This window comes from Chryseobacterium sp. HR92 (assembly GCF_045689405.1).
In the GTDB taxonomy this organism is placed as follows: domain Bacteria; phylum Bacteroidota; class Bacteroidia; order Flavobacteriales; family Weeksellaceae; genus Chryseobacterium; species Chryseobacterium viscerum_A.
The window spans coordinates 1-57671 of sequence record NZ_CP139139.1 but is presented as its reverse complement, the minus strand read 5'-3'; the positions used below and the strand labels follow the sequence as shown (position 1 = coordinate 57671).

Sequence of the window (57671 nt, the reverse complement as noted above, 5' to 3'; positions counted from 1 at the left end):
GGGCTGCACTTTACTTTTGACAGTTCTATTTTTACCCTGACGGAGATTCCGATTGCTGTAATGGTTCTTGTAATTTTAAGTTTTATGGTAAAAGTAAAAAACAATAAAAAAGCATTTGCCTACTATCATTATATTCTTTTTGTGGGAATTCTTACGGTAGGACTTTCTACTTATCTGTTTCAGCAGGGCACTTTATCTCCTTTTTTATGGATGACGATTTCCGGGTTCGGAATGTACATCTGCTATATTCCCTTTAACGGAATTTATTTTGACCGGATGATCGCCGCTTTTGAAATCAAAGGAAATGTAGGTTTTCTGATCTATATTGTAGATTCATTCGGATACCTGGGAAGTGTGCTGGTCCTGCTGTATAAAAACTTTGGTTCGGCTCAGACTTCGTGGTTACATTTTTATATCAACTTAAATTATATCATCACAATATCTGTTTTCGTTCTTTCGGTGATTGCTTTTCTGGCTTTCAGGAAAAAGTCAAAGCCGAAATCAAACTCAAACACTAATCAATTCATCAATTTCGATACGTCGAAAATTTTATAAATTATAGTACAATGACAACAAAATTTGATTTAATCGTTGTAGGAGGTGGAATTTTAGGAACATTCCATGCTTATCATGCGCTGAAGAAAAACCTTAAGGTAGCTTTACTGGAAAGAAATTCTGTTCCTCAAGGAGCTACAGTAAGGAATTTCGGACAAGTAGTGCCATCCGGAATGGATCTTAAATGGCAGAATTTCGGAAGAGAAAGCCTGGCAATATATAATGAACTTCGCACTCAGGCAGACCTTACCATCAGACAAAATGGTTCCATATATATCGCTTCAAACGATGAAGAACTTCAACTGATTGAAGAGCTTCATCAAATCAACAGAAATAATGATTATGAATCTGTTTTATTATCCAAAAACGACTGCATCAAGAAATATGATGGGCTTCGTTCTGATTATTGTAAAGGAGGTCTGTTTTTCCCACAGGAACTTTCCGTAGATTCTGCAGATATGATTGTAAAACTTCACAAGCTGCTTCAGGAAAAAATGGGATTGCAGATTTTCTATAATACAACGGTTCTTGAAACCAATGAAGATGATCAGAAATGTACAGCTGTAGCAGCAGACGGAACAGAATTTAATGCTTCTAAAATTATTATCTGCGGCGGACATGAGTTCAAAACTTTGTATCCTAAAGTGTTTAATGACAGCGATCTGGAAGTGAGTAAACTGCAGATGCTTCAAACCAAACCTCAGGGAATCTATTCGCTTCAGGGAAATATCCTTACAGGTCTTTCTGTAAGACGATATGAATCATTCAGTGAGTGCCCTTCTTTTCAGAAAATCAAGGATTTAGAAGACCCGAACTCATTTGAAAAGAAGTACGGAATTCACATATTATTCAAACAGGCACTTGACGGTTCTGTCATCATAGGAGATTCTCATGAATATGCAGATGCTAAAAATGCGGATGATCTTGGATATGATCTTAATATGGAGATTGATGAATTCATGATTCATGAGGCTAAAAAAATCATTGATCTTCCTACGTATGAAATTCAGAGACGATGGTTCGGAATTTATTCCCAGTGCAAAACAAAAGATATTTTTGAGCACAGCCCATCTGTCAATATTCATATTGTAACAGGTATCGGAGGAAAAGGAATGACGGGAAGCGGTGGCTTTTCTAAGTTTAATATTGAAAAAATTTACGCATAACATTTACATGAAAAATATAGAATTATTAGTTCTGGATATGGCCGGAACAACAATTGATGAGGATAATGTAGTCTACAAAACACTTACCAACGCTGTGAATGACTATGGCTATGTGGTAAGTCTGGAAAAAGTATTATCCAGCTGTGCCGGAATGGAAAAACTGGAAGCCATCACAAGCCTTTTAAAAGAAATTAATGGAAATGAAGAGGATGCTCCTGTTATTTTTGAGAATTTTTCTGACCAGCTTAAAGAATCCTATAAAACTCTTGAGGTAAAACCCATCAACGGAACAGAAGATTTCCTGCTCAGCATGAAGTCTCAAAATAAAAAGATCGTTTTGAATACAGGATATACATCCGAAATCGCTCATCAGCTTTTGAACAAGCTCAACTGGAAAGAAAGTATTCATTTTGATGCTTTGATTACAGCGGATGATGTTTCGGAAAGCCGACCAAGCCCTGAAATGATTCATCTTGCAATGAAGAAATTCAATATTACTGAAGCCAATAAGGTTTTAAAGGCAGGTGATTCTGTCATCGATATTGAAGAGGGCAAAAATGCAGGCTGCGGACTTACGGTAGCAGTTCTTTCAGGAGCCCAAAGCAAGGCAGAACTTGAAAAGGCAGCCCCGGATTATATTCTGAATACGATTTCAGAAGCTGAAGATATTCTTTAATCCATTTTTTCAGATTATTTTTAAATACTTCTTGACACAAATGTTTTCGTGGTTATCCATTGAAAATGTTTGTGTTTTTAACCACCCCTTCAAAAATTCAAAGAATTTTTGACACCCCTCCAGAGGATGGGAATATCGCACCTTTGATTGAATATTTGTCAAAATCGACAATTTTGGATGCTGTTGCAACTTCATATTCATAAAATTCTTGACATCAAATAAAGGTATTTCTTTTGTGACTTTTGTGGTTATTATTTAAGCTTTTTTGTGTGAACTTTTTAATTATCAATTAATTAATTTTTAGTTTACACATGTTTACAAATAGTAAACTAATTTTACAATAGTTAAAAATAAATTACTATTTGTAAACTTTTATACTTTCAAAAACCTATTTCCCAATGAAAACAAAACTATTCTCAATGGCTGTTGTAATGAGCTGTTTACTTGGAGCTCAGACTAAAAAAGTTCTTTTTATCGGTATTGACGGATGCCGTGCAGATGTGATGATGTCTACACCTACTCCTAATATTCAAAACCTTATCAGTCAGTCAATTTATTCTACTGACGGACTTTGCGCTGCCACTACCTGGAGCGGAAACGGATGGAGCACCATGCTTACCGGAGTATGGCATACCAAGCACAATGTTCAGGACAATAACTTTACCAATCCGAACTACATCAATTACCCTGACTTTTTAACAAGAGCAGAAACTTATAATCCTGCTCTAAGAACTATTTCTCTTGCTCACTGGTCACCCATCAACGACAAAATCATTCAAACCGCTGATGTAAAGACCAATCTGGCAACAGATCTCGCGGTAAAAAATGCGGCAATAACGGCTTTACAGAATGATAATCCAGATATTCTCTTCGTAGATTTTGATGATGTAGACCATGCGGGACATTCTTATGGATTCTCATCAACAGTTCCACAGTATGTATCTTCTATTAAGACAACGGATACTTATATCGGAGAAATTGTTGCTGCCATGAAAAACAGACCTTCTTACAACAACGAAGACTGGCTGGTAGTTCTTACCACAGACCACGGTGCTGTAGACAGTTCGCATGGAGGCGGAAATATTTCTGAAAGAAATATTTTTACGGTGTATTCCAATCCCGGATTTACTCCTCAGCAGATCAGCAAAACAGTACTGGAATCCAATAAAACATTCAATCAGCTGAATTTTCCTGCGGGAACTTATGCAAAACCGGTGAATCAGACTCCATTTAATTTTGGTACCAATCAGGATTTTACGATTGAATTTTGGGTAAAACCTAATGCTTCTTATTCCAGTGATCCGGTAATGATCAGTAATAAAAACTGGGCGAACGGGAAAAATAAAGGATTTGTTTTCTCAGGCTATTCAGGGCAAACTTTCAAGATGAATATTGGCGACGGCACCAACAGAATAGATCTTGTTGGCGGAAAAGTAGAAACCAATAAGTGGAAACATATTGCTGCCAGCTTTGACAGAGATGGGCTGGTAACTCTTTATGAAGATGGTGTTCCGGTAACTTTTGCTAAAATGAGCACCATCGGAAGTATTGATTCCGGACTTCCTTTAACCTTAAATCAGGATGGAACAAATACTTATGGAATAAACCTTGCGGCTTCCTATAAAGATGTGAGAATCTGGAAATCTGCTCTTCCTAACGATGTAATCGTGAATTGGGCTAATCAGGATATTACGTCCTCACACCCTTATTATTCTCAATTATTAGCCAATTGGAAATGTAATGGAACTTCAGGAAATACACTGACGGATTCAAGTCCAAATGCTAATAATATGGCTGTAACAGGTTCTCCTAGTTATAACACCAATAGCGTCAACAATTTCAAAGTTTATGATTATACTTCAACGACGAGAGAAACAGACCACTTCCCTACGGTATTGAACTGGCTTTGTATTCCGGTACAGGCTTCATGGGGAATAGATGGTGTTAACAGAATACCTGTATGTTCAAAAGAAATATTGGCAGCAAAAGAGACGAAAGTAACCACTGATGATTTTAAGATATATCCAAATCCAGTATCAACATTCATCGGTATTCAGTATTCATCTGAAGATAAGGAAATTAAAGCAGAAATTATCGATAGTAAAGGAGCTCTTGTTTCAGCATCACAACTGCAATCTTCAAGAGGATATTATGATGAAAAAATTAATATCGGAAATCTTCCGGCAGGAGTTTATTTTATTAAAATTAACGGAAGCAAAAAGTCACAGACCAAGACCTTCATCAAGAAATAAAACAGTAAAGCAATTAGATTTAAATTTTGATATTAGAACAAGGATATTCCTATCCGAGTTCTAATATTTTTTTTATTAAATATTCAGATGCAGTTCCATCTGCACATCTACACGGTCATATCCTGCATCCACAATAGGCACATGCTTAAAACCCAGCTTTTCATAAAGTTTTATTGCGGGAACCAGTACAGAATTTGTTTCCAGCACGATCTTTTCAGCATTCAGACTTTTTGCCAGCTCCACTAACGATGTTCCCAATAAATATCCTATTTTTTTTCCCTGAGCTTTAGGGCTTACCGCCATCTTTGATAACTCAAAAGTAAGAGGCTCATCTTCCGCTTTCACCAGCGCACAGGTTCCTACGGCTTCATTATTTAACAGTGCAAAAACAATATGTCCCCCTTTATTTAAAATCTGTTCTTCCGGATTATCCAGCAGCTTATAATCACTGGCTTCCATCACAAAAAATGTTTTGATCCATTCTTCATTCAAAGCTTTGAAAGCTTCTTTATACTGAGGTTCGTATACTACAATTTTTACTTCATTCTTACTATCATTCATCGCTATAAGGTTTATTAAATTTTGTTTTTTATCATTTTGCCCAGTTTCTCAAGGTCGCTTTCTACTCTATCTGTCCATTCCAATGCATAATTCAGACGCATACAGTTCTGATACTGATTATATTGTGAAAACATTCTTCCCGGGGCAAAGTTTACTTTCTGGCTTACTGCGATATCATAAAGATCTTCTGTACAGATTCTCTTATCCAGTTCCAGCCAGAGCATAAAACCGCCTTTTGGCTCTGAGATTTTGGTATTATCCGGAAAGTATTCAATCACCGATTTTTGAATCTGCAGGTAATTGGCATACAGCTTTTTTCTGAACATTCTCAGGTGATGATCATAACGTCCGTGGGCAAGGAAATCGGCAATCACATCTGAAAACAAAGACGGCCCGCTTACCGTCTGAACCAGTTTCTGACGGATAATTTTTTCTTTAAATTTTCCCGGGGCCACCCATCCTACTCTAAAGCCAGGTGCCAATGTTTTGGAAACCGAGCCTACCCACATCACAATTCCTGCTTCATCATAAAACTTACACGGTTTCGGTCTTCCCGCTCCGAAATAAATGTTTCCGTAGACATCATCTTCTACCAAAGGAACATTGTGCTCGGTGAGCATTTTAACCAGCTCTTTTTTGTTCTCATCAGGCATTTGAAATCCTAGCGGATTATTATAGTTCACCACAAAACAACATGCAGAGAGTTTCGGAATAACTTTTTTTAAAGCATCCAGATCCACTCCTGTAATGGGATGAGTAGGAATTTCTACCGCCTTCAATCCCAATAACTGAATAGCCTGAAGGATTCCAAAATATACAGGACTTTCCACCGCTACCGAATCTCCTGGTTGTGTCACAGCCATTAAGCAATTATAAACGGCATTCATCGCTCCGGAAGTAATGACAAGATCATCTTCTGTGATTTTCCCTTCCATGACCATTGACCATTTGGCGATTTCCCGACGCAGCACTTCGCTTCCCTGCACGGGTTCATAATTGGTCCCACTGTCGCTTTTCCTTTTCATTACATCAATCATACATTTCTTCATCTTAGCCACCGGAAGAAGACTTTTCCCCGGAATCCCAAGAGCAAACTGTGTGACATCCGTTCCTCCAATACTCCCGAATACTTTATCAATCAGATCCTGAGGTGTATTTTTTCCTTCTGAAACTTTTATCTGAGCCACGGAAGGCAGCGCCAGTTTTCGCTGGGAGGTCTGGCTTACATAGTATCCATATTTAGGACGTGATTCTACCAAAGAACGGCTTTCCAGCTCCATATAGGCCTGTTTTATGGTATTCAGGCTTACATTGTATAACTTCTGGGCACTTCTCAGTGAAGGCAGCCTGTCTCCAAACTGCAGGGTTTCATTTTTGATCTGCTCTGTGACAGAATTGGCTATTTTAAGGTACAGAACATCTTTAGACATAGAATCAGGGTTTTAAGTAAATGTACAATTTTATCCTGTTTTTATTCAGGATTCAACCAGCTGATCATACTGTTGATACTACTTCTTAATTGTTCCGGATCCTTGAAATTGGGCGTATTATTATTTTTGCAATATCGTTCAGCCCGGGAAAAAAAGTTTCTTTTTTCGGCTTCTGTCATTCTGTTTTTATCATAGATTTTAAAAGAAATTTCATTCTTTTCATTAATGATAAGACTGGCAAAAGCAATGACTTCCCTGCCATTTTTAGCCAAAAGAAAAGGAAGTCCGAAATTTTGGTCTGCTTTCTTCAAATTCTGTGTTTCCAGAAAAATGTTTTTCAGCACCAACATGTCTGATACATAAGCCTCAGCATATTGAAACTGTTTCTGATGTTGAGTGATTGTTTCCATATTTTCTTCTTTAGCTAAACAAAATTATGAAGGATTTAATTTTGGATACAGATACAGAACTATACAATATTATGGGTACAGAATATATTCTATTAACTGGAATTTGTTATGCGAACAGAAACAGTTCAACAGCCAGACCAGAAATTGATATAATAAGGAACTATATTTTTTGCTCTTTATATTCTTAAATCAGATTGTGCAATCTTTATCCCTTCCTTCAAAATACTGTGATATCAAATATCTGATAATGCTTGACTGCACAGAATTGCAAATATTTTTATCAATCATTTGTATCGCATTCTCTATATTTGCAAAAAATTTTAGACAACATGAGCTTCTTTGGAAGTAATATTAAGAAAATACGACAGGTTAAAGGATTAAGCCAAAAGGCTTTTGCAGACTTGTTTGATTTAAACAGAGGGGTTATAAGCTCTTATGAAGAAGGACGTGCAGAACCAAAAATCGAAACCATACTGAAAGTTGCGAATCACTTTAATCTTAATCTTGATAAATTTCTGACAGAAACCCTACAGGCTAGCCAATTGGGAAGTGCTTCAAACACTGATCAGCTTATGCTTTTCCCGGAATTTACCAATCAGAATGATAAGGAAACGCAAATAACAACAGAAAGTTCTAACCTGTCAATATTGCAAAAAATATTAGCATCTGTTGATTTGATCTATGAATTTACTACAGAAAAACATCTATTACCGCAATATCAATATGGAGATGTTGTATTTCTAAATAAATCCGGTCTGAATACAGAACCTATCAATAAATTATTGGAGTATACAAATGAGAATCTGCAATATATCTCTGATAATCAATCAACAAAAGGAAATATTCAGGAATATTATAAGATTGTAGGATATGTTTCCACAGCAGACAAGAATATTTTCACCAGTATTTTTGAAAGGCTGGAAAGACTGGAAAAGAAAGCCGGAAACGACCAGATATTATAGAGGCTATAAACAAAAATCCCTCCGTAATCAGATTACAGAGGGACTTGTACCCCAGACGGGACTTGAACCCGTACGTCCTTGCGGACACAGGATTTTAAGTCCTGCGTGTCTACCAGTTCCACCACCAGGGCATGGTGTGGGCAAAAAAAAAGATCCGAACCGAGGTTCCAACCTTTTGAATGACTCTTAAGAGCCTTTTCTCATAGTGCGGATGAAGGGACTCGAACCCCCACGCCTCACGGCACCAGATCCTAAGTCTGGCGTGGCTACCAATTACACCACATCCGCTGATTTACCGATCTGTTTTTACAAATTCGGACTATATTTCTTACAAATATAAGACTTTTATTTAAAGAACGCTCTCTATTAAAACAAAAAACCCTCCGTAAGATATTACAGAGGGTCTTGTACCCCAGACGGGACTTGAACCCGTACGTCCTTGCGGACACAGGATTTTAAGTCCTGCGTGTCTACCAGTTCCACCACCAGGGCATGGTGTGGAGCGAAAAACGGGATTCGAACCCGCGACCCCAACCTTGGCAAGGTTGTGCTCTACCAGCTGAGCTATTTTCGCATAGTGCGGATGAAGGGACTCGAACCCCCACGCCTCACGGCACCAGATCCTAAGTCTGGCGTGGCTACCAATTACACCACATCCGCTGGTTTTTTTATATTGTAAGTTTTAAAGAGCTTGCTTCGTTTTTGTGAGTGCAAATATAGGGCAATTTCCTTTACTACCAAACTTTTCAAGAAAAAAAATTAAAATTTCTACATTTTTTTTTCACGGCACCTTTTATTACATTTCATTTTCTTACTTTTACATCGTTAATATTTACGATATGGAATTACAAGGAACGGTAAAGAAACTTTTTGATGCTCAAACATTTGCGAGCGGGTTTCAAAAAAGAGAAATGGTTATTTTAACTCAAGAACAGTATCCACAGCCGATAAACATAGAATTTTTATCTGATAAAATCAGTTTATTAGATAACCTTAGAGAAGGAGAAAACGTAAAGGTAGGAATCAATATCAGAGGTAGAGAATGGGTTTCTCCTCAAGGTGAAACTAAATACTTCAACTCTATTACAGGGTGGAGAGTAGAGAAAGTTTCTGAGAATGCTTCAGAACCTACTCAGGCAATGTCTCAGCAATCTGCAGCTCCAGTTTCAAACGAAAATCCGTTTGCAGGAGATGATGATGATGATTTACCTTTTTAATTAAAGAATACAAGATCAAATATAAATCCTGCTTTTTGAAGTGGGATTTTTTTTCTAAGCATGGTTCGATTAGACGAAAACGAGATTTCATTTCCTGACCCTGAGCTGTATGATGGTCATGAAGGAGTGGTTGCTTTTGGAGGTGACTTGTCTGTAGAGCGTATCTGGTTTGCTTATCAACTTGGTATTTTCCCCTGGTACAATCCCGGAGAAGAAATTCTATGGTGGTGTCCGGATCCAAGATTTGTACTGTTTCCTGAAGAAATGAAGGTTTCAAAATCAATGAGAAAGATATTAAACAGGAATGTTTTTACTTTTTCAGAGAACAGGAATTTCAGGGAAGTGATCAGGAACTGTCAAAAGGCGAACCGAAAAGGCCAGTCCGGGACATGGCTTTCTGATGAGCTGATGCATACTTTTATTCAGCTTCATGAATATGGCCTGGCCAAAAGTATTGAAGTGTGGCAGGATGAAGAGCTTGTAGGTGGTTTTTACGGATTGCAGATTGGCGGTGTATTTTGTGGAGAAAGCATGTTTGCTAAAGTGAGCAATGCTTCCAAGGCAGGATTTATCCACTTTGTAGAGAGCAATAAAAACAATATCGAATTGATTGACTGTCAATCTCATACAGAGCATCTTGAAAGTCTGGGTGCTAAAATGATTCCTAAAAAAGAATTTCTAAAAATCTTACACGAAAATAATGAACGCGGATAAAGAAAAATGGGTTCTTCTGGTTATCCTGAGTATTATCTGGGGATCATCCTTTATTTTGATCAAAAAATCTCTCGAGCATTTTAATCCTTTTCAGGTAGGATCTTTAAGAGTTCTTATTGCCGGGATTATTTTACTTCCGATTGCCATTTCAAATTATAAACTTTTCCCCAAAAAACATCTGAAATGGTTAATTTTGGCCGCATTTACAGGAAATTTTATTCCGATGTTCCTTTTTCCAATCGCAGAAACTGAAGTCAGCAGCAGCATTGCGGGAATCATCAACTCTATGATGCCAATTTTTGTGATTATTGTAGGAGGATTGGTATGGAAGTTTGAAACGACAAAAAAACAAATCATAGGAACATTAATAAGTTTCACGGGAGTCTGCATTCTAGCATTTGGCGGCGGAGACGGCGGGGAATTGAAAATGATCCCAATCATGCTTTTATTATTGGCTACTTTATGCTATGCCCTGAGCACAACGACCGTCAAATCAAAGCTTATGGAGGTTTCTTCCACTGTTTTATCAGCTTTTGTTTTCTCTTTTGTCCTATTATTTCCTTCCATTATTGCATTGACGGGCACCGGATTCTTTTCGGAGTTCAGTTTTTCGAAAGATAATCTGATGGGCCTTATGTTTGTGAGCCTTTTATCGGTTTTTGGAACCGGGCTGGCAATGATGATGAATTACCGCTTGCTGAAAGTTTCCACCCCTCTTTTTGCATCTACGGTTACTTTAGTAATGCCTATTGTTGCTATTATATGGGGAATTTTGGATGGTGAGAAACTGACTTATTTACAATTTATAGGAGCAGGAATCATTATTGCCGGACTTCTGTTTTTAAGAACAAATACAAAAAAATAAAATCATATTATAAATTAAATTATATTTGACTGATTTAACTTATAACTATGAAAAAAATTCTACTTTGTGGCTCAATAGCCTTATTAACACTTTCTTGTTCTTCTTCTGACGATACTCCTTTTGACAACAGTGACCCTTCCAATCAAAGTGTAATTCTTCCTACAAGGATGACTATGGATGGTATTGTAATGAAAATCAATTACAGCGGAACCAAAATCATCAGCATGATTAACAATATTAATCATGGGCAAAGAATTGAATTCACTTATACTGATGATTATGTTACCGGTATTAAACATTACGAAAACAACGTTCTTGAAAGCGCAGCTGAATACAGCTATTCTAACGGACGTATGGCAACAGCGGTTACGAAGGAATATTCTACTACCGGTACCATACAGAACACGGTTACATTTACCTACACTTACACAAGTACTACAGAAATCAGTGTAAAAAGACAAACGAATTCAGGAACTGCCGGCTCTTCTACGATCAACAGTGTTTTTACGTACAGCAATGGAAATATGGTAAGCAATGTGGGTTCAGGAACAGGAACAGTCAATGGAAATACAGTTAATTACACAGAAAAAGAGACCTATACTTACACGGATAAAAACTATCCTTTTAAAAATGTAAAGGGCTTTGATAAAATCATATTCAATGGAAATGAAAGCAGTGACGGGGTAAGCATGTTATTTTCAAATATAAAAAACAGCTTAAGCACTTATAAAGGGCAGTTTACCAATACCACGGCCGGTGGAGGTACCGGAACCGGAACAACTTCTCATAAATATACCACTACATTTAATACCGCAGGTTATCCGTCTGTAGAAGACAGACAATTACTTGACATTAATGGAAACCCTCTAACAAGTGCTCCTGATAAATTCATCTACGAATACAACTATCAATAAAAAAAACCTGCATTTCTGCAGGTTTTTCTATTATTTTTTAGATTAATCTAATTCTTTTTCTTCACTTTAGTAGCCTTAACTTTTTTCACTTCATCTTTAATGAAAGGATATTTTTTCTGCATATCCTTAACTAAAGACGGATCAAGGTCTAATGCTTTCTGAAGTGATTCTGTTCCTTTATCCTGATCTTTCAGATTGAAAAAACAATTACTCAACTGATAAAACAGCTCAGCTCTGTGGTGCTTTTTTATGGCACTGTTCAAAACAGTTACCGCATCTTCGTACTCTCCTACCAACATCAAAACTTCTGAGTAGGCATACCAGTTGTAGAACCTTGTAGGTTCTGCATCTACGAGCTTTTTAAGACAGGAAAGGCTTTCTTCAAACTTTCCTGAATCGATGAATAGAAACGCTAATCTTTTTTGGTAATCAAGATTGTTTTCATTCAGCTGGGTAGCTTCTTTAGCATAATGTAATGCTTCAGACATTCCACCCATTTCTTCATAAAGATAAGACTGCTCCATCATTGCAAGATAAAACTGAGGGTCTTCTCTCAATGATTTCTGGAATGCGTTTAAAGCTAGAATAGGCTGTTTTAATGCCTTATTGCACAATCCGATCTTATAAAAAGTAAATGCTTTTGTGTATTCCAGTTCCAGCATTTCTTCATAAGTATCGATAGCTTTCTGGTATTGTCCCATGGCTTCATAACAGGCTGATTTATTGGCATACACTCCTACAGAGTTTGAGTTGATTGCCAACAAATAATCGTAGCCTCTTATGGCTTCATCATAATTTTTTCTGTTGAAATAGAATTGTCCGTATTCAAACCAAGCGGTTTCAGAATAAGGGAATTCATCTAAATATTCATTAAGAAAGGCTATAGCCTCCTCGCTCTTATTCAGGTCACTGAAACACACCATACAGTTTTCCAGCGAATATTCATCCGTTGGATCTTCTTTCAGTGCTTTTCTGTAATGTTTAAGGGCGTTAAAAGGATCTCCGAGATTCACATATTCATCCGCAATAAAGTTGTGGAGAAAGTTTTCTTCTTCCTCTAATGTCAAAGCTTTTTTACAAATTTCAATGGATTTTCTGGGATTTCCTAAGCTCGAATAATATTTGGCGTAACAAACCAAAAAGTCTGTGTTCTCCATAGAAGCACCTTTTAACTCGTTGATTAGTTCCTTCGCCATATTATACTCTTCCCACTCCAGAAGGATTTCAAGTCTTTTGATCTTAATATCCAACGAATTGGGATGAAGCTTTAGACCATAATTAACCGCCATATCAGCGTAATTAAAATCACCAAGCTCCAAATAATAAACGATGATGTCTTCTAACTCTTCGGTATCGAAGTAGAATTCGTCATTGTTTTCCATCATTTCCTCGAACTTTTTTACAAGTTCATTTCCAAAATACTCTTCCAATAGTGTCCTCTTTGTCGGCCTGATGTCTGAATTTGCTTACAAACCTCGGCAAACGGTTAGTTAATAATACATCTGAAACTGATATTCAAATATTTATGCAAAGTTGCAACTTTTTTTTGAATTTTCCATTTCATAAATTTCTATTATAAAAATAGTAAAAAAAGAAAACCGATAAAAGGATTGTGGATAAAAAAATGGAAATTGGGGTTAAATTCTTATCACCAGCCGTTTTCCGCTTTGTATCTCCGCATTCCATGAGGCTTCGATATTTTTAATATCAACCTCTTTTGTTTCCATTTTAATTTTTCCTTCTACGGCTGCCTGATACATTTCCGGAATGATTTCTGAAAACAAAAGTGCTGATTCTTCTTTCGTCCAGCTTCCCAATCCTGATCCTGAAATCTGAATATCAGTTCCTCTGAGAATTTGTGAAGAAAGCTGAATCGTATCTCCGCTCATTCCGCCTATTGTTACCAGTTTTGTTTTATGGGAAAAAGTTCCGTCTCCTTTAAAGGCGGACAATATCATTTCTACAGAATGGCCCCAGATATAATCCAATACAATATCTATAGGCATCTGGTTGTGAATTTCTTTTATCTTTTGTTTAAAATCATGATCATCCAGCTTGAGTGAAATCACCTCATCAGCGCCCAACTCAAGCAAAGACTGCAGAGATTCTTCATTTCTACCGGTAACGATAACTCTCCCCGCTCCATATAGTCTGGCAATCTGAACTGCAATTCTACCTGTGATTCCTGTTGCTCCATTAATGAGGACTGTATTACCCTGTTGCATTCCAGCCTTAAATTTCAAGGCCATCGCTGATCCCATAACGGCGTTTGGTAATGCAGCCGCTAAAGAAAAATCAAGTTCTTCAGGAATCGGAATGATCATTTTTTTATCTGCTGCGGCTTTTTCGGATACCGTTCCTTTTTTGCTGAAAAAATAGACTTTATTTCCGTTTTCAAGATATCCTGCTCCATCTGTTCCAATAACAGCTGGCTGATGTTCCTGGTTTTCTGTTGAATAGTGATTTCCTCCCGCTCTGGCTCTGTCGAGATTTTTAATGGAGGCTGCTTTTACTGAAACCAAAATTTCATTTTCCTGTACTTCAGGCTCCGGGAAATCTGCGTATTGAGGGATACTTCCTTTTTCAAATACTACTGCTGCTTTCATTCTTTTAATTTTTATACAAAATTATGAGGAATGAACACAGTGGAACGATAACATTTGTTATCGGTTTGGGAAAGGAAGCTGGAAGATGGAGGCTGGGAGTTTATAAAGCCGGAAATAAAGCTAAAAGTTGCAGAAATAGCTATACAGCAAGTATTATGCATTATTATTTGCGGACATTGCTTTTAAGATGAGTCCGAAATTATGTGTGTCTTTTTAAACCTCTAGCTTCTGACTTCCATCTTCCAACTTCTTAAAGTCCTTCTTTCAATATTTTGCTTTTGATTCTACTGAGATGCACCGTCGTAATGCCCAGATACGAAGCTATGTAATGCTGCGGAACTCTTTTGATAATCTCCGGCTTTTGTTTTACCAGGTTCAGGTATCTCTGCTGTGGCGTATCTTTAATGAAGGAAAAGAAATGTTTCATATAATCGAATACCCTTTCAAAAAGAGCATCCATAAACAGGTTTCTGAGTTCAGGATTTTCGTAGACTTCTTCCAGGAAAGCTTCTGCATCTGGCTTGTTGATTCTGTATAGAATACAAGGCTCTATGGTCTCAAATGACACCATGCTTGGTAAGCCTTTTTTGAAACTTTCAAGAGAAGAAAACATTGTATTTTCAAGAAAAAACTGAAAGGTTACGTCTTTTCCATCATTATTATACCAGGCTCTCACCATTCCTTTTTCAATATAATAGGCATTACAGGAAACCTCATCTTCTTTTAAAAGTAAGGTTTTGGCGGGAACTTCCATACGTTCAAAACGGCCCAGAAATTTTCTCCATTTTTCTTTAGGGAAGGGAAATCTTTTTTTGATATGCTCAAACATGCCTGATATAAAAAAGAACGGACTCATTGTCCGTTCTTTTTGTATTTTTTAGATTAAACTCTTAATTTTAGCAATGATATTATCTCCTAACTGATCAGCCTCTTCCTGAGACTGAGCTTCAGTATAAATTCTGATAATCGGCTCTGTGTTAGATTTTCTAAGGTGAACCCAGTTGTTTTCAAAGTCTATTTTAACACCGTCTACTGTAGAAACTTCTTCATTCTGATATTCCTGCTCCATTTTGCTTAAAATAGCATCTACATCAATCTCCGGAGTCAGTTCTATTTTCTTTTTACCCATGAAATAGCTTGGATATCCTGCTCTTAGTTCAGAAACAGTTTTATTTTCTTTAGCTAAATGCGTTAAGAATAGTGCAACCCCTACTAAAGAGTCTCTTCCGTAATGTAAATCAGGATAGATAATTCCTCCGTTTCCTTCTCCTCCGATCACAGCATTTTTCTCTTTCATCAAAGTCACTACGTTTACTTCTCCCACGGCACTGGCAAAGTATTCTGAGTCATGAAAACGCGCTACATCTCTCAAAGCACGGCTGGAAGAAAGATTGGAAATAGCAGCTCCTTTTTTGTGTTTCAACAGATAATCAGCAACAGCTACCAAGGTGTACTCTTCACCAAACATTTCACCTTTTTCGTCAATCAGGGCTAATCTGTCTACATCCGGATCTACCACAACCCCCACGTCTGCTTTTTCTTTCTTCATCAATTCACAGATATCTCCCAAATGTTCTTTCAATGGTTCAGGATTGTGTGGGAAGTGTCCTGTAGGCTCACAGTACAATTTGATGGTTTCACAACCTAATTTATCCAAAAGCATAGGAATGGCAATACCTCCTGTAGAGTTTACAGCATCCAGGGCTACTTTAAAGTTTTTAGCTTTGATCGCTTCTACATCAACCATTGGTAAATCCAGGATCTGCTGAATATGGATATCAAAAGCATCGTCTCTTGTTTCGTATTTTCCAAGATCATCTACTTCAGCATAGTTGAAGTCTTCACTTTCTGCTAAAGCTAATACTTCAGCTCCGTTTTCCCCGGTGATGAATTCTCCTTTTTCGTTCAATAATTTAAGAGCATTCCACTGTTTTGGGTTGTGGGAAGCGGTAAGGATGATTCCTCCGTCTGCATTCAGCTCAGGAACCATTATTTCAACTGTTGGCGTTGTAGAAAGGCCAAGATCTACCACATTAATCCCCAATCCCTGCAATGTAGCAGTTACTAAAGAAGAAACCATCTGACCAGAAATTCTGGCATCTCTTCCGATGACAAGGGTAAGATCTTTTTTGTTTTTATTATTCTGAAGCCAGGTTCCGAATGCGGATGCAAATTTTACTACATCCAGCGGTGTTAAGTTATCATTTACTTTACCACCAATGGTTCCGCGAATCCCGGAAATAGATTTTATTAATGACATGATGTTTTTACTTTTATTTTGTTCTTTCTAAATTTTCCAACGCAAAGATACTTAAAAGACCTTTCAACTTATAAAACAGGAATCTTTTTTTGGATTTTATCGTAGGTATTTTTTACAACTTTCGGTGGTGCAAAACGATACCCTATATATAACAGTCCATAGAGGTTATTATTTTCTACTGCCTGGTTATTTTTCTGATCATAGGCATAGGTCTTAAAATTCATTTTACCTCCGAATAAAAACCGGTCAGTATTGTACCCTACATGAAGACCACCCTGCATTCTTATGGTTGCATACTGGGCATTTTCTTTGACTCCTTCATTCTGAATATCCCTGTAACTGGAAAACTTTCCTCCAATTCCTAAAGCCAGATAAGGTGAAATATTGACATTCTTTCCAATGACCCAATTATAGAAATATCCTATATTTCCGCCGATATTATATTGAGTCTCTTTGCTTTTTACCCCGTCAATTGTATTTCTGAAAATGGTAAGGTCATAATCCAGGAATGGCACCCAGCTTCCACTGCTTTTCTTCTGCCATTCTCCTTGTGTATAGATGCTTCTTGCTGAAAAATTTTTATTGAGAATATAGGAGGTAGACCCACCAAAGGTTTGAACCCTTAAATCCGGAAACTGAATGTATGGATCTCTTCCTTCCTGCCATTCAGGGGACAGATCTTTCATGTTTTCTACATAAAAACCTCTTACATTTTTATAATAAACATTCTGGATAAATCTTCCCGGGAAGAATCTGAAGCTCAAATCGGTATAAGAGCTCTTTCCTTTCATTTCATCGTCATTATTTCCTTCTAAAAATCTAGGCGAAAAGGACACCGTCGCACTTATAATTCTATAATCGACTGAAAAGGATGTCTTAGTTTTATTGTTGATTGAGAGGATTGTTTCATTGGTGTTTTTACCTTCTCCTTCCGAGAAAACGTAACTCTCAATATTGGTGTCAAGGTTCATGCGAATCATTACCTGATCTGCATAGGACTTGGTATTTGTGGTGTCAGATTGTGCTTTCCCCTGAGCGGTAAATAAAGAAAATAGGACGAGCAATCCTGCTTTTAATAAATTCAAATTAATAATTTACATTAGAAAAATGAATTTACTACATTTTTTTCAATTATCCGATGAACCCAATATTAAGAACAGCCGCAATCTTTATCACAGTTGGTTCTTTTGGAACTGAACTTCTTAGGTGCGAAATTCTTTTTAAGTACTTTAAATAAAGAGTAGCAGGCGAATGCTACAACTAATGCAATAAGTACGTATTGAATGATTAATGATGATTCCATTACTTTAAAATCTGATATACTATCATCGACACAAAATATGCCAAACCTGTCATCATGACTACCTGAAAGCCGGTCCATTTCCAGCTTTTGGTTTCTCTGTAGACTACTGCAAGTGTAGAAACACACTGCATTGCAAATGCATAGAAAAGAAGAACCGAGATTCCGGTTGCAAAACTGAAGACTTTTTCTCCGTTCGGTTTTACATCTCTTCTCATTTTATCAATTACTTTTACTTCCGGAGCATCATCTTCCAGGCTGTAAAGTGTAGACATTGTTCCTACGAAAACTTCTCTTGCTACGAAACTTGTAAGAATTCCTACCCCCATTTTCCAATCGTACCCTAACGGAGCGATAACTGGTTCTATTCCTTTACCCATTTTGGCAAGGTAAGAATGATCAAGGTGAACATCTGTTGCTACAAATTCATCTGTTTTCTGGCTTGGGCCGAAATAGCTTAAGAACCAGATAATGACACTTACAATGAAAATTATTTTTCCGGCTCCTGTAATAAAGTCCCATACTTTTCCTAAAACCATTTTAAAGTCGTAGCCGAAAAGTGGTTTTTTATAGGCCGGAAGGTCCATTACCAGATATGTTTTTCCTTTACTTTTAATAAATCTTTTAAGGATTGCTGCAGAGAATAAAGCGACTAAGAAGCCCAGGAGATACATTCCCATCAAAACCAGGGCTTTATATTTGATTCCTAAAAATGTTCCTTCTGAGATGATCAATCCGATAATGATACTGTAAACTGGAAGTCTCGCAGAACAGGTCATAAATGGTGTTACCAATATGGTCAGCAATCTTTCTTTTACATTTTCAATGTTTCTTGTGGAAATTACCGCAGGAATAGCACAGGCAGTTCCCGATACCAGAGGGACAATACTTTTCCCATTCAATCCGAACGGACGAAGTAATCTGTCCATCAGAAATACAACTCTGGCCATATATCCTGAATCTTCCAGCAGATAAAGGAAATACAACAGAATTCCGATCTGTGGTGCAAAAACGACAATTCCTCCGATTCCGGGAACAATTCCGTTTGAAATCAGTGAATTAATTGGTCCTTCAGGAAGGTGTTCACTTGTAAACGCTGCCAGCCAGGAGAAGGATTCTTCGATCCAGCTCATAGGAAATTCTGCAAGGAAGAAAACACTTTGGAAAATAACCAGTAAGATCGCTAAAAAGACTACATAGCCCCAGAATTTATGTACTAAAACTTTATCCAGTTTTTCAGTTAATAATTCTTTGAATTGGACTTTTTTAGAAATGACATCTTCCAGTATTCGGTCTACATTCTGATATCGTCTTACAGTTTCCTGAACCTGTAATCTTTTCGGTACTAAGCTTTTAGAATCGGATTCGTTTAGCTGTTCCATTACTGAGCTTATTCTGCCAAGGTCTGTTCCCAATGAAAGGCTCATCCAGGCTTTATATTCATTATCGAAACCTTTATGTGCTGCAAGTTTCTGAATAAAATCTCTATGTTCGTTCGGTGTTTCAAAAGAAACATGATCTGTTTTTACAAATTCATTATTGTAAACAGCTTCTCTTACTTCCTCAATCCCGATCTGCTCCTTGGCATTGGTCTGGATAATTTTAATCCCCAATGCTTCGGAAAATTTTTGAATATCGATGGTGATTCCTCTTCTTTCTGCCTGATCAATCTGATTGACAATCAGAATCATTGGAATACCAAGATCCTGAATCTGCTGAAACAGAAGCAGTCCTCTTTTTAAACTTAATGCTTCAAGAATATAAACAACTCCTGCGTAGTTTTTCTGCTCATCGATAAGGTATTTGGAAAAAATAGCTTCATCTTCTGAACTCGGGTATACACTGTAAGAACCTGGAAGGTCTATCACCTCCACTTCTTCATTTTTATAAGTATAGTTCCCCGAATGACTTGCAACGGTAACGCCGGCATAGTTCCCGGTCTTCTGCTTTTTGTTGCAAAGCGTATTGAAAACCGTTGACTTTCCTACATTAGGATTTCCGACTAAAAGTATCTGTTTTTTCTTGTTTTCCTGCATTAATTCAATTCTTCAACAATGATGTAATCTCCTTCTTCCTCGCGAAGAGCAATCCGGCTTTTTTCTGCTCCAAACTCCACATACATAGGCCCGCTGAACGGAGCCTGATACAAAATTCTGAAAGTGGTTTCCGGAAGAAGTCCCATTTCAATAATTTTATTGGGCATTTTCAGATGGTCATTATCATACCCCAATATCTTCCCCATTTTGTTTTTAGGGAATCCACTTAATTTATGTAATCCTTTCTCTTTCAAAGCCTAATTTTTAGTCCTGCAAATATACGCTATTTAAATTTAATCTAAATAACGTTTGGACATAAAAGAAATCAACCCAAACACATTGCTGTATCTGGGTTGATTCAAAATATAATTTAGTTGATATGAATGCTTATTTTTTCTTCTTGTCTGAAGCTTGTTCTTTTTCTATTGGATTGTCATTGGCATTGAAGAAATCTTTATACATCTTTTCTTGCTTCTTCATCATATCACCTATTGTTCCATCCATTCCAGGAATTGATTTAGACATCATTTCTTGGGTCATCATAGGTCTTACAGAAGCAAAAGGATCTTTTTTGAAATCATTGAACGTTTTTTCAAACTTTTCTCTTGGCATTTCAGTGACTTTTAAACCAATATTAGAAAGCTTTTCCATGTATGTCAATTCTTCCCAGTTTGAAACTTTTTTATTTCCCTGAAGAACCCAAGAATAATTTTTGCCTTCGTCTTCAATCTTTACGATCAAGCCCGGAAGTCCTGAAAATTTATATGGTCCATCCTGAAAAGGAAGATCTGAGCTGAACCAAGCCGTCCATTTATTCCCGGCAAATTCAGTTGTAGCTTTCTGAGCATTATAAGTTCCAATTTTTGCTTTTTCGTTAGAAATTTTCCAGTCTAATTTTAATGTTTCATTATATCCAATACTCATAGGAGAAAATCCGCTTGCAATTCTCTCAATATATTGGATTTTCATATCTGGATAAGTCTTCACTATTTTTGCAGAAAACTTTGGCATTTTGAAAGATTTAGATAGATCTTTATAAACTCCTGCCTTTTGCATTGCTTCAAATTGAACTTTCAGAATAGAATCTTGTCCAATAGCTGTAAAGTCTCTATAAATAGATCTGTCTTTAACTATATCAAGAGCCATAATTACTTTCTCAAGCTTCGCCGAATCTTTCTTTGGCTTAAAAGTCAGTTCATAAAAGAAACGGTTAGCAGTTTCCTTTGATTCCTGAGCTCCTGCAAATGCAAAAAGAGTGATAAGAAATATGGAGAATAACTTTTTCATTATATTCAAGTTTTATATAATTAGTAATCACATGTCTTCTTTTGTTACACTTTTTTGAAATTTTATTTTTTAGGAAAAGATTGATCTCCTCCGGATTACACGGTGATTAAAAAATTATGATTCTCTTAAAACAGTTTCATTTTTAAAACACTTACCTTTAAGTTTCTAAAAAACAAAATATTATGGATACCTTATCTCAATTAAAATCCGAACTGGAAGGAGAATTCCAAACCACAAAAAAGTTTATTGAATTGTTTCCCGAAGGAAAAAATGACTTCGCACCTCATGAAAAAAGCATGAAAATGATGCCTCTTGCTACTCATCTTGTAGAAGTTTTTGAATGGCCAAATACTATTTTAAATACTTCCGAACTGGATTTTGGCAAAGGAGACTACAAACCAACCATCCTTTCTACAAAAGAAGATCTTATGAAAAAGCTTGAAGAAGATTATCAAGCTGGTAAAAAGGCTCTTGAAAACAGTACAGAAGACGACCTGAACCCAAGCTGGACCATTAAAAATGATGGTCATGAACTGGCAAGCTGGAGCAAATACGGAGCCATCCGACATGCTTTAAACCAGATTACGCACCACAGAGCCCAACTGGGAGTATATTACAGACTGAACAACATTCCTTTGCCTGGAAGCTATGGGCCTTCGGCAGACCAGCAAAGTTTTTAATTTTAATACATCAATATATCTCAACAAAAAAACCAATCCGGATGGATTGGTTTTTATTTTATTTAAAGTTGAATTTTACTGTTAACATAACTTGGCTAGGGCGGAGCTGATATCTTTTATACTCAATATTTGTAGTATTAATATCATAGGTTTCAAATACTTTTTTGTTTGCGATATTCATCCATTTCAATTCAAAATCAATTTTCTTTTTGGTCCAAGTAAACTGATATGATACGTCATAGAATCCATTATGATATTTTTGACCTGCTGCATTCGTATTTACCTGATCCCAATTGAAGCCAACAGTATGACTTTCCATAGGATAGAAGAAAACACCTAAATTATGAGTAAACCCTGTTCTGGTTGCATTAGAGTTTAATTCTCCAACACTTGTTTGTTTTGTTCTGGTAAGGCTTGCATTATAATCAACGCTCATCCAACTGAAATAGGTATTATTGAATTTAATCCCAAATGACTGCCCATTGTTTTTATTGGTATAGGATTTATCATTCAAAAAGGCATCAGATTCTGTTGTATTGTTGCTGTAGCTAAGAGATGCATTCGTTTTAAACTTTGGAAAATATTTTCCAACTTCTACACTATATCCATTATTTAATACATGGTTGTCCTGCTCTTTATATTTCATTATGGTATATCCTGCCCCATTGATCTCCGGGTTTGAAATTAGGTTTCTCTTTGCATCAGAATATCTGTAATTAACATTGAAGAATAAATTATTCAATGGGTTTCTATATTCTATTCTTGTTCCTGCAGATTTATTGTTATTCTGTGGAATTGGGTTGTTAACATCCATTGCACTAATTCCTCCAGGTGATGTCATTAAGAACCCTGAATATGCCGTATTTATTTCTCCAAAATTATTATTAATATTAGCATTTACGGATGCTTTCCAGAATGAAGCAAATGAATATTGTGCAAAAATATTAGGCTCAAACGTTATTTTATTTACCGATTTTGAAACAAGTCTTAATGGATCTTCAGCTTTAATATTGTTTGAATTCACTGGAAGATTGGCATATATCATCCATGATTCACTTTTATAATTTATCCCCAAACTTCCGTATGGTGTGGCTGTGGTGTAATTTAAATCATTACTATAAGCCTCTGCCGTGGGATCGGGAATATTAGGATTGGTGGATGGAATCGTTTTTATATTTGACAAATCTGACATCATACCTGTACTTTTGAAATTAAATCCAACTTCAGGAGTAAATGTCCATCCTTTGGCAGAAAAACCAATATTAGCAGAATGATTAGCTTCAAAAGTCTTAAGTCTTAAACTTTGTGTAGCAAATTCTGTATTAGGCACCGGCTTAAATCCAGGGATATCCAAATAAGATGATGGAGAAACTTCCAAAGTCTGTCTATCTGTTTGATAGCTTACATAAGATAATAGATTTACCATTTTTTCCTTCCAAGGAATAATAGTACTCAATGAGTTCTGGAATGATGTTGTAGGAGATTCAACTCCTTCGTTAGCACTTCTTTGTATACCTGTTTTTACGTCTGTTCTGTCTACAATTCCTCTATCTGCATTCCAATATTGAGAGAAACTTGTGGTATTTTTAAAGAACCCTTTTTTAGCGTTCTTTGTGAATATTAATTCTCCTTTTGCTTTATCTGTATAAAAATTGTTCAGAATTTTTACAATATTAGAAGTCCCCCCAAAATAATCCGTTTGACTATAAGATTCTCTGTTTACAGCATTATTGGTATAGTTTGCATTAGCTTTAAGCTCCCATTCCTTTTTCTTATCAATGTTGGTAAGATAATTGGCAGATAAATAATGAACATTATTCATCAAATATCTTTTGACCGGAAGGTTAGGTGTACTTGCATTTTCTACATTCAGCCAGTCATTTTGAGAAGCATTGATTCTCTTCCCTTCAAACCTGTTACCAAAAGCAAGAATATTCCCCTCATTTTCCACCTGCTCACCCATATTATTGGTTTTATAATTGACTACCCATTGGCTTTTCTGTCCGAAAAACATGGGAGTCAGTTTTACATTCCAAAGCCATGGATCTCCAAAGCCTGTTCCTACTTCTCCTCTACCGGTCATAGTAACGGAATTTTTCAGTTTGATATTAATGGCTGCCTGGTCTGACGGCACTTTGTCCTGAAGTATTTTTACCGGCTGATGATTTTCAAGAACTTCTACTTTTTGTACTGCATCTTTCGGAAGTGAATTGTTGATGGTACCATAACCGCCTTCCATAAGGTCTTTTCCGTTTACATAGAATTTATTAATGGCATTTCCCTGATAAAGGATTGTTCCGTCGTTATTGACTTCAATTCCTGGGATCTTTTTCATTACATCTGCCAGAGTTCTGTCATTTTTACTGTTGAAAGCTTTAAGATCGTAAGAAATAGTGTCACCTCTTGCGGTAATCATTTTTGTTTTCAACTGTACTTCCTTAATTTCTGTAGCTTCAGACTGCATTTTGAAACTCAGGGTTTGATCAGAGTTACTGATTTGCTTTGTAAGGGGTTTTTGATTGAATGCTTTCACTTTAAGATCCACATTGGGTTCCGCAGAAGTAAAAGTTACTTTATATTCTCCTTTAGAATTAGTAATTCCATATGCCAGAATAGCGTCTTTTCCTGGTTCTTCTATGGTAACACTGGCGCTTGGTATGGCCACCCCGTCATCATCAGTAATCTTTCCTGAAACGGTCTTCTGCGCAAAAGTAAGCACAGTAAAGAAAAGCATCAGAAATAAAGAAATATTTTTTTTCATACCTATTATTTGCTCAATTAGTTAATCATTGTAGTTTTTTGTTACACTTCTTATAAAGATGGCTTTTATAAGTAAAAGTTAAATCTTTTATCACTACAAACATAGTTATAATTTTGTTTTTTACAAGCCGTAAAAAACAAATTGTTATTTCTTTTAAATTATTAACTATAATTAACAAAACAATTTTTGATTTTTTTGTGTTTTAACAAAAACATTATAGATAAATTATATCAAACCCCTATTTTTATTTTCCTCATATTGTCTGCTATAAAATTTATAATTTTATGATTTATTAAAAAAAATAATCCATAAAATAATTATTTCATATTAATCAATGATAAAAATTTTCATTCAATCTTTGACTGATTTTAGATCATTGATATAGCATAAAGTCATTTTTATTCTTTTTTTACAACAAAAACAGAAATTTAATCAATTAACAAAAAAAATAATATTTTTAACTATTCCAAATAGTAAAATCTGATTTGAATCATAGATTAAAAAAAAATTAAAGACGAGGATCGTTAACATTTATTTAATAATTTTGTCATATAAATTTACTAAAATGGGAATTATTTTAAAGCCTATAGATATTGTAGATGACATTTCCAAAGAGGAATTCTACGAAAAATATCTGAAGCCAAGAAGGCCCGTTGTCATCAAAAATATGGCAAAAAAGTGGCCTGCTTACCAAAAATGGACGATGGAATACATGAAGGAGGTTGTAGGAGATGTAGAGGTTCCTTTATATGACAGCTCAAAAGCAGATCCTTCTGCTCCCATCAATTCTTCTGCTGCAAAAATGAAATTTGGGGATTATATAGATCTCATTCAGCGGGAACCAACCGATCTCAGAATATTCCTTTTTGATCCTATAAAATACGCCCCAAATCTTTTGGAAGATTATATTTCTCCCAAAGAACTGATGGGAGGGTTTCTTGATAAATATCCTAATATGTTCTTCGGTGGAAAAGGATCTGAAACATTCCTTCATTTTGATATTGATATGGCGCATATTTTCCATACTCACTTCAACGGAAGAAAACATATTCTTCTTTTCGATTATAAATGGAGAGAAAGACTTTATCAAATACCCTATGCAACCTATGCACTGGAAGACTATGATATTGAAAACCCAGACCTTACAAAATTTCCGGCACTGGATGGCGTAGAAGGAATTGAATGTTTCCTGGAACATGGAGACACGTTATTCATGCCTACAGGATGGTGGCACTGGATGAAATATCTGGATGGAAGTTTCTCTATTTCTTTAAGAGCATGGGACAAATCATGGGCAGTAAAAGCACATTCCCTATGGAATCTTACCGTACAGCGTAAATTTGACGATGTTATGAAGTCTCAGTTTAAAAGCAAATACATGGACTGGAAAGAAAAGCTTGCTATTGAAAGGGCAGAAATCGCTTTAAAAAGGGGATTACCGAGATAAAAAAAAGACGTTTCAAATGAAACGTCTTTTTAATTCTATTATAAAATGCTATTTCTTAATCATTTTATAGCCTTTTTCTGTCTCTTTATCTTTAACCTTCACTATATAGTTTCCTGCTGCCAGTTCACTTACATTTACAGTTCCACTTTCTGAGTTCATCATTTCTTTTTTCACCAGTTTTCCGTTAAAGTCATAAATATTGACTTCAGATATATTAGTTTTATTTTTAATATGTACAATATCTTTTGCCGGATTTGGATAGATGGATGCACGGCTATTATCTGCTTTTGCATCAGAAACCGACAGACTGTTTGCTGAAATCTGGAAATCATCTATCCCGATAAACCAGACATCTTCTGTGGTGGAATAGAAAGCAATATAAATTGTTTGTCCTACATAAGGAGTCAGGTCGTACGTATACTGATTCCATGAAGTAGGAGGTTTTAAAGCAGCGACAAGCGTATTGGTAAGGCCTGCGACGGTGGGAGTTGTTGTTGAGACTTTTACATCCACTGTCTCAGCAAGCCCGGCTCCTCTGTTTCTTGCCCAGAAAGTAAGCTTATCTGATACTCCCGCAGTGACCACTATAGCAGGGCTGATAACATAATCATCATGGGCAGTACTGCCATATTCCAATCCCAGAAAGTGGGTTCCTGAATGAGGTGCATTGAATGAAGAATCATAGGAATCCCAGGTTTCCCAGGTTCCGGGATCTCCTCCATTAATTACCGTCCAATCGGCAGGCATTGTTGCCGAATCAAAACTTTGAGAATATTGTGCTAACAGACCTATTGGTATAAAGCACAGCAACGTTACGAATTGATAAATTTGTTTCATAGTGTTTATTTTTGATACTAATTTAATAAAAAACAAAGACATTGATTAACAAATCGTTACAAAAAAAACAAAAATAATCAGACTTTTTATGAAAGAACTCTACAACACCCTATAAACAGGATATTGTCTGAAAGTCTTTTCTTCAAAATAAGGGGAATGTCTGTAAATCCAATCCAATTGTGATTCTACGTCTTCAGATAATTTTTTATCGGATGCTTTCGCTGCTTCAAAGGCTTCTTTCAATTTTTTATCTTTTTTTAGCAGTTCAGCAGCCGTATCTTCAAAAATATAGGCGGAATAGTATTCTTTCTGGGCTAAAATTCCATCGAAGAAATTCCAGTTAAAAAACGAGTCTAATGCCTCAGGCTCAAGTGTTTCTATGACATATTTTACACCAGGCTGATTGGTAGAAACCAAATAGTCTCCAGCGGAAAAAGTTATATTCTTACGAGAGGTGTCTACGGTAGTTTCAAAATGCAGATAATGACCTTCATAGGGATTTTTAACGGTTTTGAAGTCTTTGATTTTATAAGATTCAACCGCTAAAGTACTGTCTTTCTGAATCGGTCTCATCTGAATATTATTTCTTCTGAATTCTTCAATTACGCGGTATTGTGACCGGGGAATCACATAATATTTGGGAATAGTAATATACCCTGTTGGGACAGCGGTAGTAAAGAGCTTGATATTTTTTGTAAAAGGTTTGTTTCTGTCATAATACAGCCTTGGCTTTCCGGAAACTTCACTGGGTTTGTATTTTCCTTCATAGCCTTTAAAATTCATAGTAGAGAACTTCGTAGAGTCTATTTTCCAACGGATACCATATTGTTTTCCAGCCTGATATTGTTTTAAATTTTCAAAACGAAGTTGTTTTATGGTGTGATAATCTTTGTCTAAATTCTGAAGGTTGACCAGCATATATTTGTAAGTAGCATCTACTCTTTTATCATAAGGTTTCAGCATATGGGTTTCAGGAACGGTTCCTAAAGAATTGAAGAGGGAAGCATATCCTGTGGAATATCTCGGAGAATCTTCAAATGAAGCAAATCCTACTTCGGGAACATCTCCATGAATGTTCACATAAGGTGTACTTTCATAGCCGAGTTTCTTCATATCCTCAAGGTTTTTAACCTGATAATCATTATAGAAATAAGTTCCCAAAGTATTTCCAAGACGTTCTTTAAAGGTAGAAATATAAGTAAATGTATATTGATAATCAGCTCCATTGCTGACATGATTATCAATAAAAACATCTGGTTTTAACCATTGGTAAATCTCCTGAAAACTTCTGGCGTTTTTGGAATCTGCCTTAATAAAGTCTCTGTTCAGGTCATAATTTCTTGCATTTCCTCTGAAACCATATTGTTCCGGACCATTCTGATTGGCTCTGGAATAGGAGCCTCTGTTCAGCATTCCACTGACATTATAGGCGGAAATAGCGGCAATGATAAAGTTCTGTGGAGTTTTAATCTTTTGGGTGGCAAGATCTCTCATCAGCATCATGGTTGCGTCTATTCCGTCCGGTTCTCCCGGATGAATACCGTTGTTGACGAAGAGAACGGCTTTATCTTTTCTTAATTTTTCAAGGTCTTTTTCAGCAAAAGGATTATAGACCACCACATAAATGGGTTTTCCGTTATCATCTTCTCCTTTTTTAAGGTATTGAATAGTATTAAAATTTTTAGCCAGATCCTGGTAATAGCTATTCATTTCATCATAGGTAACGGTCTGGTTGCCATTTCTTTTTTCAAAAGGGGTCTGAAATGATTTTTGAGCAAAAAATAAGGTAGAACTCAGGGTGAATAAAAGATATTTCAGTTTCATGGAAGTCATATTTTCAGACTTTAAAAGTAGTTATCTTTTGTGAGAAATAAGGATATGTGGGCAGCCAAAAATTGTGAAAAGATGAAAGGTAAAATTATTTTTTAAACAGAAACCTCACGGGTTTTGAAAACCCGTGAGGTTTGATTAATAATATGACCAGAAGCCAGTTTATCTGTTTAATGCTCTTAATTTCTTCCTTTTTCATCCGGATAGAGAGAGGGAAGCGGATCACTTTGCCAGAATTCTTTGGTATCAATATCCATGATGGATAAAGATCCGGTATAGGCAGCTCCGGTGTCCATATTCCAGATATTGGCTTTGTTGGCCGGTGTTGAAATCCCAATATCAAGAGTAGGAGTATGCCCTATAAATATTTCTTTGTATAAAAGCAGTCTTTTGGGATACAACGCTGAATTCTTTTCCAGTTTTTTATCCATTGCTACAGCCGTTTCCCAAAGAGTTCTGTCCCATCTGTAATTACTGGAATAGACTTCCTTTTCCGGGCCGTGCATGGAGGCATATCCAGCATGAATAAACAGGCGGTTCTGATCATCAACATGATAATTTTTCATTCTTTGGAAAAATTCCAGATGAATATCCAGATCTTCCGGGAGATAATCTGCATAGCTTTCCATGGTACTTTTTCCTCCATTGAAGAGCCATACGTCAGGTTTTTGCCCCAATGCCAGCCAGTCTTCACACCAGGCATCATGATTTCCTTTGATGAAAATGCATTTCTGTTTTTTGGAAAGTTCGATTAAGAACTGTATAATTTGGGAGGACCCGCTCCATCCGTCTACATAATCTCCCAGGAAAATCAGTTGATCACTTTGCGTAACTTCAGCTCTTTCAAGAACCTGCTGTAAAGCTTTAGATCCTCCGTGAATGTCTCCTATGACTAATGTTCTGCTCATTTTACTTTGAAATATATTTTGCATCTACAAAATCCGTCAGCCAGACTCCGTTTGCAGACTGATAAAAAGATAGTCCATCTTTATGCATTGTTCCGGTTCTGATGGTAAGAATCACTGGTTTGCCGTGTCTCATTCCAACCTTTGTAGCCGTCTCTTTATCAGCACTTAAGTGTACATGTTGGCGGGTTCTTTTTTCAATTCCTTTTTCTAAAATTGAAGAAATATTATTTTTTGCTGTACCGTGATAAAGAAATTCAGGAGGCTGTAATGTCTCCAGAGCAAGATCTATATCAATAGAATGTCCCTGGCTGGCTCTGATCATGGTTTTATCTTCATTAAAAGCAAAGCGTTTTTTATTATTGGTTTCTACTACCTCATCCAGTTCTTCAGGAGTAAAATATATTCTTTTCTTTGCTGATTTTGCTCTCAACTCTTCTATATCTGCCCAACCGTTTTCATCCAACGAAAGTCTAATGCTTTCTGGTTGATGTCGTAAGATCAGGCTTAAAAATTTACTTATTTTTTTCTTTTCTATTTCATTCATGATGTGTGTTTTAATTCATTAATTTATGGTGTAATTTCTCACACAATGCTTCAATATCATCCTTTTTCACCAGCTCAGCAAACCATTCCTCAGGAATATTTTCAAATCCATAATAAATTCCGGCAATACCTCCGGTGATGGCTCCTGTTGTATCTGTATCTTCTCCGAGGTTGACGGCTTTCAAAACTGCTTCAGAATAGCTTTCTGAGTTTAGAAAACACCAAAGGGAAGCTTCGAGGCTATGAAGAACATAACCTCCAGAACTTATTTCCTCCTCCTGCAACGTATGCAAAGGAGCTAAATCATATTCCCCAACTTTTAGCCCTAAAATCCGATGAAATTTATCCATTTCATTTTGTGAACAAATAGGATTACAATCCAAAAATTCACAAACTGTTTTCTGCATTGCCCTATATGCTTCCCATTTATCTTTTCCTTTTAGAATTTCCAAAGCAAATTCTAAATAAATAAAACAGGCTAAAATAGAACGGATATGTCTGTGTGTAATAGACGAAACGTCTTTTATAATATCAAAGCGTTTCTCAATAGGAAAATCCTTGATATAAAATAATATCGGAATGATCCGCATTAAAGATCCGTTTCCATTATCGAACTCCGAATTTCCTCCGCATAAAGTAGGAGAAATACCTTTTCCAACTTTATAAATTGCTTGTGATGTTGCAATACCTATGTCAAAAACCTTTCCATGAGGAGTCCATATTTCCGCATTGTACCATTGTAAAAATTTCAATGCCATATCTGCAAGGTCATATCCTTTACATAAACTATCTGCAAGACACAATGTCAAAGAACCATCATCACTCCATGTTCCTGCAGGCTGGTAATGGGTTCCTAAAGCACGCATTTTAGTGACTGGTGAACGCTTAAGCTGTTCTCTACTTCTAAATTCTACAGGAACACCAAGAGCGTCTCCGATACAGACGCCCATGATTCCTGCTTTTACTTTATTTTCCATCAGGCAAGGTTTACCAGTTTATCAAACAACAGCTTCATTCCTCGGGTTGCGGTTTCTTTCATCACTACAGCTCTTTGTCCATATCCAAATCCTGTTTCATTAGGATTGATAACAATTAAAAGACAGTCGTCTTTAATATCATGAATCAGCCCTGCAGCCGGATATACCTGCAAAGAAGTTCCGATTACCAGTAAAATATCTGATTCTCTGACAATTTCCCGCGCATTCTGATATAAAGGGACATCTTCTCCAAACCAAACGATAAAAGGTCTTAATTGTGCACCATCTTCTGCTTTATCACCGATATTGATATCCTTTTTTTGGTCATAAATCAGTTTCTTATTGCTGCATGAGCATGATTTAAATAATTCTCCATGAATATGAAGGATATTGGTAGATCCTGCTCTTTCATGAAGATCATCAATATTCTGGGTAATAATCTGAACTTCAAAATGTTTTTCCAGCTCTGCCAGTAATTGGTGAGCTTCGTTGGGCTGTACTTCATGCAGCTGGCGCCTTCTCTGGTTGTAAAATTCCAGGACCAAAGCTCTTTCTTTTCTCCATCCTTCCGGACTTGCCACATCCGTTACATTATGATTTTCCCAGAGACCGTCTCCGTCTCTGAAGGTTTTTATTCCGCTTTCGGCACTGATTCCTGCGCCGCTTAATATGGTTAGCTTTTTCATTGGTTTAATCTAATAGTTTTTTGTAAATCATTTCATTTTCATCATCAAAGCAAACAAAAATAACTTTCTCAATAATATCTGAATGAAATTTTCTGACCTCGTCTACCGCAATTTTTCCTGCCAGTTCTTTTGGAAATCTGTATACACCTGTACTGATATTGGGAAAAGCAATGGTTTTTACACCAAGATTTTCAGCCAATTTCAATGAATTATGGTAACAATCTGCCAGAAACTTAGATTCTTTTTCTTCATTTCCATTCCAAACCGGGCCTACCGTATGGATAACATATCTGGCCGGAAGATTTCCTGCACCAGTTATTACAGCTTCACCAGTATTGCATTTGCCTTGTCTGTTTCTAATTGCTCTGCATTCTTCTAATATATCCGGACCTCCAGCTCTGTGAATGGCTCCATCTACCCCGCCTCCACCAAGTAAAGACGAATTGGCTGCATTGACAATTGCATCAGCATTGATCTTTGTGATATCTCCTTTTATTAATTCAATTTTCATTTTAAATTGAGTTTTTTGTTTAAAACCTCATCATCAAATAATAGTGGCTTTTCTTCAGGAATGATCAGATTATTCAAATCATCATTCAATACAAACTGGTATTGTTCCTTTACAAAATCTGAAATATTTTCAATGAGAATAATATCTTTCTTAGCAAAAGAACGAGTAAATTCATTCCGCAAGCCAATCTGTATGGCTCGTCGTTCCAGTTTATTTCCAAAAGGATCATGATCCGGATCCCACTGCAGCCTTACTGAGGATTCTTTTACCTGATCCTGCCATTCTTCTCTTGAGATTCCAAGCTTTTTATGATAAGAGGAATATACTGCATTTTCCAGATATTTTATGAAGGCTTCTTTCTTCAAATGAATTGCCAGAACACATTCCTGATCTTCTTTTCTTCCCCAGCCATTCCTGTACATCATCCAAAGAAAATTAGGCTTTATCCACGTCATTCTTTCCAGACTAAAACTTCCGCCAAAGAATTGGTTTTTAACAGCAAATTCTCCTATCTCCTTTCTATATGATTGGTACACTATAATTTTTTCATCATCATATTGAGCCATGATATGATACCCTTGTTGAGGCCAGTCCCGAAATTGTTCTTTATATTTTTTTACTTTGATGTTCATTCTATTTCTTCAAATGGTTTCAGCATTTCTTCTTTCTTGGTAAGCACCGCGAAAACCACTCTCTTAAATTTATTTTTATATTTTCCCTTGATATATTTTCTGAATAATCCTGCAATATCATTTGGATCATTTTTGAAAACACCGCATCCCCAAGCTCCTAAGATCAGGACTTCATTTCTTTGCTGTAAAGCCAATGAAAGCATTTTATCCATTCTAAGATCCATTGCATCGAGAATTTCATGTGCTCTTTCCGGTTCCTGACGTTTTACTACACCTGCATTGACTGCCGGAGAAGTGATAAAATTACACAGTACGGGTTTAGGAAGCAACTCACCCTTATCTTTCCTGAAAACCGGAACTTTGGGGCTGTAAATCATTGTATCTGTGTAAAAACAGGATTCCATTGCACGGTGAATCGTATAATAATCCCATGCCTGAAGTAAGCTTTCATATAAACCTGAGGTTCTTGCCAGGCTTTCTTCCTGTGCTTCTGCTCCGTTGATAAAACCTCCGCCCGGATTTTTTGCTGATGCAAAGTTCAGACACATAATTTTCCCCTGATTTTCTTCTTCGGCTAATTGTAAAATTGCTTTTAAAGAACTGCATTTCCAGGTTTCAATTTTTGTGTCAAAACTGGCTTCCGGCATTGTTGATTCTTTCATTTCAGAAAGTTGTTCCGGGGTGAAAAGAACGGTTTCTTTTTTACAGATTTCCAGTTCTTTTTCTATAGTTATTTTTTCGTTATGTTCGTTGATATAATATTTTTTGGCGAGGATATCCAAGGTATCTTTTGCCATTCCTTTATTTGTCATTGTTAGTTTTTTAATATTAGACATCAATTCTTCCAACTCACTATTCGCAGCTTTCTCAAATTCATCTCCTATAAATACTTTGGTTACTTTGATGTTTCCTACAATTGCCTTATTAAAACCATCCAACTCTTCTGATGGCACCCATAGTTCGTTGTGGTTTCTTGCTCCTACATTCTGTGCAGGATATTGATCTGCAACTTCACCCAATACCTCAAACTGGGTTACAAAACCAAGATAGTTTCCGGCTTCATCTCTGGTGTTCCATTTTTCGGCAATCTCTGAAGCATAGTTTTCATCAAGAACGGGATAAAAAATAGGCTGCCATTCTAATCTAGGAGGAAATTTTCTAAATCCACTTTCTATAATTAAGATCATTTCTTTTTCTCCTACGGGTCTGTATAATGTTGTAGTTTTCATGGTTATTATTTTTTCAATCATTAATCATTCTTCTATTAAATATAAAATTAATACTTGTATCTGCAGGATTTAAAAAATCTGTTTAAAATCTTTTGAATACGGAGAATATGATCCATAGACTGCATCAAATTCTATATCCAGATTTTCTAGTTTAAATTTCTCATCTAGCTGATCTAAACAGGTAACAACAAGCTTCTTTTTAACCGGAGATACATACGCTCCATCCAGTTTTAAGGCATAATTCAAAAGGTTATAATCTATTTCTCCTGTTCTTAAACCCTTCTGATATTCATTAAATGTACAGGTTTCTTCTTCATTATTTTTCAGGTTCATTTCTTTTTCACTGCTCATCCAGCCGTTTCCGTGGCGGGTGCCGTAACTTCTGGTCACATAATACATTTCAATATCTTCAATTTTTAAAAGCTTACAGATTTCGTATGCATTTTTTGACCTGGTATGAGCATAGGTCACATTGGGAAAAACACCATGATCCATATCGAGTAAAATACCCTGACTTCCTTCAAAAATAAGGTGATCAAAGCAAGCCAGGTAGCTATAATCATCTATTTTCCAATCAATACTGTCAATAGCTTCTAAAAAAGGGTGCAAAAGTTCACTGATCTCACTTTCATCTACAAAACCGTAATAATAAGCGATTCCTTTTAGTTTTTCCATCAGCATTTCTCTCGGAGCAATCAGGTCTATAGCAAACAGTTTATAAGGACTTTCATGCCTTTTCATAGTTGCTCCTATTCCTTTTCCACAAGTTCCGTGTTCCAGATTTCTTGCATTGGTTCTGTTCTGCCATACGTCAAAAGGAGTCGTAACCTTTGCCAATGGATGAATATGAAGTTCAATATTTCCGTTCTTTGTTTTTAATTCTTCTCTCTCATTGAGCAGAAAAACAGGATGAATGGTACAATGCTCAGTGAAGTAAGAGGGTAATCCGCGAAGAGACCCGCTGGCAAAACTTGAATGTACATGCTTTTTATCATCAATCATCACCGTATGGGCAGCCTGCTGACCCCCTGAAAAGCGGATTACAACCGCCTCCGGGTTCTTTGAAGCCAAAAAATCTGTTGTAATCCCTTTTCCTTCATCACCAAAACCAAGTCCTATTACTATCTGTGCCTTTTTCATGTCCTTTTTTTTTGAAAGCCTTTGCCATCTTCATTTATGTTTTTAATTTCCTTGATGGCAATTGCTCTGTTTTAAAGCATTTGAAATTGATCTAATCCTTCTGTTTCTGTTGTTCCAAAGGTTTGATTTTTAAATTTATTGCAGATGATTTCTTTAATAACATTCGGAATTTCTCTGTGATCTTCTATGGAGATACAATTTTTTCCCAATAGTTCTTTCCACCCTCTGTCTGCTCTCAGCGCCTGATCTGAATGTAAAACACTGATATGGTATACTTCGTACTTCTTCTTTACTTCTTCCAGCAATTCAAGATGAGTATAAGTTTGCTGTCCTTTTCCCATAATTTCTCTGATGGCGGAAGCAGGAAGCGTTTTTAAACAGGGTTCATCACCAACGGTAAACAGTAATCCTTTTTGCTTTCTTTTTTCAAAGGCATCTGTTCTGGTATGAAAAGCAGCAAAATACCAGGCTAAAAGATAGCTTTCTCCGGCATTTCCACCTCCACCTGATTCAATATAAGTACGGGTGAGCCACATATCCAATTCTGCGTCCCCTGATTCAAACTGGCCAACCTGTAGCGGGTAACCATCGCATTCATGATCTCCGATTCCAAGAAACAACAAGGCCGGATCAGGAACACCTCCCTGAATAATTCCTCCCATTAGTTTTGGTAATCCATCTCTGATCAGTTCGTGAGGAATATGTCCCATGCTTCCGGTAACATCCAATCCCAAAATAATCGGAACTGAGTTGGGGTGAACTTCTGAGTCTCTGGATTCTCTGAAGGAAATTCCGTGAGGATTCATCGATTCATGAGCCATTCTTTTGGCATTCTGGGTAAAAATTTCACCCGCGGATTTTGTTCCGTAACCTGCTTTTCTTGCTCTGTCATAACGAGCGTCTAAATCGTATCTTGTACTTCCCATGACTATACTATTTTTCCAAATAAATATTCAAATCTCTTTTGGGTAACTTCAAGCTGAATATTCAGATTTCTGATTGTTAATGATAATTCTATGTCTTTCTGAACGAATGCTTCGGGATTAAAATCCGCAAAAGTCAGACTGTTCCTGTCTAAAGGACTGATATCAATAAGCCCTTCCTGTTCGCGCTCAAGTCTTTTGATTTTTAATTCGATATCTTCAACTCTGCGTTTGTAGATCAGTTCGGAATCTGCTCCGATGATCCTTGCACGGTCTTCTCTGATCTGATCATTATTTCTTTGTAATGATTCGATAAATCTTGGTTTTAATTCATCTTCCACGATCAATTATTTTTATTTGTGTTAATATTACGCTAATTAAACAAGACATAATAACGCCTCTCTTTTTTCCGGATGATTTAAATTTTTGAATACATTACATCTGTTCTCAAAACATATTTCAATCCGCTGATCAGAGTTTTTCCTTCATGCCTTAACGGATGGTGAAAAATAAGTGCGGTTCCTTTCTTCGGAGCTACTGTAAAAAGGTTTTCAAATTCTGTTTCTCCTCCTTCAAAATCATCATTCAGATAGATCATAAAGGTGTAAAAGCTTTTCTCATTTTCATTTCTGATATAGCTTCCATCTCTGTGCATTTTAAACTGTTGTCCGGGAGCATATCGATACACTCTAAGCATTTCATTAAAGTTAAGAAGCTGATATCCATCTTGTTCCTGAGGTAGAAATTCAGATGCTTTTTTAAACAGACCTTCAGCCATTGTTTCATCAAAGATCATTAGCCTATCATTATTTCTGACTCCTTTATTCATCTGCTGGCGTCCAAATACATTAATCTTTGCTTCTTCAAAAACTTTTTCCTGCGAAAGACTGATATAATGATCACATTCTGTTTCGGTAAGAAAATCTTCAATCAGAAATATCTGTGGGTGTAGTTCTATTTTTTCCATGATTCCTATTTTGTGTTGGTGTTGTTTTTTACTTTCTTAATTCATCTCTTACTTCCATCAAAGCAAATCCTAAAAGATTTTCTCCGTTCCAGAGTAAAGGATTTTCTGCTCTGCTGTCTGTTTCCAGCATCCCAATTCCCCAGATTCTGTCATACGGACTCGCTTCTACAAGAATTTTATCTACGGTTGACAAAAGAAAGTCTTTAAATTTCTGATTTTGAGAGAATTTTAAAAGATTTCCCTGGGTTACAATTTCATACTTATGCTCGTCCCAAAGTATCGGATTAAAGTTTTTTACTTTTCGGCCTAAAGCTTTTGCCTGGTTGGGAGTTGCCGCCTTTAAGATTTCTTCTTCTGTTTCAGGATCATTAAATAATCTTGCTTTTCCGGCCATCATATAGTGTTCTGCCGTTTTATATATGATCCCGTTTTCTTCAAATTTTCCAGGATACCATTGGCTAAAACATGATTTGGTGACAATATCTTTTGCGGTATGCCCCCAGAAAAAAAGAAATTTTATTCTTTCCTTCTTTTGAAAACGTTCTGTAATATTCTGTAAGGTGTAATTCATGATTGTGTTATTTTTACACAAATTTAAAATAATATCAGTCTTTGCACCAAATTTATTTGTGTTAATTTTACGCTAATAAATATAAACAATTGATTTTCAATTATAAAAATTTATTTTTTCAAACCATGAATAACTCAAATTTTAATCACAAATGACACAAATCTTTAGTATGCTTAGGCTAAAGCCAATTGAATTGATCATAAAAAAACGGGCTAAAGCCCGTTTCTATTGAATGCATTATTTATTAATTTTTTAATACAATTCTTTATTACTCCTAATATATTTGTGAAGATTTGTGTGAATCTATTTGTGAAATTTGTGTTTAAAAAACTATTTAATTTCAAAATAAAAGCCCTGTTCTTCAAGCTCTTTATATTTCTCTTTATTGAATGTAAAAAGCTTACCAGGCCTGCCGCTGCCTTCTTTTTTAACATTATTGGTTTCATTAAGCAGTCCGTAACTCATGATTTTCTTACGGAAATTTCTCCTGTCTATTTCCTGACCTACAATTGTTTTATAAAGATTTTCAAGGTCTGAGAAGGGAAATTCTTCATTGAGAAGATTGAAGCCGATTGGTTGATATTGAATTTTTGTGCGAAGTCTTTTTAAAGCAGTCTCAATAATTGTTTTGTGGTCAAAAGCCACTGAAGGAAGTTTATTAATACTGAACCATTGTGCATCTTCTGCATCAGAATCTGCAAACAGTTCATGATAAGATGGGTTCACAAGCCCCAGATAAGCTATAGAAACCACTCTGTTCCTCGGATCCCGGCCCAGATTACCAAATGTGTAGAGTTGCTCCAGAAAATCAGGCTTTATGCCTGCTTCTTCATAAAGTTCCCGTTTTACCGCATCATCTACGCTTTCCTCATCAAGAACAAGCCCTCCCGGAAGCGCCCAGCCTCCTTTAAAAGGTTCGATATTTCTTTTAATAAGAAGGATCTGAAGATCTTTTTTATCAAAATATCCGAAAATGACGGCATCTACAGCCACTTTTATATCCTGTATTTTTTTTGGAGACTCCATAAATTAATTTGCGTTATGAATACACAAAGTTACAATTTATGCCCAAATTAAAAAATAATTTCGTTTATAATAAAAGTTTTATCTTTAAGTTATCATTCTAACCATCTTAAAACTAAATTATTATGAAAAATGTATTAACAATTCTTTTTATTGTTTTTTTATTAACAGCATGTGAGAAAGGAAAAACAACTGCAGCCAATACTGCTGACAAAGCCGATTCTGCTTCGACTTCTGAATGGAAACCTGTAGATTCCGCAACAGCCATGAAAGACTGGATGGCATACTCAACTCCGGGAGAAATGCAAAAAATGCTGGCCAAATCTGACGGAACCTGGACAGGAGAAACTACCATGTGGATGGAAAACGGAGCAAAACCTATGATGAGTAAATCTGAAGCTACCAATAAAATGATGTTTGGCGGACGTTATCAGATCACAAATCACAAAGGTGACTTTATGGGAATGCCATTTGAGGGTATGAGCATTGTAGGATATGACAACGCAAAGAAGAAGTTTGTCAGTACTTGGATAGACAATATGGGAACCGGAATCATGCATAGCGAAGGAGATTGGAATGCTTCCACAAAATCAGTTGAATTTAAAGGAAAAATGACTGATCCTTCAAGACCTGGAAAAGATTGTGACTTCAGAGAAGTATTCACCTTTGTAGATGACAATAATCAAAAGCTGGAAATGTACGGCCCTGATTCCAAAACAGGGAAAGAGTACAAAACAATGGAAATAAAGTATACCCGTAAAAAATAAACAAAAAAACCGCTTCTGATGAAGCGGTTTTTATTTTATAATGAATTAATCATTCAGTTTTAATACAGCCATGAACGCTGATTGTGGTACTTCTACTCTACCAATCTGCTTCATTTTCTTCTTACCTTCTTTCTGCTTTTCCAATAGCTTACGCTTTCTGGAGATATCCCCACCATAACATTTTGCAGTAACGTCTTTTCTTAAGGCCTTAATAGTTTCTCTTGCGATTACTTTAGTCCCTAATGCAGCCTGAACAGCAATATCAAACTGTTGTCTCGGAATCAGCTCACGAAGCTTTTCACACATTCTTTTACCGATATAATAAGCATTAGAATCGTGAATCAATGAAGATAGTGCATCTACCATATCACCATTGATCAGGATATCCATTTTTACAAGCTTGGAAGCTCTGAATCCGATTGGGTGATAATCGAATGAAGCATATCCCTTAGAGATTGATTTTAATCTGTCATAGAAGTCGAATACAACTTCAGCAAGCGGCATATTGAAAATCAATTCCACTCTTTCTGATGTTAAATAACTCTGGTTAACGATTTCTCCTCTTTTTTCGATACATAAGGTCATTACTGCTCCTACGAAATCGGATTTTGTAATGATTGAAGCCTTGATGAAAGGTTCTTCTACTCTATCCATTGTTGAAGGATCCATCATTTCAGACGGATTGTTGATCAGAATCGGAACTTCAGGTTCTTTTTTAGTATATCCAAAATATGAAACGTTCGGTACTGTTGTGATTACGTTCATATTAAACTCTCTGTCAAGACGTTCCTGAACGATTTCCATGTGAAGCATTCCTAAGAATCCGCAACGGAAACCAAAACCAAGAGCAGCAGAACTTTCCGGTTCAAAAACCAAAGAAGCATCATTAAGTCTTAATTTTTCAAGGGAGAACCTAAGCTCCTCAAAATCCTCAGAATCAATTGGATAAATCCCGGCAAATACCATTGGCTTTACTTCCTCGAATCCATCGATAGGGCCTTCAGCTGGTTTTTCAAAAGAAGTGATGGTATCTCCTACTTTTACCTCACGGGCATCTTTAATTCCGGAAACCAGGTACCCTACATCTCCACACTGAATGGTTTTCTTCGGAACCTGTTTCAATTTCAATGTTCCTACTTCATCAGCTCCATATTCTTTTCCGGTTGCGAAGAACTTAATCTTTTCGTTCTTAGTAATGCTTCCGTTCACCACTTTGAAATAGGCTTCAATACCTCTGAACGGGTTGTATACAGAGTCAAAAATCAGGGCCTGAAGCGGTCCGTCAGGATTTCCTATCGGTGCAGGAATTCTTTCTACGATCTGCTCCAAAAGATGATGAACACCTTCTCCTGTTTTTCCTGAAACTCTCAATACATCTTCATATTCACATCCGATAAGATTCATAATCTCATCTGTTACTTCTTCAGGATTTGCAGACGGAAGGTCAATTTTATTTAGAATCGGAATGATTGTCAAATCATTTTCCAATGCCAGATACAGGTTACTGATGGTTTGTGCCTGAATACTCTGTGCAGCATCTACGATAAGAAGTGCTCCTTCACAGGCAGCAATAGAACGGGATACTTCATAAGAAAAGTCAACGTGTCCCGGTGTATCAATAAGGTTTAAAATATATTTTTCTCCTTTATACTCATAATCCATTTGGATGGCGTGTGACTTGATTGTAATCCCACGTTCTTTCTCCAAATCCATATCATCAAGCGTCTGAGACTGTAATTCTCTTTGGGTCACGGTATTCGTATACTCCAATAGACGGTCTGCCAGGGTACTTTTACCGTGGTCGATATGAGCGATTATGCAAAAATTTCGTATGTTTTTCATTTAAGAATCTTGTAATTTGCAAAGATAAGAAAATGCAAGAGAATTTTTCATTCTTAATTCTTTCTTTTAACTGAAACACAGATAACAATAAGAAGAGAAGTTAAATTTTTCTCTTTTTTTCAATATTATTTTGCTTTCCCAAAGTCATCCGGCAACAAATAATTTCCTGTAAAAGGATCAAGATAAACTTTAGGGCCCAAAGTATTCTTCTTTTTATTCGACCCGCTGATATCAATAACTGCTCCAATAACACCACCAACCAGACCACCTGCAGCAACACCAATTGTAACACTACTTGCAGTTGTTTCAGGAAATAATTCTGCTTTTGTTACTTCAATAAAAATGCCGTTCTCATCTTTAAAAATCTCAGTATAACCAACAGGAATATTTTTATATGCTATCCCTTTATGCACAAAAGCATAAAAATGTCTTATTCCCGTTTTCTCATCTCCTTTTACTGCCTTTGTAACAACTCCTTTATCATTAGCTTGTAAAGCAAATCCGGGTTCAGGATTATGAGTAAAAAAACTATAATAATCTTTGTACACGCCATCTTTCAATTCGTTTGCTTTTAGGATATTAAGTTTTTCTTTTAATACAGAGGCATAGTTAGGAAGATCATTTTCTGAAATACTAAATTCCCAAGGTTCTCCTTTATAAGATTCTTTAAACAGGTCAGTAAGAATTAAAGTCGTTTTTCTTGCCAGACTTTGTGCCAGATATGGTGTTGTACGGGATGAAACAATTGCTACCGTATCTTTTCTGTCAATAAAATGATATCCGTCTTCTTTTTTAAGGAATGTACTCGCTCTTAATTCAAGCTTTCCTATAGAGTACTTTTCTTTTTTGTCTTCTGAAATATTCAACCTTTCCAGCAAAAGAACCATGTCATTACTTCCTCTTACCGGATTGTATTTATAAAACCAGTCTTCTATGTCTTTAGCGGCATTATTTTCGAAAACAACTTTCACCTCGTCCTTATGATACATAACTGTACCAACTTCCTGGCTGGCTCTCTGATCTATCACCATAAGGCTTTTAACAAAGTTTTTGTTGTCTTTAATAGATTTTGAAAGATCAATCGTTTCTATTTTCTGTCCAAATAATACTATCGAAAATAATAAAAAGAAAAGCGTTTTTTTCATAAGTGATACTTTCCGGTAAAAGTAATTTTTTTGTTGTAAAATTAAACGGCTCTCACAGAAAGATCTGTAAGAGCCGTCCAACATTAAAAAAATAAACTATTATGGGTTTTGTTTAGGTCCCGAAGCATTATTGTTTCCGTGAGGTTTTCTTTCATCCATTTTATCTTTCATCATTTTCTCAGATTGAAACAGCTTCAGAACTTTTTGGCAGGGAATTACCTGCTGCATTTTTTCTGCATATTTTTTTCTGTTATCCAATAACTTTTGTCCTACTTCAAAGCTTTGCTGCAATTTTGCTTTTGCTTCTTCATCCGTTAAAGTTTCAGGATCAAAACTTGAATTAAACTGACTTTTTATTTGTTTCTGGCTGTCCAGATATTCGTTATACAGTTGTGTAAATTCTGCTTTATCACCTGGATCAACATTCAGATTATCCATGATCATATTGTTCCTGAATTTCTTAAGGAGCTCTTTTCTCTCTTCCGGAGAAAGATTATTGATGACTTCCTTTCTTTGCTTAGGATCCATCTTTTTCCAGTCGTAATCAGTTCTTTGGGCATTTAATCCAAAGCCATAAATAATCAAAAACGTCAATAATATCTTTTTCATTTTCTTTTAATTATAAATATCCAAATAAACGTCCTGAGTCGAATTACTTGCTAACTCTGCAATTTCAGAATTAGAAAACGAGTCCAGATATTCATTCATTTGTGTTTCTTCTTTTTTCTTTACGGTTTTCACCTGTTTTGGTGCCTCAATTGTTTTTTCAGTTTCGTTTACACTTTTATAAGCATAACTATCATTATTCTTTTGATTTTCAACTGTTTGATCATTATTTTCAACAGAAGTTAAATCAGATTTTAAAGTTTCATAAGCGAGCTCACCTTCAGTTTTGGGTTCTTTGGTATTGGCTGCATATGCTGTTTCAGAATTCAATTCTTTTTGAACAGAATCATTATCCGAATTGAAAACATAAGTTGCTCCAAAAATCAAAGCCAGTGATGCCGCTGCGGCATACATCCAGTTCAGCTTAAAGACAGGTGCTTTTTTACTTGTCTTTATATCATTCATAACGTTCTCCTGAATATTTTTAAACATATTATCAGGAACTGTGTAAATGTTCTTACGCTCTAATTTTTCTATGTCGAACTCTTTCATCTTTGTTGGGGTCAAAAATTATCTTTCGTAATTTTCTTTAATATAATCTTCTATCTTCTGTTTGGCATAATGATAATTTGTTTTCAGAGTTCCTACTGACATATCTACAATTTTTGATATTTCTTCGTAGGGCAAATCATCATAATACCGCATCATAAATACCAGTTTCTGCTTCTCGGGCAGGCTTTGTATAGCGCTCTGCAGCAAAATCTGTATTTCTTCGGCATCTCCTTCTGTATTGTCGGCCACAAGATTCTGCATGTGATACTCAGGATCTTCATCAGTTTTCTGCATCTTCTTCATTTTGTTCACCTGCTGTAATGCTTCGTTGGTTGCAATTCTGTACAACCAGGTATACAGCTGGCTATCATTTTTGAACTGATGAAAATTTTGATAAGCTTTAATAAAAGTTTCCTGCAAAGTATCCTGTGCAAGATCTCCGTCCACAATAATTCTTCTTATGTGCCAGTACAATCTGCTTTGATAGGCATCCATCAAGGCCCGGACACCTTTATCCTGGGTCCGTGGATTCTGCATCAACGAAATAATTTCCGCGTCCTTAATCTTCATAAGATGCCTTCATTGTTTTGGATTACAAAAATAGCTGAAAGTTAAATTAAAAACTCAATTTTCAATTTAAATATTAAAAATAATATGAGACACTTACGCAATAAACGTGCCTATATTGAAGTACTGAATTTCTGAAATCATCTTCCTTTCCCGGCTCGGCTTAAAATCTTATATTTGTTATATGCAAATTGTAATCATTGGTTCCGGAAATGTTGCCTATCATATGGCAAAAGCTTTTACTTTGAAAAGCATTCCCCTGGCCCAGATTTTTGGCAGGAACGAAAAAGAATTAAGTAAGATTTCAGAAGAATTAAACATTCCTTATTCCACAGATCATCTGGAGGAGGCAGATCTTTATATCATCTGTGTAAGTGATAATTCTGTAGAAGAAGTTTCAAAGATCATTGTTAAAAAAGATTGTTTGGTTGCCCATACATCAGGATCGCTTCCAAAAGAAGCCTTAACTGGTGAGTACAGGAAAGCCAGCTTCTATCCTTTACAGACCTTTTCAAAATCAAAAGAGCTGGAATATGAAAAAATTCCATTTTTCGTAGAAGCAGAAAATGAAGGAGATCAAAAAATATTGCTTGACCTCGCTTCACAGATTTCAGAAAAAGTAATGGAAAGCAGCCACGAAAAAAGAAAATATATTCATTTAACAGCTGTTTTTGCCTGTAATTTTGTGAATCATCTTTTTTCAAGGGCTAAAGAAATTTCGGATTCTCAGGAGATTCCGTTTGATTATTTTTTACCGCTGATTGATGAAACGGTTCAGAAAATTTATGAAATTGAACCTAAACAGGCACAGACCGGACCTGCAGTGAGAAATGACGTAAGAATTTTACAGCTGCATGAAGAGTTATTAAAAGACGAAAGTCTTGAAATTTATAAAACAATGAATCATTCTATTCAGAAAATGTATGAGTTATAAAGAGAAATTAAAAGATATTAAGGCATTTGTATTTGATGTTGACGGAGTTTTCACAGACGGAAGTGTTTATCTGCTTCCCGGAGGAAATATGTGCAGGGTAATGAATGTTCTGGACGGATATGCAGTAGTAAAGGCATTAAAAAATAACTATTTGATTGGAGTGATTACCGGTGGAAATGATGAAATGGTAAAACACAGAATCAATTATCTGGGTATCCATGATTACTACCCTAAATCCCACAACAAAATAGAGGATTTTGAAGATTTTAAGAAGAAACATAACCTTAAAAATGAAGAAATCCTGACGATGGGTGATGATCTTCCGGATATTCATATCATGGAAAGTTCAGCTATTGCGGCATGCCCTGAAAATGCAGTTCCTGAGGTAAAAGGAATCTCCGATTATATTTCTCCGAAAAAAGGAGGAGCCGGAGCAGTACGCGATGTGATTGAACAGGTAATGAAGGTGCAGGGAAACTGGCATGATGATAATACTCAATCTGTATAATTATCGGTATGAAATTACTTTTAGCATCTCAATCACCAAGAAGAAAAGAACTTCTTTCAAGCCTTGGTTTTGAATTTGAAGTCGTAAAAATTGACTGTGAAGAAATTCTTCCTGCACATATAAAAATTGAAGAAGCCGCAGCTTACCTGTCTGATTTAAAAGCTGATGCTTTCAGACCTCTGGAGGTAGATGAAGTCCTACTGACTGCTGATACTGTAGTAGCTATTGACAATCAGATTCTTGGAAAGCCCAAAGATGAAGCTGACGCCTTTATGATGCTTCAAAGCCTTTCAGGAAGAACCCATCAGGTTTACACAGGAATTACTATCAAAACGGCAGATAAATCTATTACCGAAACCGATGTTGCCGATGTTACTCTTGATAAGCTCTCTGATAAAGAAATAAACTATTATATTCAAAACTATAAGCCTTTCGATAAAGCGGGCAGCTATGGTATTCAGGAATGGCTTGGAATGGCAAAGATCACAAGCCTTACAGGAAGTTTTTATACCATTATGGGACTTCCTACCCACCTTGTTTACAAAATATTGAAAGAAACCTCTCTGATTTAAGAAATTATTGAAGTTTCGAATATCAGTTAAAGAAGAAATAAAATATTTCCACAAGAAATATAAATATTATTCATTATAAAATTTTATTATTTTTACAAAATCATCAAACTGCTGATAATAAAAAGCAGATTAGCAAGTTATAATTGAATAATGAAAAAGAATATATTATTCCTTTTAGTGATATGCCTTGTTGCTTCCTGTGCTACCAAGACAAAAAAGCCGGAGCAGCGATCAAAGCTATTGAAAGGATTTTCCACATATTATAATACTCTTTTTAATGCGAAAGATGCATTAAACAGTGAGTTTACAACCAGAGATAAAGGACATAAAGATAATTTTTATGCCCCTTATATTCCTATTCTTACCTATGAAGAACAGCCTTTAGGAAGTGATCTTGGACAATCGGAGGCTTTTGCCGAAAACTCCATGAAAATGGCTGAAGTAGCCAACAAACCTTCAGGAAGAGGAAATTCCGGAGTACCGAATATCCCTGGTGGGCCACAAGGAAATGCCCCCGCAAGACCTGACGGAGAACAAGGTAAAGGAGCTACCACCCTTGAAATTGCAGAAGCAAAAGCTTTAAAAGCAATTAATAAATATTCTGTCACCAGAAACGGTGAAGAGAAAAATAAACAGATTTTTGATGCCTATATGATTCTTGCCCAGGCGAGAATTTATAGAGGTAAATCCCTGGAAGCGCTGGATGCTCTTAATTATGTGTTCACCCACATGAAAGACGATAAAAGAATTGCACTGGCAAGAATTTATCAGGGTCTTGCCTATGATCAAATCAAAGATTATCACAGAGCTCATGAAACTTTTGCTAAACTGAAAGGAGAAGACATTAATAAAAGCTATGCAAAACTGCTGAGCATCTATTATTCTGAATCTCTGTTGGATGCAGGTAAAAAGGAAGAGGCAGCCAAAGAACTTGATGAAGCTTTTGAACTGAACAGCAACAGAAAACTAAAGAGCAGAATTGCTTATCTGAGAGGTCAGGTTTTAGAAAATCTGAACCAGAATGACAAAGCAAGAGAAAGCTATACCGCAGCATATAAATATGCCAATGATTTTGAGTTTGAAGTAAAATCTCAGATTGCCATTGCTAAAACTTTTAATGGTAAAGGTGACTATGCCGGAGCCAAAAATTATCTGGAAGGAATCAGTAAGAAAGGTACTTACGGTTCCAGAAAAAATGAATTTTATTATGCTTTAGGTTTAATGGCCAACAAAGCGGGAAAAAAAGATGAAGCCCAACAATTCTTCAGAAAATCTCTTTTTGAAAAGGTTTCTGACCCTCAGATCCGTGGATTGGCTTATTACGAAATAGGTAAAAGCTATCTTGACAAGAATGATTACATTGGAGCCGGAAGCTATTATGACTCTGCGCTTGCAGTAATGACATATGAGCCCTCAAAAATCCTTTTAAAAGACCAGTCTGCCTACATCAAAAAGATTTCAAAGAATTATTATCTGATCAAAAAGAATGACAGTATTCTTTCACTGGCCAAGATGGATGAGGGCCAGAAAACAGACTATTTCACCAAATATATAGCCAAATTAAAGATTAAAGAGGAAAAAGAGGAACAGGAAAGAAGACGCGCAGAAAGGAGCAAAGGATTTGATACCGGAGACTACAGCGCTAATTCTATTTTTGCAAATAGCTCCAATGCTTTTGAGGATTTCGGGGTGACTACCAAAGGATTTTACTTCGGAAACACCGGAACTGTAAGTAAAGGAACATCTACCTTTAAACAAGTCTGGGGAGATCGTGCTCTTGCTGATAACTGGCGTTTTTCCAAGAAAATGGCTTCCATTGAAGATATGAAAAATGAAGCCCTGGGAGTAACTTCAGCACCTAATCCTAGACGTTTTGAGCCCTCTTACTATATTGAGCAGATCCCTACAGATCAAGGCAAATTGTCTCAGTTGAAAAAGGACAGAGATACCGCTTCATTAGGTCTGGGAATTATGTATCAGAACTATTTTACCAACACTCCCCTGGCTACAAAAACGCTGTATGATCTTGTAGATGTAAAACCGGAAGAAAAGGTAATGCTGCAGGCATTGTATGAGATTTTTGCCATGAATTATGAGAAAAATCCACAGGCTTCTGAAAGGGCAAAGCAGATTCTCTTAGCAGATTATCCCTACACTTCTTATGCTGAATTTGCCAGAAATCCTAAAAACAAATCTTTCGTAAAATCAACAGAAGAAGTTGAAAATGAATATAAAAAGGCATATGCCTTATTTGAATCAGAAAAATTTGCAGAAAGTAAGGAGGTTATAGATCAGACTCTTCAAAAATTTCCGAAGGATGCACTGGTCCCTAAATTATACCTGCTTAATGCATTCAATGCTGGGAAATCCAGTGGAAAGGAAGTCATGATTCTGCAGCTTGAACAGATTGCACTGAATTATTCTAAAACTCCTGAAGGGATAAGAGCCAAAGAAATGCTGGTTTATCTGAAAAGTGATCTCAGCTTCCAGGCAACGGATAATAAAGGAAATGCTGTTCCGCAACAACCCGGAGGAACACCTGCACAGCCTAATGCCCAGAATACCGGCGTTCCGCAAATGAACAATGGAAAAGTACAAAAGCTGGAAAATATAAGTACACAAACCCTGAATATGGATCCTGCTCCACAGCAGGGAAATCCTTCCCAGCAGCAGCAAAAAAATAAGAAAACAACAGAAACCACCAAACCAGCGTCAAAGGCACCGCCAAGACCTCAATAAAATAAAAAAGCGAAGATGTATCTTCGCTTTTTTTATGCAGTTGTTTAAAACAATCTACGAGTTCTTTTTCTTTACTCCATGGAAATCTTTGAGGTAGAAAGGCTCAAAATAAGCCATATCTTCAAATTCTTTATTTTCTATTTTTTCCAATGTCTTTCTGATAAGATATTGTGCGGAAGGATAAACACTCTCGTTAAAAACGGCATCAGGAAGATTCAGAATCTCTTTTGCCTTCTTAGCCCCATCTCCTACAAACAATACTTTTTTATCTCTGAATTCTTCAAAAGAAGTTTCGTCCAGAATCTTGGCTTCGGTTTCAGATAGTTCTTTCCCTGTACTACCGTCATAAACGGCCGTATAGGCCTCCATTCTCCTCGCGTCAATCAAAGGTACTATCAAGTCGTAGTTATCGTCTAAAAAAGGCTCTATCATGCTTTCAAGAGAATTCACAGCAATCAGAGGAACTTTAAGGCCATAGCAGAACCCCTTCGCAGAAGCTGCACCAATCCTTAACCCTGTATAAGATCCGGGGCCTTTTCCCAAAGAAACAGCTTCGATATCTTTAAGAGCAATACCAGCTCCTTCCAACGCCCATTCTACATAGGTATGAAGGCTTTCAGACTGTTTATAATTTTCGGAAACTTCTTCACACACGCACAGTAGTTTTTCATTGTCTGATACCGCTACCGAACAGTTTTTGGATGATGTTTCCAGATATAGAATTTTCATTTTCTTGTTTTAAGCTAAACAGCGATCTTGCTTTTCGCAACATTGCTTTAATATTCTGCAAATTTAGCCATTATTTTGACTATTTTCTATAAATCGTTCTCGGTTCTGCCTGAGCACTCGGGTAGATTGTCATATCTGAAACGGTAACATGTTTCGGAGCATTCACACAATAAGCAATAGCGTCAGCAATATCTTCTGCTTTCAGGGCATCATACCCTGCATATACCGTTGAAGCTTTCTCGCTGTCACCCTTAAATCTCACCAAAGAGAAATCAGTCTCTACAGCTCCCGGCTGAATATTGGTTACTTTGATTCCAAATTCGGTAAGCTCCAGTCTCATTCCTTCTGAAATAACGTCTACTGCTTTTTTCGTTGCACAGTACACTACCCCATTTGCGTAAGTCTGTCTTGCTGCCACAGAACTGATGTTTACTATATGACCTAAATTTTTAGTTTTCATAATCGGGATGATCATTTTAGAAACGTAGAGCAGTCCCTTCACATTTCCGTCAATCATAGAATCCCAGTCATCGGTCTTACCAGCTGAAAGAGGATCTAATCCATGAGCGTTTCCGGCATTATTGATCAGAACATCAATCTCTTTCCAGTTTTCAGGAAGCGAATTAATAGCGGCTTCCACTTCTTCAAGATTCCTTACATCAAACAATAAACTAAACATTTCGGTATATTGAGAAAGCTCTGATTTTACAGTTTCCAATACTTCCCTTCTTCTTCCGCAGATAATGATTCTGTTTCCTTGTTTTGCAAGAAGCTCTGCAGTGGCTTTACCTATACCGGAAGTAGCTCCGGTGATTAATACTGTCTTCATAAAAATTGTTTATTAACGGTATGAATGGAATACTTTCCAGGAGTATGATATTGTTCCTTCATACATTGTTTTTGATTTATTAATTGGCATCCAATGCATGAAAAGCATCGGCTATGTGGTCAATCTTTAAGTTTTTGTTTTCATCAGGAAGAACGGAGATAATATCAAATCTGACTTCGCTATCTTTATTGAATTCTTCGAGATAATGATTGGCTGCAGAAACAATTGATTTTATTTTTGTTTTGGTTACAGCTTCCTGAGGGAGCATAAAGGCATCAGTAGATCTTGCCTTCACTTCCACTATGATAATCAAATTATCTTTTTCAGCAATAATATCTATTTCATTTTTCTGAAAACGAAAGTTTCTGACAAGGATTTTGTAGCCATTTTTTTTCAAATGTTCAACTGCTAAATCTTCTGCTAAGATACCGAAGTCATTGTGATCTGCCATAATATATTTTGTATTTTTGCCTTACTTTTTCAAACCTATGAAATTTAATTTACTTTTTTGTTTTACCTTATTAGCATGTTCAATCAGCTGCTCTTCATCTGATGATATCGATGAAGCTCAAACCAATAATAATCCGAAAAACATAATGTTTATTGGCGGAACCAATGAATATTATGCTATTAATTCTCAGAATGGACAATTAAAATGGGCGTTTTCAGTTCCTAATGGCCGTTTTGAATATAGTACTGCTTTTTATAATAATAACGTATTATATGTTGGTTGTACAGACAGTTACCTGTATGCATTGGATGCTGGTAATGGAAATTTATTATGGAAGTTTAAAGCGCATGAAGCAATAGAATCAAGTGTTTATGTTTCTAATAATACTGTTTTCTTTGGAAGTGATGACGATGATTTCTATGCACTAAATGCGGCAACCGGGGAATTAAAATGGAAATATTCTACCGGCTTTAATGTGAGTTCAAGTCCAGTAGTATCCGGGGAAATTGTGTATTTTGCCAGTGATGATGGCTATATTTATGCCCTAGATCAGAATAATGGAGTTCTCAAATGGAAATATTATGCAGGTGGCCTTTTTAATTCTTCTTCTTCTTCCATAGTGCAGAATAACCTTTATATCGGAAATAGAAATGGTAATATTTACAATATTAACAAATCTACAGGTGAACTGAACTGGAAAAAACAACTTGGAGGCTCTATTGAGCGTTCTTCACCAACAATTTCAGATGGGTACTTATATACAACTGATGAAAATTCTTTATATAAAATAGATGCTTTAACAGGAAATATTGTTTGGCAATCTTATAATTCGGGTAACTATTCCAGCAGCCCATTTGTTAATGAAAATTACATTTCTGTAAATTCCAGTTCAGGAAATATTACTGTTATAGATAAACAGACAGGAAATACAAAGTGGCAGAAAACAATTTACTCCAATAGTGCAGAGGCTGTCTCTACAGATGGTACAGTTTTTATTGGCGGTGGTGGTTCAAACTATGTATATGCTTTTTCCGAAAACGATGGCACAGAAAAGTGGAGATTTCCAATCAAGTCAATCACCACTTCAGCTCCAGTAATTATTAATAAAGACGGGAAATTAGTTTATCCAAGTAAGTCCGGAGGTAGAGATTAAAACTCTACCTTTACTTTATTATCAACTTTTACCTTAATTTCACTTCCAATAATCAATGGACGGTTATCTTTAATATGCCCATTCGGGAAAGCAAATACTACAGGGAATTTATATTTTGAAATTCTGTCAGAGATCAGTTTATAGGCAAACTCATCAAAGCTTTCTTCATAGCTTTTATTTTCTTTTTCGTCACCCATATTGGTCATCCCACCAACGATAAGTCCTTTGATCTTACTGAAAACTCCTGCAAGCTCAAGACTCATGATCATACGGTCCAGTGCATAGAAGTTTTCCCCGATATCTTCAATAAACAAAATTTTGTCTTTAAAGTCAAAAGAATATCTGGTCCCTAAAAGAGCGTAGATAAGGGCTAAATTCCCTCCAATCAGTTCTCCTTTAATATTCCCTTCCTTATTGAATTGATGCGGTTCAAGGCTGTATTTTGGGGTTTTCCCCTTTAAAATATCGAAGATCAGATCATAGCTGTCATTAGTAACGCCGAAACTTGATGTTTTGATGGTCTGCCCATGAATGGATACAAACCCTTTTTTCAACAGATAGCTTTGTATAACCGTGTTATCAGAATACCCGATATACCATTTCGGATTTTCTGTAAAACCTTTCATTTTCAGGTGCTGAATCAGGTGCTGGCATCCATAACCTCCTCTGGAAGCCCATATTGCCTTGATTTCTGTATCATTTAAAGCCCAGTTGATATCTTTTATTCTTTCCTGTTCTGTTCCGGCATAATTGTATCCGTTTGAAAATCTGGTGTAAAGGTGTTCTCCGAGAACGGGTTCAAAACCTCTGCTTTTAATCATTTCTATTCCCTTTTCCATTTGAGAGGCATCTACGGCTCCTGCAGGAGAAATAACAGCTATTTTGTCGCCTTTTTTAAGGGACTTTGGAAAGATTATTTTTTTCATTTTGTTTTTTGATATTTTACTTCTTTCTTTTCTGCTTCTTCCAACTGTCTTTCAAACTGATTGAACTTTTTGAAACTCTGCAGGAAGATAAAGAAACTGAAAATAATAAGAATACAGCCAACAACTCTTCTGATTTGGTTGGCCAGTTTTTGTGTTAATTTATCGTGAAATTGCTTCGCAAGAAATATCTTGGCAAGATCTATTGAAAGGTAAGTGGCCAGTACGATCCCTATGTATAAAATAAAACTGCTGGTGTCCGGATATTGATTTCTTACGGAAATTACCGTTACCAGCCAGAAAAGGATGACTCCAACATTTAAAAGATTAAAGAAAAAACCATTGAAAAATGTCTTAATATAATTTTGGCCAATGATCTTTTCTTCGCCGGGCAAATGCATCTTGGTTTTGGTAACCAGCATCACGACTCCGTAAATAAAAATAAGAATGGAAGTGATCCTGTAGAAGCCAGGATGCTTATCAATTAAAGCTACGATATCTGTACTGGCATAATATGCCGCTACGATACATAATAAATCTGCTGTGATAACTCCAAGATCCAATGATAAGGCATGTTTTGGGCCTCTGGAAAAGCTGGTTTCAATTAACAGGAAGAATATAGGTCCTATAAAAACCAAGCTCAGCATGAATCCTAATATGATCGCCGATAGTACAAGTTCTAGCATTTAATGTGTTTTAAAATGAAAAAAATTCATTTCGTTTTATACAAAGTTATACTTTATGATTTAATTATTCAATAAAGTTGTGATATATCAAGTAGATTTTAAGGAGAGTTTAATGTAAAGTTTTTAAGAAAATAGGAGAGGAGAGTATATTCAAAAGTTTTTGCTTAAAAAAATAAAAGGCTGAATGTTCATTAACATTTCAGCCTTTCTATAATTTTATCTGCAGTCTTATTTTAAGACATATTTTTTACTTCACAATCTGGAAATCAAGCTGCTTCTGGATCAGGTTGGCTTTTACCACTTTGATCTGAACTTCATCTCCCAACTGATACTTGTTTCCGTGTCTTATTCCGTATACCGCATGGGTTTTTGCATCATACATGTATGAGTCATCTACAAGGTCTCTCAATTTGATCAATCCTTCAGCACCGTTTTCAGGAATTTCAACCCAGAAACCGAATTCTGCTACTCCGGAAATCACTCCTTTGAAAGTTTCCCCCAAGTGTTTTTCCATGAATTTCACCTGCATAAATTTGATAGAGTCTCTTTCTGCATCTGCTGCCAGTCTTTCCATCGCACTGCAGTGTTTTGCTTTGTCTTCAAGTTCACCTCTGTTTGGAGATTTTCCTCCATCCAGATAATGCTGAAGAAGACGGTGTGCAAGTAAATCCGGGTAACGGCGGATAGGAGAGGTAAAGTGACTGTAATACTCAAAACCAAGACCATAGTGGCCAATCGGTTCTGTAGAATATACTGCCTTGCTCATACTTCTCATCGCAAGAGTTTCAATCATATTCTCTTCGCCTTTTCCTTTTACATCGTGAAGAAGCTTATTCAAAGATTCTGCAACCTTTTTGGTATTGGCAAGATTCATTTTATACCCGAAAGTAGCCACAAAATCTCTTAAAGATTCCAGTTTTGCCGGATCCGGATCATCGTGAACCCTGTAAATAAATGTATTGTTGGTGATTTCACCTTTTCTACTTAGAGATACATATTCAGATACTTTTTTATTGGCCAAAAGCATGAATTCTTCGATCAGGTGATTGGAATCCTTACTAATTTTAAAGTACACTCCAATCGGTTCATTATTTTCATCCAGATTGAATCTTACTTCACTTCTGTCAAAAGTAATAGCTCCTCTTCGTATACGTTCATGACGCATAATCTTTGCCAGCCTGTCAAGCGTATTGATCTCTTCCGCCAGATCTCCCTGGCCGCTTTCTATACGTTCCTGAGCTTCCTCATAAGTAAATCTTCTGTCTGAATGAATCACTGTTCTTCCAAACCACTGTTTCTGAATTTCAGCCTCTTCATTCAGTTCAAAAACTGCTGAAAAAGTATATTTATCTTCGTTGGGACGAAGGGAACAAACATCATTACTCAAAACTTCCGGCAGCATCGGAACAACTCTGTCAACAAGATATACCGAAGTAGCTCTCTTATACGCTTCATCATCAAGAATAGTTCCCGGAACCACATAATGAGATACATCAGCAATGTGAACTCCGATTTCCCAGTTTCCGTTTTCCAGTTTTCTTATGGATAGTGCATCATCAAAATCCTTAGCATCTTTAGGGTCAATCGTAAATGTACAGATATTACGCATATCCCAACGTTTTGCAGCTTCTTCGTCCGTAATACTTCTGTCTATTTTATCTGCATCTGCTTCCACTTCTGATGGAAACTCGTAAGGCAGACCATATTCTGCAAGGATAGAGTGGATTTCCGTTTCATGTTCTCCCGGAGCACCCAGCACCTGGATAATTTCTCCTTCAGGATTTTTATCTCCCGGTCTCCATTCTGTCATTTTTACGATTACTTTATCTCCATCTTCAGCATTGTTGAATTTTCCTTTTGGAATAAAGATATCTGTATTGATTGATTTTTTATCACAAACAACAAACCCAAATTCTTTATGAGCTACCTTCTGAAATGTTCCTACAAATTCAGTTCTGGTACGCTCCAAAACTTCCAGAACAGAGCCTTCAAGTTTCTTTCCTTTATAATGATAAGTTATAATAAGAACCTTATCTCCCTGCAGGGCATCCTTCACATTTTTGGCGTGAACGAACACATCATCTTCCAATCCTTCCACACTTACGTAAGCATTTCCGCTTTGGTTGAAGTCAATAGTTCCGGTAAGCGTTCCTGCAATTTTGAGGTTCACTATATATTTTCCTTTTTCTACTTCTTTGATCTTTTCGGATCCCTGAAGTTTATGCAGAGCCTGAATGACAAGTTCTCTTTGTCTTGGATTTTTGTAATCTATCCCATCAGCAATCTGCTTATAATTATAAATTTTGGATGAATTCGCATTCATAAAACGGAGGATCAGTCTTCCGATCTCCATCATTTTTAAATCATTTTTATGACTTATATATTTTCTTTTTTTTGGCATTTTAATTTTCTTTTAATTAATTTGGTCTTAGTTCAAATAAAACCTTTTTCTAAATCTTTCCCCATTCATTCCTTTATATAAGGTTATTCAATTTCATCATTAGATTCTTTCCGTACATCATCAGAAATTATCTTTCAGTTTACTTAGAACGGGAGCTTTAGTTTTGTATAAATTTAATACAATTCTGGAGAAGAAAAGAGAAAAACCTTCTATTAAATATGTTTCAAATATAAGAAAGGCTTTAGAGAATAATAGAGTGTAATTTCTATTGGACACTGCAAATGTACGAATAAAAAATAAATAAGGCTTGTAAATCATATTACAAGCCTTAGTATATTTAGCAAACTGCAATTTTATCAACTCTGTTCTGGTGTCTTCCACCTTCAAAGTCTGTTGAAAGAAATCTGTCTACAATCTCAATCGCCAACTCCTTTGATATAAATCTTGCAGGCATTGAAATCATATTGGCATCATTATGCTGTCTTGCCAGTGTTGCAATCTCCGGCATCCAGCACAATGCACATCTTATTTTCTGGTGTTTGTTCGCAGTGATCTGAACTCCGTTTCCGCTTCCACAGATCAGAATTCCGAGCTCATTTTCTCCGTTTTCAACAGAGGTTGCAGCAGGGTGTACAAAGTCTGGATAATCCACACTGTTTGTGGAAAACGTTCCAAAATCCTGAACTTCAAAACGTTCTGAAAGGTAGTTCTTAACAATCTCCTTATATTCATAGCCTGCATGGTCCGCTGCGATAGCAATTTTTCTTTTCATAATACTCTTATTAAGCTTTATTAGATTCTATTTCCATACAAAGGTAAGAATAATAACAATTCGTGTTAGTAAACCCTGAGTTAATTGTTAAGAGGTATGTTAATAACTGTGGAAAACTTTTATCAACTTTCTATTTTTAAAGACCAATTTATTTCGTAATGGAAAATCTTTCCGTAAATTTTTACCACAACTTTCCAGATCTTTTCTCAAGCTATCCCCAGATTTTTCCATAATAAAATAACTAATAATTGGCTCTTATCAAAGTTACCAACATTTGTTAATAAGTATGTGAAATAGCGGGTTTACAAGGATTTATATTGTGAGTTAAATATGAATTGAATAAAAGTTGAGTGTTACCAACTTTTAGCCTAAAACTTATCCCCGAAACTAACAACACTCAACAACAACTACATTATTCTTTTTTTTTAAAGAGAAAAAATTGTTGATTAATGGGTGATTGGGTTCGGGGAAAGTTTTTGAAAACTTTTATTTTAATCAATCTGTTGAAAAAGTTTAAAACCTTACATTTGTGAAACGAAAATTCAATGAGATTTATGAAATTGTCTTTGCAGGATTTATGGAAAAGCAAACCGGGATCTGGGCACAGGAGTTTCATTTG

57 protein-coding genes and 5 tRNA genes (1 of these 62 running past the window's edge) are annotated in these 57671 nt (G+C 36.2%); 18 read left to right on the top strand and 44 right to left on the bottom strand.

What is annotated here, in order from left to right; all coding sequences use genetic code 11:
* The 4 genes from SFA27_RS00310 to SFA27_RS00295 form a co-directional block, all read left to right on the top strand.
* Positions 1-555 carry the 3' portion of a DUF5690 family protein gene (locus SFA27_RS00310; RefSeq protein WP_407295370.1) on the top strand. 750 nt of this gene lie to the left of the window's left edge, so the window shows 555 of its 1305 coding nt (coding positions 751-1305); its start codon lies off the left edge, out of view; it ends in the stop codon at positions 553-555.
* 11 nt (positions 556-566) lie between these two features.
* Positions 567-1721 carry a TIGR03364 family FAD-dependent oxidoreductase gene (locus SFA27_RS00305; RefSeq protein WP_407295368.1) on the top strand — a complete coding sequence of 385 codons (1155 nt, stop codon included), beginning with the start codon at positions 567-569 and terminating at the stop codon, positions 1719-1721.
* 7 nt (positions 1722-1728) lie between these two features.
* Positions 1729-2397 carry an HAD-IA family hydrolase gene (locus tag SFA27_RS00300; RefSeq protein ID WP_407295366.1) on the top strand — a complete coding sequence of 223 codons (669 nt, stop codon included), beginning with the start codon at positions 1729-1731 and terminating at the stop codon, positions 2395-2397.
* A gap of 398 nt (positions 2398-2795) precedes the next feature.
* Positions 2796-4649, top strand: a complete 1854-nt coding sequence (locus SFA27_RS00295) for an alkaline phosphatase family protein (protein WP_407295363.1) — start codon at positions 2796-2798, stop codon at positions 4647-4649.
* Positions 4650-4724: 75 nt separating this feature from the next.
* Here the strand turns inward: SFA27_RS00295 and SFA27_RS00290 are convergent, their stop codons facing one another.
* Genes SFA27_RS00290 through SFA27_RS00280 form a run of 3 tightly spaced genes read right to left on the bottom strand, consistent with a single transcriptional unit; the run spans position 4725 to position 7050 of the window.
* The gene (locus SFA27_RS00290) at positions 4725-5210 is read right to left on the bottom strand and encodes a GNAT family N-acetyltransferase (RefSeq protein WP_407295361.1); all 486 of its coding nucleotides are present in this window, start codon (positions 5208-5210) and stop codon (positions 4725-4727) included.
* A gap of 14 nt (positions 5211-5224) precedes the next feature.
* On the bottom strand, positions 5225-6640 hold the full coding sequence (locus SFA27_RS00285; protein WP_407295358.1) for a PLP-dependent aminotransferase family protein: 1416 nt from the start codon (positions 6638-6640) through the stop codon (positions 5225-5227).
* Between the two features lie 41 nt (positions 6641-6681).
* Positions 6682-7050, bottom strand: coding sequence for a hypothetical protein (locus tag SFA27_RS00280; RefSeq protein WP_047377969.1), 369 nt, complete (start codon positions 7048-7050; stop codon positions 6682-6684).
* A 329-nt stretch (positions 7051-7379) separates the two neighbouring features.
* Between SFA27_RS00280 and SFA27_RS00275 the strand changes: the two genes are divergently transcribed.
* The gene (locus tag SFA27_RS00275; protein WP_407295355.1) at positions 7380-8012 is read left to right on the top strand and encodes a helix-turn-helix domain-containing protein; all 633 of its coding nucleotides are present in this window, start codon (positions 7380-7382) and stop codon (positions 8010-8012) included.
* A gap of 47 nt (positions 8013-8059) precedes the next feature.
* Here the strand turns inward: SFA27_RS00275 and SFA27_RS00270 are convergent.
* The 5 genes from SFA27_RS00270 to SFA27_RS00250 all read right to left on the bottom strand — a co-directional run bounded on the left by SFA27_RS00270 (position 8060) and on the right by SFA27_RS00250 (position 8672).
* Positions 8060-8143 (bottom strand) — tRNA-Leu (locus SFA27_RS00270).
* A 75-nt stretch (positions 8144-8218) separates the two neighbouring features.
* A tRNA-Leu gene (locus SFA27_RS00265) sits at positions 8219-8300 on the bottom strand.
* A gap of 120 nt (positions 8301-8420) precedes the next feature.
* Positions 8421-8504 (bottom strand) — tRNA-Leu (locus SFA27_RS00260).
* Between the two features lie 6 nt (positions 8505-8510).
* Positions 8511-8586 (bottom strand) — tRNA-Gly (locus tag SFA27_RS00255).
* Positions 8587-8590: 4 nt separating this feature from the next.
* Positions 8591-8672 (bottom strand) — tRNA-Leu (locus tag SFA27_RS00250).
* 179 nt (positions 8673-8851) lie between these two features.
* Here SFA27_RS00250 and SFA27_RS00245 point away from each other — a divergent pair.
* Genes SFA27_RS00245 through SFA27_RS00230 form a run of 4 tightly spaced genes read left to right on the top strand, consistent with a single transcriptional unit; the run spans position 8852 to position 11722 of the window.
* The gene (locus SFA27_RS00245) at positions 8852-9229 is read left to right on the top strand and encodes a DUF3127 domain-containing protein (protein ID WP_047377967.1); all 378 of its coding nucleotides are present in this window, start codon (positions 8852-8854) and stop codon (positions 9227-9229) included.
* Positions 9230-9289: 60 nt separating this feature from the next.
* Complete coding sequence (gene aat, locus SFA27_RS00240) at positions 9290-9943, top strand: leucyl/phenylalanyl-tRNA--protein transferase (protein ID WP_407295352.1); 654 nt, start codon at positions 9290-9292, stop codon at positions 9941-9943.
* Positions 9930-10808 carry a DMT family transporter gene (locus SFA27_RS00235; RefSeq protein WP_047377965.1) on the top strand — a complete coding sequence of 293 codons (879 nt, stop codon included), beginning with the start codon at positions 9930-9932 and terminating at the stop codon, positions 10806-10808. The genes aat and SFA27_RS00235 overlap by 14 nt, the downstream gene beginning before the upstream one ends.
* Before the next feature lie 47 nt (positions 10809-10855).
* Positions 10856-11722: a hypothetical protein gene (locus SFA27_RS00230; protein WP_407295349.1), complete on the top strand. Its 867-nt coding sequence runs from the start codon at positions 10856-10858 to the stop codon at positions 11720-11722.
* 47 nt (positions 11723-11769) lie between these two features.
* On the opposite strand, the gene SFA27_RS00225 is transcribed toward SFA27_RS00230, so the two are convergent.
* Positions 11770-13152, bottom strand: coding sequence for a tetratricopeptide repeat protein (locus SFA27_RS00225; protein ID WP_407295346.1), 1383 nt, complete (start codon positions 13150-13152; stop codon positions 11770-11772).
* A 207-nt stretch (positions 13153-13359) separates the two neighbouring features.
* Positions 13360-14328: a zinc-binding alcohol dehydrogenase family protein gene (locus tag SFA27_RS00220; RefSeq protein WP_407295342.1), complete on the bottom strand. Its 969-nt coding sequence runs from the start codon at positions 14326-14328 to the stop codon at positions 13360-13362.
* A gap of 23 nt (positions 14329-14351) precedes the next feature.
* Here SFA27_RS00220 and SFA27_RS00215 point away from each other — a divergent pair, with 23 nt between their 5' ends.
* On the top strand, positions 14352-14519 hold the full coding sequence (locus SFA27_RS00215) for a hypothetical protein (RefSeq protein WP_407295339.1): 168 nt from the start codon (positions 14352-14354) through the stop codon (positions 14517-14519).
* Between the two features lie 59 nt (positions 14520-14578).
* Here SFA27_RS00215 and SFA27_RS00210 read toward each other — a convergent pair whose 3' ends face one another.
* From SFA27_RS00210 to SFA27_RS00185, 6 genes are all read right to left on the bottom strand, one after another.
* A complete protein-coding gene (locus SFA27_RS00210; RefSeq protein ID WP_407295336.1) occupies positions 14579-15184 on the bottom strand; it encodes a Crp/Fnr family transcriptional regulator in 606 nt (201 codons plus the stop codon).
* Positions 15185-15205: 21 nt separating this feature from the next.
* Complete coding sequence (gene glmM, locus SFA27_RS00205) at positions 15206-16588, bottom strand: phosphoglucosamine mutase (protein WP_407295334.1); 1383 nt, start codon at positions 16586-16588, stop codon at positions 15206-15208.
* 68 nt (positions 16589-16656) lie between these two features.
* A complete protein-coding gene (locus tag SFA27_RS00200) occupies positions 16657-17673 on the bottom strand; it encodes a DUF4421 family protein (RefSeq protein WP_407295331.1) in 1017 nt (338 codons plus the stop codon).
* A 217-nt stretch (positions 17674-17890) separates the two neighbouring features.
* Positions 17891-19924 (bottom strand): ferrous iron transport protein B, encoded by a 2034-nt coding sequence (feoB, locus tag SFA27_RS00195; protein WP_047377958.1) that lies wholly within the window; start codon positions 19922-19924, stop codon positions 17891-17893.
* Positions 19924-20178, bottom strand: coding sequence for a FeoA family protein (locus SFA27_RS00190; RefSeq protein WP_047377957.1), 255 nt, complete (start codon positions 20176-20178; stop codon positions 19924-19926). The genes feoB and SFA27_RS00190 overlap by 1 nt, the downstream gene beginning before the upstream one ends.
* 133 nt (positions 20179-20311) lie before the next feature.
* Positions 20312-21211 (bottom strand): GLPGLI family protein, encoded by a 900-nt coding sequence (locus SFA27_RS00185; RefSeq protein WP_047377956.1) that lies wholly within the window; start codon positions 21209-21211, stop codon positions 20312-20314.
* A 182-nt stretch (positions 21212-21393) separates the two neighbouring features.
* Between SFA27_RS00185 and SFA27_RS00180 the strand changes: the two genes are divergently transcribed.
* On the top strand, positions 21394-21891 hold the full coding sequence (locus tag SFA27_RS00180) for a DinB family protein (protein ID WP_047377955.1): 498 nt from the start codon (positions 21394-21396) through the stop codon (positions 21889-21891).
* A 58-nt stretch (positions 21892-21949) separates the two neighbouring features.
* Here SFA27_RS00180 and SFA27_RS00175 read toward each other — a convergent pair whose 3' ends face one another.
* The gene (locus SFA27_RS00175) at positions 21950-24652 is read right to left on the bottom strand and encodes a hypothetical protein (RefSeq protein ID WP_407295326.1); all 2703 of its coding nucleotides are present in this window, start codon (positions 24650-24652) and stop codon (positions 21950-21952) included.
* Between the two features lie 565 nt (positions 24653-25217).
* On the opposite strand from SFA27_RS00175, the gene SFA27_RS00170 reads away from it, so the two are divergent.
* Positions 25218-26099, top strand: a complete 882-nt coding sequence (locus tag SFA27_RS00170; RefSeq protein ID WP_047377953.1) for a cupin-like domain-containing protein — start codon at positions 25218-25220, stop codon at positions 26097-26099.
* A 48-nt stretch (positions 26100-26147) separates the two neighbouring features.
* On the opposite strand, the gene SFA27_RS00165 is transcribed toward SFA27_RS00170, so the two are convergent.
* The 15 genes from SFA27_RS00165 to SFA27_RS00095 all read right to left on the bottom strand — a co-directional run bounded on the left by SFA27_RS00165 (position 26148) and on the right by SFA27_RS00095 (position 38861).
* Positions 26148-26936 (bottom strand): choice-of-anchor J domain-containing protein, encoded by a 789-nt coding sequence (locus SFA27_RS00165; RefSeq protein ID WP_407295323.1) that lies wholly within the window; start codon positions 26934-26936, stop codon positions 26148-26150.
* A 99-nt stretch (positions 26937-27035) separates the two neighbouring features.
* Positions 27036-28760: a hypothetical protein gene (locus SFA27_RS00160; protein ID WP_407295320.1), complete on the bottom strand. Its 1725-nt coding sequence runs from the start codon at positions 28758-28760 to the stop codon at positions 27036-27038.
* Between the two features lie 185 nt (positions 28761-28945).
* The gene (locus tag SFA27_RS00155) at positions 28946-29674 is read right to left on the bottom strand and encodes a metallophosphoesterase (protein WP_407295318.1); all 729 of its coding nucleotides are present in this window, start codon (positions 29672-29674) and stop codon (positions 28946-28948) included.
* Position 29675: 1 nt separating this feature from the next.
* Entirely contained in the window at positions 29676-30218 is a 543-nt protein-coding gene (locus SFA27_RS00150; RefSeq protein WP_407295315.1) for an RNA 2'-phosphotransferase, read from the bottom strand.
* A 10-nt stretch (positions 30219-30228) separates the two neighbouring features.
* On the bottom strand, positions 30229-31194 hold the full coding sequence (locus tag SFA27_RS00145) for an ADP-ribosylglycohydrolase family protein (protein WP_407295313.1): 966 nt from the start codon (positions 31192-31194) through the stop codon (positions 30229-30231).
* A complete protein-coding gene (locus tag SFA27_RS00140; RefSeq protein WP_407295310.1) occupies positions 31194-31880 on the bottom strand; it encodes an SIR2 family NAD-dependent protein deacylase in 687 nt (228 codons plus the stop codon). Before SFA27_RS00140 ends, SFA27_RS00145 begins: the two co-directional genes overlap by 1 nt.
* 4 nt (positions 31881-31884) lie before the next feature.
* Positions 31885-32391 (bottom strand): O-acetyl-ADP-ribose deacetylase, encoded by a 507-nt coding sequence (locus SFA27_RS00135; RefSeq protein WP_047377948.1) that lies wholly within the window; start codon positions 32389-32391, stop codon positions 31885-31887.
* A complete protein-coding gene (locus SFA27_RS00130; protein ID WP_047377947.1) occupies positions 32388-33023 on the bottom strand; it encodes a DUF4291 domain-containing protein in 636 nt (211 codons plus the stop codon). The genes SFA27_RS00135 and SFA27_RS00130 overlap by 4 nt, the downstream gene beginning before the upstream one ends.
* Positions 33020-34252, bottom strand: a complete 1233-nt coding sequence (locus SFA27_RS00125) for a TIGR02452 family protein (protein WP_407295306.1) — start codon at positions 34250-34252, stop codon at positions 33020-33022. Before SFA27_RS00125 ends, SFA27_RS00130 begins: the two co-directional genes overlap by 4 nt.
* A 69-nt stretch (positions 34253-34321) precedes the next feature.
* On the bottom strand, positions 34322-35392 hold the full coding sequence (locus SFA27_RS00120) for an adenylosuccinate synthetase (RefSeq protein ID WP_407295304.1): 1071 nt from the start codon (positions 35390-35392) through the stop codon (positions 34322-34324).
* A 71-nt stretch (positions 35393-35463) separates the two neighbouring features.
* Positions 35464-36318 (bottom strand): hypothetical protein, encoded by an 855-nt coding sequence (locus SFA27_RS00115; RefSeq protein ID WP_264519403.1) that lies wholly within the window; start codon positions 36316-36318, stop codon positions 35464-35466.
* A 2-nt stretch (positions 36319-36320) separates the two neighbouring features.
* Positions 36321-36656, bottom strand: a complete 336-nt coding sequence (locus tag SFA27_RS00110; protein WP_407295302.1) for a hypothetical protein — start codon at positions 36654-36656, stop codon at positions 36321-36323.
* Between the two features lie 77 nt (positions 36657-36733).
* Complete coding sequence (locus tag SFA27_RS00105; protein ID WP_407295299.1) at positions 36734-37282, bottom strand: 2OG-Fe(II) oxygenase; 549 nt, start codon at positions 37280-37282, stop codon at positions 36734-36736.
* A 28-nt stretch (positions 37283-37310) separates the two neighbouring features.
* A complete protein-coding gene (locus SFA27_RS00100; RefSeq protein WP_407295297.1) occupies positions 37311-37853 on the bottom strand; it encodes an NADAR family protein in 543 nt (180 codons plus the stop codon).
* A gap of 330 nt (positions 37854-38183) precedes the next feature.
* A complete protein-coding gene (locus SFA27_RS00095; protein ID WP_407298191.1) occupies positions 38184-38861 on the bottom strand; it encodes an NrtR DNA-binding winged helix domain-containing protein in 678 nt (225 codons plus the stop codon).
* A gap of 140 nt (positions 38862-39001) precedes the next feature.
* Between SFA27_RS00095 and SFA27_RS00090 the strand changes: the two genes are divergently transcribed.
* The gene (locus tag SFA27_RS00090) at positions 39002-39643 is read left to right on the top strand and encodes a DUF1579 domain-containing protein (protein WP_407295294.1); all 642 of its coding nucleotides are present in this window, start codon (positions 39002-39004) and stop codon (positions 39641-39643) included.
* A gap of 45 nt (positions 39644-39688) precedes the next feature.
* Here the strand turns inward: SFA27_RS00090 and lepA are convergent, their stop codons facing one another.
* From lepA to SFA27_RS00065, 5 genes are all read right to left on the bottom strand, one after another.
* Positions 39689-41485 (bottom strand): translation elongation factor 4, encoded by a 1797-nt coding sequence (gene lepA / locus SFA27_RS00085; RefSeq protein ID WP_047377939.1) that lies wholly within the window; start codon positions 41483-41485, stop codon positions 39689-39691.
* A gap of 125 nt (positions 41486-41610) precedes the next feature.
* Complete coding sequence (locus SFA27_RS00080; protein WP_407295285.1) at positions 41611-42630, bottom strand: hypothetical protein; 1020 nt, start codon at positions 42628-42630, stop codon at positions 41611-41613.
* Between the two features lie 99 nt (positions 42631-42729).
* Entirely contained in the window at positions 42730-43239 is a 510-nt protein-coding gene (locus SFA27_RS00075) for a hypothetical protein (RefSeq protein WP_047377937.1), read from the bottom strand.
* Between the two features lie 6 nt (positions 43240-43245).
* The gene (locus tag SFA27_RS00070) at positions 43246-43788 is read right to left on the bottom strand and encodes a hypothetical protein (protein ID WP_407295282.1); all 543 of its coding nucleotides are present in this window, start codon (positions 43786-43788) and stop codon (positions 43246-43248) included.
* 18 nt (positions 43789-43806) lie between these two features.
* Positions 43807-44358 carry an RNA polymerase sigma factor gene (locus SFA27_RS00065; protein WP_047377935.1) on the bottom strand — a complete coding sequence of 184 codons (552 nt, stop codon included), beginning with the start codon at positions 44356-44358 and terminating at the stop codon, positions 43807-43809.
* Between the two features lie 181 nt (positions 44359-44539).
* Between SFA27_RS00065 and SFA27_RS00060 the strand changes: the two genes are divergently transcribed.
* From SFA27_RS00060 to SFA27_RS00045, 4 genes are all read left to right on the top strand, one after another.
* Complete coding sequence (locus tag SFA27_RS00060) at positions 44540-45289, top strand: Rossmann-like and DUF2520 domain-containing protein (RefSeq protein ID WP_407295279.1); 750 nt, start codon at positions 44540-44542, stop codon at positions 45287-45289.
* Complete coding sequence (locus tag SFA27_RS00055) at positions 45279-45797, top strand: KdsC family phosphatase (RefSeq protein WP_407295276.1); 519 nt, start codon at positions 45279-45281, stop codon at positions 45795-45797. The genes SFA27_RS00060 and SFA27_RS00055 overlap by 11 nt, the downstream gene beginning before the upstream one ends.
* Positions 45798-45805: 8 nt before the next feature.
* Positions 45806-46369, top strand: coding sequence for a Maf family nucleotide pyrophosphatase (locus SFA27_RS00050; RefSeq protein ID WP_407295273.1), 564 nt, complete (start codon positions 45806-45808; stop codon positions 46367-46369).
* A 150-nt stretch (positions 46370-46519) separates the two neighbouring features.
* Complete coding sequence (locus SFA27_RS00045; RefSeq protein WP_407295270.1) at positions 46520-49108, top strand: tetratricopeptide repeat protein; 2589 nt, start codon at positions 46520-46522, stop codon at positions 49106-49108.
* A 54-nt stretch (positions 49109-49162) separates the two neighbouring features.
* Here the strand turns inward: SFA27_RS00045 and tsaB are convergent, their stop codons facing one another.
* The 3 genes from tsaB to SFA27_RS00030 form a co-directional block, all read right to left on the bottom strand.
* A complete protein-coding gene (tsaB, locus tag SFA27_RS00040) occupies positions 49163-49837 on the bottom strand; it encodes a tRNA (adenosine(37)-N6)-threonylcarbamoyltransferase complex dimerization subunit type 1 TsaB (RefSeq protein ID WP_407295268.1) in 675 nt (224 codons plus the stop codon).
* A 79-nt stretch (positions 49838-49916) separates the two neighbouring features.
* Entirely contained in the window at positions 49917-50666 is a 750-nt protein-coding gene (locus tag SFA27_RS00035; RefSeq protein WP_407295265.1) for an SDR family NAD(P)-dependent oxidoreductase, read from the bottom strand.
* 79 nt (positions 50667-50745) lie between these two features.
* Entirely contained in the window at positions 50746-51117 is a 372-nt protein-coding gene (locus tag SFA27_RS00030) for a YraN family protein (protein ID WP_047377928.1), read from the bottom strand.
* Positions 51118-51154: 37 nt separating this feature from the next.
* Between SFA27_RS00030 and SFA27_RS00025 the strand changes: the two genes are divergently transcribed.
* The gene (locus SFA27_RS00025; RefSeq protein WP_407295261.1) at positions 51155-52270 is read left to right on the top strand and encodes a PQQ-binding-like beta-propeller repeat protein; all 1116 of its coding nucleotides are present in this window, start codon (positions 51155-51157) and stop codon (positions 52268-52270) included.
* Here SFA27_RS00025 and SFA27_RS00020 read toward each other — a convergent pair.
* From SFA27_RS00020 to rpiB, 4 genes are all read right to left on the bottom strand, one after another.
* Positions 52267-53196 (bottom strand): LD-carboxypeptidase, encoded by a 930-nt coding sequence (locus SFA27_RS00020; protein WP_407295259.1) that lies wholly within the window; start codon positions 53194-53196, stop codon positions 52267-52269. The genes SFA27_RS00025 and SFA27_RS00020 overlap by 4 nt on opposite strands.
* Positions 53193-53879 carry a LysE family translocator gene (locus tag SFA27_RS00015; protein WP_047377926.1) on the bottom strand — a complete coding sequence of 229 codons (687 nt, stop codon included), beginning with the start codon at positions 53877-53879 and terminating at the stop codon, positions 53193-53195. The genes SFA27_RS00020 and SFA27_RS00015 overlap by 4 nt, the downstream gene beginning before the upstream one ends.
* A 247-nt stretch (positions 53880-54126) precedes the next feature.
* On the bottom strand, positions 54127-56280 hold the full coding sequence (gene rnr, locus SFA27_RS00010; RefSeq protein ID WP_047377924.1) for a ribonuclease R: 2154 nt from the start codon (positions 56278-56280) through the stop codon (positions 54127-54129).
* A 337-nt stretch (positions 56281-56617) separates the two neighbouring features.
* Positions 56618-57052, bottom strand: a complete 435-nt coding sequence (gene rpiB, locus SFA27_RS00005; protein ID WP_047377923.1) for a ribose 5-phosphate isomerase B — start codon at positions 57050-57052, stop codon at positions 56618-56620.
* Between the last annotated feature and the right edge of the window lie 619 nt (positions 57053-57671).

Excerpts from the sequence above, each read along its gene's own strand:
- SFA27_RS00305 (WP_407295368.1), top strand. The coding sequence starts at position 567 with ATGACAACAAAATTTGATTTAATCGTTGTAGGAGGTGGAATTTTAGGA.
- SFA27_RS00300 (WP_407295366.1), top strand. The coding sequence starts at position 1,729 with ATGAAAAATATAGAATTATTAGTTCTGGATATGGCCGGAACAACAATT.
- SFA27_RS00295 (WP_407295363.1), top strand. The coding sequence starts at position 2,796 with ATGAAAACAAAACTATTCTCAATGGCTGTTGTAATGAGCTGTTTACTT.
- SFA27_RS00290 (WP_407295361.1), bottom strand. The coding sequence starts at position 5,210 with ATGAATGATAGTAAGAATGAAGTAAAAATTGTAGTATACGAACCTCAG.
- SFA27_RS00285 (WP_407295358.1), bottom strand. The coding sequence starts at position 6,640 with ATGTCTAAAGATGTTCTGTACCTTAAAATAGCCAATTCTGTCACAGAG.
- SFA27_RS00280 (WP_047377969.1), bottom strand. The coding sequence starts at position 7,050 with ATGGAAACAATCACTCAACATCAGAAACAGTTTCAATATGCTGAGGCT.
- SFA27_RS00275 (WP_407295355.1), top strand. The coding sequence starts at position 7,380 with ATGAGCTTCTTTGGAAGTAATATTAAGAAAATACGACAGGTTAAAGGA.
- SFA27_RS00245 (WP_047377967.1), top strand. The coding sequence starts at position 8,852 with ATGGAATTACAAGGAACGGTAAAGAAACTTTTTGATGCTCAAACATTT.
- aat (WP_407295352.1), top strand. The coding sequence starts at position 9,290 with ATGGTTCGATTAGACGAAAACGAGATTTCATTTCCTGACCCTGAGCTG.
- SFA27_RS00235 (WP_047377965.1), top strand. The coding sequence starts at position 9,930 with ATGAACGCGGATAAAGAAAAATGGGTTCTTCTGGTTATCCTGAGTATT.
- SFA27_RS00230 (WP_407295349.1), top strand. The coding sequence starts at position 10,856 with ATGAAAAAAATTCTACTTTGTGGCTCAATAGCCTTATTAACACTTTCT.
- SFA27_RS00220 (WP_407295342.1), bottom strand. The coding sequence starts at position 14,328 with ATGAAAGCAGCAGTAGTATTTGAAAAAGGAAGTATCCCTCAATACGCA.
- SFA27_RS00215 (WP_407295339.1), top strand. The coding sequence starts at position 14,352 with ATGAGGAATGAACACAGTGGAACGATAACATTTGTTATCGGTTTGGGA.
- SFA27_RS00210 (WP_407295336.1), bottom strand. The coding sequence starts at position 15,184 with ATGAGTCCGTTCTTTTTTATATCAGGCATGTTTGAGCATATCAAAAAA.
- glmM (WP_407295334.1), bottom strand. The coding sequence starts at position 16,588 with ATGTCATTAATAAAATCTATTTCCGGGATTCGCGGAACCATTGGTGGT.
- feoB (WP_047377958.1), bottom strand. The coding sequence starts at position 19,924 with ATGCAGGAAAACAAGAAAAAACAGATACTTTTAGTCGGAAATCCTAAT.
- SFA27_RS00185 (WP_047377956.1), bottom strand. The coding sequence starts at position 21,211 with ATGAAAAAGTTATTCTCCATATTTCTTATCACTCTTTTTGCATTTGCA.
- SFA27_RS00180 (WP_047377955.1), top strand. The coding sequence starts at position 21,394 with ATGGATACCTTATCTCAATTAAAATCCGAACTGGAAGGAGAATTCCAA.
- SFA27_RS00175 (WP_407295326.1), bottom strand. The coding sequence starts at position 24,652 with ATGAAAAAAAATATTTCTTTATTTCTGATGCTTTTCTTTACTGTGCTT.
- SFA27_RS00170 (WP_047377953.1), top strand. The coding sequence starts at position 25,218 with ATGGGAATTATTTTAAAGCCTATAGATATTGTAGATGACATTTCCAAA.
- SFA27_RS00165 (WP_407295323.1), bottom strand. The coding sequence starts at position 26,936 with ATGAAACAAATTTATCAATTCGTAACGTTGCTGTGCTTTATACCAATA.
- SFA27_RS00160 (WP_407295320.1), bottom strand. The coding sequence starts at position 28,760 with ATGAAACTGAAATATCTTTTATTCACCCTGAGTTCTACCTTATTTTTT.
- SFA27_RS00155 (WP_407295318.1), bottom strand. The coding sequence starts at position 29,674 with ATGAGCAGAACATTAGTCATAGGAGACATTCACGGAGGATCTAAAGCT.
- SFA27_RS00150 (WP_407295315.1), bottom strand. The coding sequence starts at position 30,218 with ATGAATGAAATAGAAAAGAAAAAAATAAGTAAATTTTTAAGCCTGATC.
- SFA27_RS00145 (WP_407295313.1), bottom strand. The coding sequence starts at position 31,194 with ATGGAAAATAAAGTAAAAGCAGGAATCATGGGCGTCTGTATCGGAGAC.
- SFA27_RS00140 (WP_407295310.1), bottom strand. The coding sequence starts at position 31,880 with ATGAAAAAGCTAACCATATTAAGCGGCGCAGGAATCAGTGCCGAAAGC.
- SFA27_RS00135 (WP_047377948.1), bottom strand. The coding sequence starts at position 32,391 with ATGAAAATTGAATTAATAAAAGGAGATATCACAAAGATCAATGCTGAT.
- SFA27_RS00130 (WP_047377947.1), bottom strand. The coding sequence starts at position 33,023 with ATGAACATCAAAGTAAAAAAATATAAAGAACAATTTCGGGACTGGCCT.
- SFA27_RS00125 (WP_407295306.1), bottom strand. The coding sequence starts at position 34,252 with ATGAAAACTACAACATTATACAGACCCGTAGGAGAAAAAGAAATGATC.
- SFA27_RS00120 (WP_407295304.1), bottom strand. The coding sequence starts at position 35,392 with ATGAAAAAGGCACAGATAGTAATAGGACTTGGTTTTGGTGATGAAGGA.
- SFA27_RS00115 (WP_264519403.1), bottom strand. The coding sequence starts at position 36,318 with ATGGGAAGTACAAGATACGATTTAGACGCTCGTTATGACAGAGCAAGA.
- SFA27_RS00105 (WP_407295299.1), bottom strand. The coding sequence starts at position 37,282 with ATGGAAAAAATAGAACTACACCCACAGATATTTCTGATTGAAGATTTT.
- SFA27_RS00100 (WP_407295297.1), bottom strand. The coding sequence starts at position 37,853 with ATGAATTACACCTTACAGAATATTACAGAACGTTTTCAAAAGAAGGAA.
- SFA27_RS00090 (WP_407295294.1), top strand. The coding sequence starts at position 39,002 with ATGAAAAATGTATTAACAATTCTTTTTATTGTTTTTTTATTAACAGCA.
- lepA (WP_047377939.1), bottom strand. The coding sequence starts at position 41,485 with ATGAAAAACATACGAAATTTTTGCATAATCGCTCATATCGACCACGGT.
- SFA27_RS00080 (WP_407295285.1), bottom strand. The coding sequence starts at position 42,630 with ATGAAAAAAACGCTTTTCTTTTTATTATTTTCGATAGTATTATTTGGA.
- SFA27_RS00075 (WP_047377937.1), bottom strand. The coding sequence starts at position 43,239 with ATGAAAAAGATATTATTGACGTTTTTGATTATTTATGGCTTTGGATTA.
- SFA27_RS00070 (WP_407295282.1), bottom strand. The coding sequence starts at position 43,788 with ATGAAAGAGTTCGACATAGAAAAATTAGAGCGTAAGAACATTTACACA.
- SFA27_RS00065 (WP_047377935.1), bottom strand. The coding sequence starts at position 44,358 with ATGAAGATTAAGGACGCGGAAATTATTTCGTTGATGCAGAATCCACGG.
- SFA27_RS00060 (WP_407295279.1), top strand. The coding sequence starts at position 44,540 with ATGCAAATTGTAATCATTGGTTCCGGAAATGTTGCCTATCATATGGCA.
- SFA27_RS00055 (WP_407295276.1), top strand. The coding sequence starts at position 45,279 with ATGAGTTATAAAGAGAAATTAAAAGATATTAAGGCATTTGTATTTGAT.
- SFA27_RS00050 (WP_407295273.1), top strand. The coding sequence starts at position 45,806 with ATGAAATTACTTTTAGCATCTCAATCACCAAGAAGAAAAGAACTTCTT.
- SFA27_RS00045 (WP_407295270.1), top strand. The coding sequence starts at position 46,520 with ATGAAAAAGAATATATTATTCCTTTTAGTGATATGCCTTGTTGCTTCC.
- tsaB (WP_407295268.1), bottom strand. The coding sequence starts at position 49,837 with ATGAAAATTCTATATCTGGAAACATCATCCAAAAACTGTTCGGTAGCG.
- SFA27_RS00035 (WP_407295265.1), bottom strand. The coding sequence starts at position 50,666 with ATGAAGACAGTATTAATCACCGGAGCTACTTCCGGTATAGGTAAAGCC.
- SFA27_RS00030 (WP_047377928.1), bottom strand. The coding sequence starts at position 51,117 with ATGGCAGATCACAATGACTTCGGTATCTTAGCAGAAGATTTAGCAGTT.
- SFA27_RS00025 (WP_407295261.1), top strand. The coding sequence starts at position 51,155 with ATGAAATTTAATTTACTTTTTTGTTTTACCTTATTAGCATGTTCAATC.
- SFA27_RS00020 (WP_407295259.1), bottom strand. The coding sequence starts at position 53,196 with ATGAAAAAAATAATCTTTCCAAAGTCCCTTAAAAAAGGCGACAAAATA.
- SFA27_RS00015 (WP_047377926.1), bottom strand. The coding sequence starts at position 53,879 with ATGCTAGAACTTGTACTATCGGCGATCATATTAGGATTCATGCTGAGC.
- rnr (WP_047377924.1), bottom strand. The coding sequence starts at position 56,280 with ATGCCAAAAAAAAGAAAATATATAAGTCATAAAAATGATTTAAAAATG.
- rpiB (WP_047377923.1), bottom strand. The coding sequence starts at position 57,052 with ATGAAAAGAAAAATTGCTATCGCAGCGGACCATGCAGGCTATGAATAT.